53 protein-coding genes (1 of these 53 running past the window's edge) are annotated in these 57,671 nt (G+C 30.0%); 34 read left to right on the top strand and 19 right to left on the bottom strand.

Annotation, left to right across the window (positions count from 1 at the left end; translation table 11 throughout):
• From ABDX67_RS08500 to ABDX67_RS08515, 4 genes are all read right to left on the bottom strand, one after another.
• Positions 1-693 (bottom strand): HAD family hydrolase, encoded by a 693-nt coding sequence (locus ABDX67_RS08500; RefSeq protein WP_347174586.1) that lies wholly within the window; start codon positions 691-693, stop codon positions 1-3.
• Positions 694-809: 116 nt separating this feature from the next.
• Complete coding sequence (kdsB, locus tag ABDX67_RS08505) at positions 810-1,541, bottom strand: 3-deoxy-manno-octulosonate cytidylyltransferase (protein WP_347174587.1); 732 nt, start codon at positions 1,539-1,541, stop codon at positions 810-812.
• 58 nt (positions 1,542-1,599) lie between these two features.
• Positions 1,600-2,793, bottom strand: a complete 1,194-nt coding sequence (locus ABDX67_RS08510) for a DegT/DnrJ/EryC1/StrS family aminotransferase (RefSeq protein ID WP_347174588.1) — start codon at positions 2,791-2,793, stop codon at positions 1,600-1,602.
• 383 nt (positions 2,794-3,176) lie between these two features.
• The gene (locus ABDX67_RS08515) at positions 3,177-4,151 is read right to left on the bottom strand and encodes a type I phosphomannose isomerase catalytic subunit (RefSeq protein WP_347174589.1); all 975 of its coding nucleotides are present in this window, start codon (positions 4,149-4,151) and stop codon (positions 3,177-3,179) included.
• 165 nt (positions 4,152-4,316) lie between these two features.
• Between ABDX67_RS08515 and ABDX67_RS08520 the strand changes: the two genes are divergently transcribed.
• From ABDX67_RS08520 to ABDX67_RS08530, 3 genes are all read left to right on the top strand, one after another.
• Positions 4,317-6,137 (top strand): hypothetical protein, encoded by a 1,821-nt coding sequence (locus ABDX67_RS08520; protein WP_347174590.1) that lies wholly within the window; start codon positions 4,317-4,319, stop codon positions 6,135-6,137.
• 73 nt (positions 6,138-6,210) lie between these two features.
• Positions 6,211-6,813 carry a peptidylprolyl isomerase gene (locus ABDX67_RS08525; protein WP_347174591.1) on the top strand — a complete coding sequence of 201 codons (603 nt, stop codon included), beginning with the start codon at positions 6,211-6,213 and terminating at the stop codon, positions 6,811-6,813.
• A 1-nt stretch (position 6,814) separates the two neighbouring features.
• Positions 6,815-7,534, top strand: a complete 720-nt coding sequence (locus tag ABDX67_RS08530; RefSeq protein ID WP_347174592.1) for a DUF6090 family protein — start codon at positions 6,815-6,817, stop codon at positions 7,532-7,534.
• A gap of 141 nt (positions 7,535-7,675) precedes the next feature.
• Here ABDX67_RS08530 and ABDX67_RS08535 read toward each other — a convergent pair whose 3' ends face one another.
• Positions 7,676-8,089: a 6-pyruvoyl trahydropterin synthase family protein gene (locus ABDX67_RS08535; protein ID WP_347174593.1), complete on the bottom strand. Its 414-nt coding sequence runs from the start codon at positions 8,087-8,089 to the stop codon at positions 7,676-7,678.
• A 166-nt stretch (positions 8,090-8,255) separates the two neighbouring features.
• A complete protein-coding gene (idi, locus tag ABDX67_RS08540; protein ID WP_347174594.1) occupies positions 8,256-8,777 on the bottom strand; it encodes an isopentenyl-diphosphate Delta-isomerase in 522 nt (173 codons plus the stop codon).
• A 57-nt stretch (positions 8,778-8,834) separates the two neighbouring features.
• On the opposite strand from idi, the gene ABDX67_RS08545 reads away from it, so the two are divergent.
• A complete protein-coding gene (locus ABDX67_RS08545; RefSeq protein ID WP_347174595.1) occupies positions 8,835-9,521 on the top strand; it encodes a peptidylprolyl isomerase in 687 nt (228 codons plus the stop codon).
• Between the two features lie 84 nt (positions 9,522-9,605).
• On the opposite strand, the gene ABDX67_RS08550 is transcribed toward ABDX67_RS08545, so the two are convergent.
• Together ABDX67_RS08550 and ABDX67_RS08555 are read right to left on the bottom strand one after the other, a co-directional pair.
• Positions 9,606-10,805, bottom strand: coding sequence for a sialidase (locus ABDX67_RS08550; protein WP_347174596.1), 1,200 nt, complete (start codon positions 10,803-10,805; stop codon positions 9,606-9,608).
• 1 nt (position 10,806) lies between these two features.
• Positions 10,807-11,283 (bottom strand): TlpA family protein disulfide reductase, encoded by a 477-nt coding sequence (locus ABDX67_RS08555; protein WP_347174597.1) that lies wholly within the window; start codon positions 11,281-11,283, stop codon positions 10,807-10,809.
• 128 nt (positions 11,284-11,411) lie between these two features.
• Here ABDX67_RS08555 and ABDX67_RS08560 point away from each other — a divergent pair, with 128 nt between their 5' ends.
• Genes ABDX67_RS08560 through ABDX67_RS08570 form a run of 3 tightly spaced genes read left to right on the top strand, consistent with a single transcriptional unit; the run spans position 11,412 to position 15,564 of the window.
• A complete protein-coding gene (locus tag ABDX67_RS08560) occupies positions 11,412-13,004 on the top strand; it encodes a peptide chain release factor 3 (protein ID WP_347174598.1) in 1,593 nt (530 codons plus the stop codon).
• Positions 13,005-13,008: 4 nt separating this feature from the next.
• Positions 13,009-14,577, top strand: coding sequence for a hypothetical protein (locus tag ABDX67_RS08565; RefSeq protein ID WP_347174599.1), 1,569 nt, complete (start codon positions 13,009-13,011; stop codon positions 14,575-14,577).
• A 54-nt stretch (positions 14,578-14,631) separates the two neighbouring features.
• A complete protein-coding gene (locus ABDX67_RS08570; RefSeq protein WP_347174600.1) occupies positions 14,632-15,564 on the top strand; it encodes a peptidylprolyl isomerase in 933 nt (310 codons plus the stop codon).
• 64 nt (positions 15,565-15,628) lie between these two features.
• Here the strand turns inward: ABDX67_RS08570 and ABDX67_RS08575 are convergent, their stop codons facing one another.
• On the bottom strand, positions 15,629-16,051 hold the full coding sequence (locus tag ABDX67_RS08575; protein ID WP_347174601.1) for a hypothetical protein: 423 nt from the start codon (positions 16,049-16,051) through the stop codon (positions 15,629-15,631).
• 99 nt (positions 16,052-16,150) lie between these two features.
• On the opposite strand from ABDX67_RS08575, the gene nhaA reads away from it, so the two are divergent.
• From nhaA to ABDX67_RS08620, 9 genes are all read left to right on the top strand, one after another.
• Complete coding sequence (gene nhaA, locus ABDX67_RS08580; RefSeq protein ID WP_347174602.1) at positions 16,151-17,470, top strand: Na+/H+ antiporter NhaA; 1,320 nt, start codon at positions 16,151-16,153, stop codon at positions 17,468-17,470.
• Positions 17,471-17,526: 56 nt separating this feature from the next.
• Entirely contained in the window at positions 17,527-18,402 is an 876-nt protein-coding gene (locus ABDX67_RS08585) for an AraC family transcriptional regulator (RefSeq protein ID WP_347174603.1), read from the top strand.
• Positions 18,403-18,503: 101 nt separating this feature from the next.
• Positions 18,504-19,217: a pirin family protein gene (locus ABDX67_RS08590; protein ID WP_347174604.1), complete on the top strand. Its 714-nt coding sequence runs from the start codon at positions 18,504-18,506 to the stop codon at positions 19,215-19,217.
• 35 nt (positions 19,218-19,252) lie between these two features.
• Positions 19,253-19,534, top strand: coding sequence for a GNAT family N-acetyltransferase (locus ABDX67_RS08595; RefSeq protein ID WP_430438126.1), 282 nt, complete (start codon positions 19,253-19,255; stop codon positions 19,532-19,534).
• Between the two features lie 36 nt (positions 19,535-19,570).
• Positions 19,571-20,092 carry a YceI family protein gene (locus ABDX67_RS08600; protein ID WP_347174605.1) on the top strand — a complete coding sequence of 174 codons (522 nt, stop codon included), beginning with the start codon at positions 19,571-19,573 and terminating at the stop codon, positions 20,090-20,092.
• A 347-nt stretch (positions 20,093-20,439) separates the two neighbouring features.
• Positions 20,440-21,042, top strand: a complete 603-nt coding sequence (locus ABDX67_RS08605) for a tetratricopeptide repeat protein (protein ID WP_347174606.1) — start codon at positions 20,440-20,442, stop codon at positions 21,040-21,042.
• The gene (locus ABDX67_RS08610; protein WP_347174607.1) at positions 21,042-21,572 is read left to right on the top strand and encodes a YfiT family bacillithiol transferase; all 531 of its coding nucleotides are present in this window, start codon (positions 21,042-21,044) and stop codon (positions 21,570-21,572) included. Before ABDX67_RS08605 ends, ABDX67_RS08610 begins: the two co-directional genes overlap by 1 nt.
• Before the next feature lie 111 nt (positions 21,573-21,683).
• Positions 21,684-22,142, top strand: a complete 459-nt coding sequence (locus ABDX67_RS08615; RefSeq protein ID WP_347174608.1) for an Mpo1 family 2-hydroxy fatty acid dioxygenase — start codon at positions 21,684-21,686, stop codon at positions 22,140-22,142.
• Positions 22,139-22,477, top strand: coding sequence for a tRNA-binding protein (locus ABDX67_RS08620; RefSeq protein ID WP_347174609.1), 339 nt, complete (start codon positions 22,139-22,141; stop codon positions 22,475-22,477). The genes ABDX67_RS08615 and ABDX67_RS08620 overlap by 4 nt, the downstream gene beginning before the upstream one ends.
• 103 nt (positions 22,478-22,580) lie before the next feature.
• Here the strand turns inward: ABDX67_RS08620 and ABDX67_RS08625 are convergent, their stop codons facing one another.
• Positions 22,581-22,739, bottom strand: a complete 159-nt coding sequence (locus ABDX67_RS08625; RefSeq protein ID WP_347174610.1) for a YqaE/Pmp3 family membrane protein — start codon at positions 22,737-22,739, stop codon at positions 22,581-22,583.
• A 184-nt stretch (positions 22,740-22,923) separates the two neighbouring features.
• Positions 22,924-25,422: a M14 family metallopeptidase gene (locus tag ABDX67_RS08630; RefSeq protein WP_347174611.1), complete on the bottom strand. Its 2,499-nt coding sequence runs from the start codon at positions 25,420-25,422 to the stop codon at positions 22,924-22,926.
• Between the two features lie 172 nt (positions 25,423-25,594).
• Here ABDX67_RS08630 and ABDX67_RS08635 point away from each other — a divergent pair, with 172 nt between their 5' ends.
• From ABDX67_RS08635 to ABDX67_RS08670, 8 genes are all read left to right on the top strand, one after another.
• Positions 25,595-25,834, top strand: a complete 240-nt coding sequence (locus ABDX67_RS08635) for a hexameric tyrosine-coordinated heme protein (RefSeq protein ID WP_347174612.1) — start codon at positions 25,595-25,597, stop codon at positions 25,832-25,834.
• Between the two features lie 1,159 nt (positions 25,835-26,993).
• Positions 26,994-27,749 carry a DUF6090 family protein gene (locus tag ABDX67_RS08640; RefSeq protein WP_347174613.1) on the top strand — a complete coding sequence of 252 codons (756 nt, stop codon included), beginning with the start codon at positions 26,994-26,996 and terminating at the stop codon, positions 27,747-27,749.
• A 326-nt stretch (positions 27,750-28,075) separates the two neighbouring features.
• The gene (locus ABDX67_RS08645; RefSeq protein WP_347174614.1) at positions 28,076-30,289 is read left to right on the top strand and encodes a hypothetical protein; all 2,214 of its coding nucleotides are present in this window, start codon (positions 28,076-28,078) and stop codon (positions 30,287-30,289) included.
• A 159-nt stretch (positions 30,290-30,448) separates the two neighbouring features.
• The gene (dndD, locus tag ABDX67_RS08650; RefSeq protein WP_347174615.1) at positions 30,449-32,554 is read left to right on the top strand and encodes a DNA sulfur modification protein DndD; all 2,106 of its coding nucleotides are present in this window, start codon (positions 30,449-30,451) and stop codon (positions 32,552-32,554) included.
• Positions 32,547-34,115 (top strand): ATP-binding protein, encoded by a 1,569-nt coding sequence (locus tag ABDX67_RS08655; protein ID WP_347174616.1) that lies wholly within the window; start codon positions 32,547-32,549, stop codon positions 34,113-34,115. The genes dndD and ABDX67_RS08655 overlap by 8 nt, the downstream gene beginning before the upstream one ends.
• Positions 34,116-34,323: 208 nt before the next feature.
• Entirely contained in the window at positions 34,324-37,242 is a 2,919-nt protein-coding gene (locus ABDX67_RS08660) for an FAD-binding and (Fe-S)-binding domain-containing protein (RefSeq protein ID WP_347174617.1), read from the top strand.
• 104 nt (positions 37,243-37,346) lie between these two features.
• Positions 37,347-37,694 carry a hypothetical protein gene (locus ABDX67_RS08665; protein ID WP_347174618.1) on the top strand — a complete coding sequence of 116 codons (348 nt, stop codon included), beginning with the start codon at positions 37,347-37,349 and terminating at the stop codon, positions 37,692-37,694.
• A 153-nt stretch (positions 37,695-37,847) separates the two neighbouring features.
• Positions 37,848-39,068 carry an MFS transporter gene (locus ABDX67_RS08670; protein WP_347174619.1) on the top strand — a complete coding sequence of 407 codons (1,221 nt, stop codon included), beginning with the start codon at positions 37,848-37,850 and terminating at the stop codon, positions 39,066-39,068.
• A gap of 87 nt (positions 39,069-39,155) precedes the next feature.
• Here ABDX67_RS08670 and ABDX67_RS08675 read toward each other — a convergent pair whose 3' ends face one another.
• The gene (locus ABDX67_RS08675; protein ID WP_347174620.1) at positions 39,156-41,792 is read right to left on the bottom strand and encodes a valine--tRNA ligase; all 2,637 of its coding nucleotides are present in this window, start codon (positions 41,790-41,792) and stop codon (positions 39,156-39,158) included.
• Between the two features lie 122 nt (positions 41,793-41,914).
• On the opposite strand from ABDX67_RS08675, the gene ABDX67_RS08680 reads away from it, so the two are divergent.
• Positions 41,915-42,292, top strand: coding sequence for a DUF1573 domain-containing protein (locus ABDX67_RS08680; protein ID WP_347174621.1), 378 nt, complete (start codon positions 41,915-41,917; stop codon positions 42,290-42,292).
• 10 nt (positions 42,293-42,302) lie between these two features.
• Here ABDX67_RS08680 and ABDX67_RS08685 read toward each other — a convergent pair whose 3' ends face one another.
• Positions 42,303-43,652, bottom strand: coding sequence for a retropepsin-like aspartic protease (locus tag ABDX67_RS08685; protein ID WP_347174622.1), 1,350 nt, complete (start codon positions 43,650-43,652; stop codon positions 42,303-42,305).
• A 195-nt stretch (positions 43,653-43,847) separates the two neighbouring features.
• Between ABDX67_RS08685 and ABDX67_RS08690 the strand changes: the two genes are divergently transcribed.
• On the top strand, positions 43,848-45,038 hold the full coding sequence (locus ABDX67_RS08690) for a pyridoxal phosphate-dependent aminotransferase (protein ID WP_347174623.1): 1,191 nt from the start codon (positions 43,848-43,850) through the stop codon (positions 45,036-45,038).
• Positions 45,038-46,045, top strand: a complete 1,008-nt coding sequence (gene murB / locus ABDX67_RS08695; RefSeq protein WP_347174624.1) for a UDP-N-acetylmuramate dehydrogenase — start codon at positions 45,038-45,040, stop codon at positions 46,043-46,045. Before ABDX67_RS08690 ends, murB begins: the two co-directional genes overlap by 1 nt.
• On the opposite strand, the gene ABDX67_RS08700 is transcribed toward murB, so the two are convergent.
• Genes ABDX67_RS08700 through ABDX67_RS08710 form a run of 3 tightly spaced genes read right to left on the bottom strand, consistent with a single transcriptional unit; the run spans position 46,042 to position 48,007 of the window.
• Positions 46,042-46,692 carry an SCO family protein gene (locus tag ABDX67_RS08700; protein ID WP_347174625.1) on the bottom strand — a complete coding sequence of 217 codons (651 nt, stop codon included), beginning with the start codon at positions 46,690-46,692 and terminating at the stop codon, positions 46,042-46,044. The two genes, murB and ABDX67_RS08700, sit on opposite strands and share 4 nt — an antisense overlap.
• On the bottom strand, positions 46,692-47,240 hold the full coding sequence (locus ABDX67_RS08705; RefSeq protein ID WP_347174626.1) for a toxin-antitoxin system YwqK family antitoxin: 549 nt from the start codon (positions 47,238-47,240) through the stop codon (positions 46,692-46,694). Before ABDX67_RS08705 ends, ABDX67_RS08700 begins: the two co-directional genes overlap by 1 nt.
• A gap of 2 nt (positions 47,241-47,242) precedes the next feature.
• Positions 47,243-48,007: a YHYH protein gene (locus tag ABDX67_RS08710; protein ID WP_347174627.1), complete on the bottom strand. Its 765-nt coding sequence runs from the start codon at positions 48,005-48,007 to the stop codon at positions 47,243-47,245.
• A 157-nt stretch (positions 48,008-48,164) separates the two neighbouring features.
• On the opposite strand from ABDX67_RS08710, the gene ABDX67_RS08715 reads away from it, so the two are divergent.
• The 5 genes from ABDX67_RS08715 to lipA are packed head-to-tail and all read left to right on the top strand — an operon-like array spanning position 48,165 to position 52,169.
• The gene (locus ABDX67_RS08715; protein WP_347174628.1) at positions 48,165-48,368 is read left to right on the top strand and encodes a membrane or secreted protein; all 204 of its coding nucleotides are present in this window, start codon (positions 48,165-48,167) and stop codon (positions 48,366-48,368) included.
• Positions 48,369-48,382: 14 nt separating this feature from the next.
• Positions 48,383-49,483 (top strand): glycosyltransferase, encoded by a 1,101-nt coding sequence (locus ABDX67_RS08720; protein WP_347174629.1) that lies wholly within the window; start codon positions 48,383-48,385, stop codon positions 49,481-49,483.
• Positions 49,474-50,037 (top strand): RNA polymerase sigma factor, encoded by a 564-nt coding sequence (locus tag ABDX67_RS08725; protein WP_347174630.1) that lies wholly within the window; start codon positions 49,474-49,476, stop codon positions 50,035-50,037. The genes ABDX67_RS08720 and ABDX67_RS08725 overlap by 10 nt, the downstream gene beginning before the upstream one ends.
• Position 50,038: 1 nt before the next feature.
• Positions 50,039-51,259 (top strand): Nramp family divalent metal transporter, encoded by a 1,221-nt coding sequence (locus ABDX67_RS08730; protein ID WP_347174631.1) that lies wholly within the window; start codon positions 50,039-50,041, stop codon positions 51,257-51,259.
• A gap of 40 nt (positions 51,260-51,299) precedes the next feature.
• On the top strand, positions 51,300-52,169 hold the full coding sequence (lipA, locus tag ABDX67_RS08735) for a lipoyl synthase (RefSeq protein ID WP_347174632.1): 870 nt from the start codon (positions 51,300-51,302) through the stop codon (positions 52,167-52,169).
• Positions 52,170-52,581: 412 nt separating this feature from the next.
• On the opposite strand, the gene ABDX67_RS08740 is transcribed toward lipA, so the two are convergent.
• Together ABDX67_RS08740 and ABDX67_RS08745 are read right to left on the bottom strand one after the other, a co-directional pair.
• Positions 52,582-53,940 (bottom strand): pyridoxal-phosphate dependent enzyme, encoded by a 1,359-nt coding sequence (locus tag ABDX67_RS08740; RefSeq protein ID WP_347174633.1) that lies wholly within the window; start codon positions 53,938-53,940, stop codon positions 52,582-52,584.
• 22 nt (positions 53,941-53,962) lie between these two features.
• Positions 53,963-55,198 carry an ABC transporter permease gene (locus ABDX67_RS08745; RefSeq protein WP_347174875.1) on the bottom strand — a complete coding sequence of 412 codons (1,236 nt, stop codon included), beginning with the start codon at positions 55,196-55,198 and terminating at the stop codon, positions 53,963-53,965.
• A gap of 4 nt (positions 55,199-55,202) precedes the next feature.
• Here ABDX67_RS08745 and ABDX67_RS08750 point away from each other — a divergent pair, with 4 nt between their 5' ends.
• The gene (locus ABDX67_RS08750) at positions 55,203-56,405 is read left to right on the top strand and encodes an exo-beta-N-acetylmuramidase NamZ family protein (RefSeq protein WP_347174634.1); all 1,203 of its coding nucleotides are present in this window, start codon (positions 55,203-55,205) and stop codon (positions 56,403-56,405) included.
• Position 56,406: 1 nt separating this feature from the next.
• Positions 56,407-57,480: a serine hydrolase domain-containing protein gene (locus ABDX67_RS08755; RefSeq protein WP_347174635.1), complete on the top strand. Its 1,074-nt coding sequence runs from the start codon at positions 56,407-56,409 to the stop codon at positions 57,478-57,480.
• Between the two features lie 3 nt (positions 57,481-57,483).
• On the opposite strand, the gene ABDX67_RS08760 is transcribed toward ABDX67_RS08755, so the two are convergent.
• Positions 57,484-57,671, bottom strand: partial view of a sterol desaturase family protein gene (locus ABDX67_RS08760; RefSeq protein WP_347174636.1) — the end only. It continues 640 nt past the right edge of the window; only the last 188 of its 828 coding nucleotides appear in the window; the start codon falls outside the window, past its right edge; it ends in the stop codon at positions 57,484-57,486.

Consider the following 57,671-nt stretch of genomic DNA (forward strand, 5'->3'; position numbering starts at 1 on the left):
CTAAAGAATTGTAAGTATATCTGATAATTTTTTTATTGTTTTATAGTCTGTTTTTGATTGTTGATTGGTTGCTACTTCTTCGTGCGCCCAAGTTGTATGAAACGGAACATGAATTGCTAATGCACCAATATTAACTAAAGGTAATATATCTGATTTTAATGAATTACCAATCATTAATAGTTGATTTGGTTCAATATCTAAATGAGAAACTAATTTTTTATAATCAACTTCTTTTTTATCAGTCATTACTTCTATATGGTGAAAATATTTTAACAATCCTGATTTTTCTAATTTACGTTCTTGATCTAATAAATCGCCTTTTGTTGCTACAATTAATTTGTATTTTCCGTGTAACTCTTTTAAAACTTTTTCAACATCATCTAGTAATTCAATTGGTTTTTCAAGCATTTCTTTTCCAATTTCTAATATCTGTTCTATTTTTTGTTGACTGATTTTATAATTCGATAATTCTAATGCACTTTCTACCATCGATAACATGAATCCTTTTACTCCATATCCATAAATTGATAGGTTTTTAATTTCGGTCTTAAACAATTCTTGATCAATTTTATTCTCTGTTTCGTAAGCAGCTAATAATTTTGCGAATTTGGTTTCAGCTTCTCTAAAATACGTTTCATTTACCCAAAGCGTATCGTCAGCGTCAAAAGCAATTACTTGTATGTTTTTATACATTTTTTAAAATTATGTAAGAAATATTTTTGTCTGTTCGAGCGGAGTCGAGAACTCATTAGAAGTTAAATTTAAAAAAACATCTTGACTCCGCTCGATGAGACAATAATCGAGAAGTTTTAATTTTCTAAATATTTTTGTGCTTTAATCAAATCTTCTGGCGTATCTATTTCAATTCCCATAAAATCTGTTTCTACCATTTTAATCTTTTTCCCATATTCTAAATAACGAATACATTCAATTTTTTCGGTTGCTTCTAAAGAACGCATTGGTAAATGATAAAAATCTAAAATGGCTTGTTTTCTAAACGCATACACTCCGATATGTTCAAAATAACGAGCTCCAGCATTTTTATCTCTCGGATACGGAATTGGCGAACGAGAAAAGTACAGAGCGAAATCATGTTCATCTACAATTACTTTTACATAATTAGGGTCTGTAATATCTTTCCAATCTGTAATTTCTTGCATTAACGAAGCTAAATCTATTTCTTTTGCATCTTCTCCTTTAAAAACTTCCAAGACTTTCTCTAAAGGTTCTTTCTTAACAAAAGGTTCGTCTCCTTGCACGTTTACAACAATATCTATATCTAAATTTTCTACAGCTTCGGCAATTCTATCAGAACCACATTCGTGTTCTTTAATACTCATTATTGCTTTTCCGCCAAACTTCTCCACTTCATTTTTAATGATTTCACTATCAGTAACCACATACACATCATCAAACAAATTGGTAGCTAAAGTTGCTTCATAGGTTCTAACAATTACAGGTTTACCACCTAAATCTGCCATTAATTTTCCTGGAAAACGCGTTGCTCCATAACGAGCAGGAATCATTGCAATAATTTTCATTCTTTATGAATTTTATATTTAAAAATGAGATTCCTGCCTTCGCAGGAATGACAGTAATTTATAATACTGATTTAATTGCAGCAACCATATTCGCTGCTCTTTCGTTTACTTGTTCTTCTGTCCAAGATAATTTTATCAAACAAGAAATATTTCTTGAAATTAAATCATCTGATTGAGGGAATTTAGTATTGTTTAAATCTTGCATTCCGTTTACGATTTGATCTGATAATGGATATAAAGAAACTAAATCTTTTAAATGATTCCATTTACGCACATAATGCCAATCGTTTTCGTAATAATTCCAATATGCATCAACGCCATGTACTTTAAAAGCTTTCACTACTTTATCAGTCAATTCTTTAGTTTCCATAAAGAATGATAAAAATCCTGCGCTATCTCCTGCTTCATCCGGAATTCTTCTAAAACTAACTTCTGGGATTGTTTTTAACGCGTCTTTTAATGCTTTTTTATTTTTACGTTGCGTTGCAACAAAATCATCTAAACGACGAACTTGCGCCAAACCAACAGCAGCATTTAATTCAGAAATTCTAAAGTTGTATCCTAAGAAAGGATGAGATTCTGCACCTCTATCATTACCAACATGATCGTGACCGTGATCTGTATAATGATCTGCATTTATTGCAAGGTTTGGATCATTTGTAACCATCGCTCCACCTTCACCACAGGTAATAGTTTTTACATAATCAAAAGAAAAACAACCTGCATCTCCAATAGTTCCTAGCTTTTTTCCTTTATAAGAACCTCCAATTGCTTGACAAGCATCTTCTAATAAAATTAAATTATGTTTATCGCAAATTGCTTTTAATGCATCTAAATCTGCCATAGAACCACACATGTGAACTGGCATTACAACCTTTGTTTTTGGAGTAATTGCAGCTTCCACAGCTTTAGGATCTAAAGTTAATGTATCGTCAATTTCTACTAAAATTGGAGTTGCTCCTGCTGCTAAAATAGATTCGAAACTAGCCACAAAAGTAAAGGTTGGCATAATTACTTCGTCCCCTGCTCCAACTCCTAAAACTGCCAATGCAACATTTAAAGCTGTTGTACCACTACTTGTTAATTGTGCGTGTTTAACGCCTAAGTTATTTTGTAATTCTTCTTCTAATTCTTTTGCTTTCCAATGTCCGTTTCTAGCACCATCAAATCCGTAACGCATTAAAACTCCACTTTCTAACACATCGTTTACTTCTTTGCGTTCTGCATCTCCAAATAATTCAAATCCTGGCATTTTTATAAATTTTAAAATGAAGTAACAAAGATAAAAAATTAATACTGTAATTAAGCGTCTAATTGCCATGCTATTTCAACCTACGGTTTTAACAAATAATTTAGTATTTGGCATGGTGAAAATGGCACTATATTAAGTATCTTTGATAAGATGGAAACTATAAAAAATATATCAACAGTACTAACACAAGTAATCAAGATGATTCTTTGTGATTACTTTATGTTGTGCCCTGACAAACAGATGCAGAAACAACCAGTTTATGTAACAAGAAACGACCGTAAAAGTAAACGGAGATAACTAGAAAAATATATTATTTTATTTAGGTGCTTTTTATTAAAGCACCTTTTTTTATACAATAATTTTAACTTGAAATTTAAAGGAAACTATATAAAAATTTCTAATAATTCTGAATTTCCACTTGGCTTGATGACAAACTCCTTAAAAGAAGCAGGAACTAAAATTGTTTCTCCAAAATTTAAAATAGCTTCATTTTTATTGTGAATAAAAGTAACTGCACCTTTAACACACATATAAATCACAAAAGAATCTTTATCTGAGTGATTTACCAAAATCTCTTTAGTAACCAATACAATATTTGTAGTAAAATATGGGCAAGAAATAATTTTTGATGCAATATTTTCTTCTTTTTGATAGGTAGTTTTGTATGATTTTTCTGCAGAATAATCAATCGCATTTAATGCTTCTTCAGTGTGCAAATCTCTTTTTTTACCATCAGAATCTGTTCTGTCCCAATCGTAAATTCTATATGTAATATCTGATGTTTGTTGAATTTCTGCCAATAAAACTCCAGCTCCAATTGCGTGCGCTCTTCCAGTCGAAATATAATACACATCGCCTTCTGAAACCTCTTCAACATTTAAAATTTCTAAAAGTGTTTTATTTTCTAAATGCTTTAGATATTCTTGTTTGTTGCTTTCTTTTTTAAAGCCTACAATTAAATTGGCATTCTTATCTGCTTGAACAACATACCACATTTCTGTTTTTCCAAAAGAATTATGGCGTTTTTTTGCCAATGTATCATTTGGATGTAATTGAATACTTAATGCTTCTTTTGCGTCTATAAATTTTATTAAAAGCGGGAATTTCTCTCCAAATACAGAGTAATTCTTTTCTCCGACTATTTCGCCTTTAAATTGAGAAATGAGCGTTTTTAAATCGGTTCCTTTTAAGCTTCCGTTTGCAACAATTGAAGTATCATTATCTACATCAGAAATTTCCCAGCTTTCTCCGATATTATTTTTGTTAGATTTTTTTGCAAGTAATTGCATCAGTTTTTCTCCACCCCAAATTTTCTCTTTTAGGATTGGTTCAAATTTTAAAAACTGTGTAATTTTCATGAAAAATTATCTTGATAAATGAAAGGCAAATTTACAGCATTTCTAGAATCTACAATTCTAAATAAAAAATAATTAACTTTGAAATGATAATCAACTAAAAACCAAACTTATAAAACTGCAAAAAATTAAATATTTATTTGTGTTTTTTAAGTACACTTTTTTCATATGAAAAAACTATTCACACTAGTATTCTTATTCTTAATTTTTAACGGATTTAGTCAAGAAATAAAACTCAAAGAGTATTCACATACCGAGTTTTTTAACATGATAACCGCAGAAAAAGATTCTGTTTTTAGGCTACAAGACGCATTTATTACTTTTTCAAAAGAAGAAGATAATGCTTTTGCTTTTCAACTAGTTGACAACCAATATCAATTTAACAGAAAAGACACCATTTATATAGACAAAACACTAGAGTTGGTAAATGTTCATTTTGAGCACAATCTAGATGACGATTTTCAGCCAGTTGGCTTTTCTTCAATTGTATTTAATAAAGATGTAATTATTGCAGACACCACTTCTTTACTGTTTTACAACTGTATTTTTAAAGGTGATTTAGAAATTGACACAAAAGTTTTAGGAAATAACCAGATCAATCAATTAAATGAAAAGTATATAGAGTATGACCCAAATATTGGATTTTATAATGTTACTTTTTACAAAGATGTTTATTTAGATATTGGCTCTTCAGAAAACTATTCCTCTATTAATTTTAGAATGTTTTACAATACATTTATTTCTAAAGAAGAACGTACCCAAAGTGAAATAAACACAAATAATATTAATCAAACTCATTTTGATGAAAATATATTTGAAGGAAATGGCTATTTAATGCTTGGGATAGACACATCTATGTTTACAAGTGTTTTTAGAAATAATTTCGGAAACTTTAGAGTGGTTTTGGGGAAAAAATCTTTAAACAATGCTGAGATCTATTTAATTGAAGAGAATATTTTTAATACTGAATTAATGTTTTATGTAGATGAATTTAACATTAGTCATACATATAGATGGAGTCAATGGGAAAATAAAATACTTTCTTATGCGGGATATGACATGTATATAAAGGATTTGATGCGTAAAGATAAAACCCTAGAATATGATGAGCTGTTTTTAGTCGATAGTGTTTTTAATAATTATAAAAGCAGGTATAAATTTGAAAATGAATACTCGTATAAATTTGAAATGCGAATGCTTGGGCAATTTTATGATTTTTATAAAGTACAACACGATTCTGAATATGCAAACAAAGTGTATGTTGAATTTAAAAATTTAGAAACCAAACGTTATGCTTATTTATATAAAGAAAACCCTACTTTCAGTTCATATTTTACTTGGAAGATTAATCAGTTTTTAAAGGTTTTTTCTAAATACGGAACCAATCCGTCATTATCAATTGTATTCTCTTTATATGTCATATTTATTTTTGCATTTGTGTATATGTTGTTTCCAAATAATTGGGAAACTGGCAAGAAAAATAAACTGATGAATCGTTTACGATTCTTTACCAAATACTTTAGACAAAACGAAGGGATTAAAGAAATTTACGAAGAAGAAAAACAGCACGATATAATGTCTTATACTGAGTTTAGAGATTATATGCACAGTAGTAAAAAGGAAGTTCCTTGGTTTTTTCTTTGGTTAACAAAGCCTATTTATTATTTCTCATCGTACAATTACAAAATGACCGGAAAAGTGTTACGATATACAGATATTTTAAAAGGACGTTGGGTAGATTTACCTAAAAGAAGAAAAATTACGACTAGTTTTATTATTGGAAGTTGGATGCTTACGTTAATTGTTGTCGATTTATTAATTAAGTTTTTAAACGCGTTAACTTTATCGATAAACACTTTTACAACGCTTGGTTTTGGAGAAATACCAATCAAAGGAATTCCAAGATATTTAGCTGTTGTACAAGGCTTTATTGGATGGTTTATGTTGACTATTTTCTCCGTTTCGTTAATCTCTCAATTGTTAAATTAATTATAGGGTTAAAGAGATCAAAAAGACTTAAGAAAACCAAAAAAACTATATCTTTATAAAAACCAAACTAATTATGAAAAACCAATTTCTAAAAAAAATAGCATATATAGGATTTAAAAAAAACATTTTTCTACTTGTTTTTGTTTTCACATTAATAAGCTGTAACAAAACAATTAACTGTAAAATTGAAACCACAGAAGGAACTATTCTAGTCGAATTATATCCTGAAAAAGCACCAAACACAGTTGCTAATTTTTTAAAATATGTTGATGCTGGTTTATACACAAATGGTTCTTTCTTTAGGGTGACAACTCCAGAAAACGAAGCAACAAGAGACATAAAAATAGAAGTGATTCAAGGTGGTAAAGGAGAAGGAAAAGGTTTTGATCCTATTGAAATAGAAACCACAGAAAAAACTGGAATATTACACGAAAACGGAACACTTTCTATGGCAAGAAGTGGTCCAAATACAGCAACCAATAATTTCTTTATTTGTATCAATCCTCAACCTTCGTTAGATTTTGGAGGCAAGAGAAATCCAGATGGATTTGGTTTTGCTGCTTTCGGAAAAGTAACCAAAGGAATGGATATTGTTAAAAAAATACAAGCTGGAGAAAATAAAAATCAACGTTTATTAGAACCGGTAATTATCAAGTCGATTAAAAGAGTAAAATAGGATGCTTAAATTTTTTAAAAAAACACGAAGAAAATCAGTTTTAGAAAATAATAAACTAAAATTTGTTAGATATGCATTTATAGAAATTATTTTGGTTGTAATTGGTATTTTAATTGCTGTACAAATAAACAATTGGAACGAAAACAATAAAAATCGTAAAATTGAAATCGATTTATTAGAAGGTTTGCTTGAAGATACTAAAACAGATTCAATATTTTTTAATTCTAGGGTTTTTCATTTAACAAGTTATATTAACAATGTAAATAATTTAAATGCTATTTTTAATGGAACCAAAAACGATTCTATCCTAAATATCCCGTTTAACAATTATCGAATTTTTGACATTGGTATGGCATATCAATCAACAGTAATCTTAAATAATATTGATAAAATAGAAGAATTTACAGATAATTCTGTCAAAGATTTGTTGCGTAAATACATATTACAACACAATTATGTGTCCATTGCTTTTGGTCAAAAAAATAGTTATTTTGATAAATACGCAGGAGATTTATTATTAAAATATTCTGATGTTTCTTTTGGATTAACTAATAATACACCTTTAAAAAAGTATTATACAATTGTAGAATATCCAAAGAATATTAAAGTGGTTAATTTTTTAAAAGCAACGGTTATAAATAGTCGGATTCAAACAAACAACCTGTTAAAAATAAATTACGAGCTACTACAAACTGTAAAAGAAGCATTAAAAAATGACTAAATTTTTAAGAAATTAATGGACGGATTTAACGTTATAATGGTTATTGCAATTATCTTATTTGCAAGATTAGCGGTAAGATTATATTCTGGTTACAAAAAATATAAAAACGACGATAATGATGATTAAGTTCTATCGGAAAAACTACTCTCCAGCGTAAGTTACAAAGTTTCTTGGAGTTTCGTAAAGCGTCACAGAAATCTCTAAAGACGATTTTATTTTGGCACGCAACTTATTATAAATAACTACCGATATATTCTCAACAGTCGGATTTAAGTTTTTGAATTCTTCCACTTCAACATTTAAGTTTTTATGATCAAAAGATTCTTCTATTTCGCTTTTTATCAATTCTCTCAACACAGATAAGTCCATCACAAAGCCAGTAACAGGATCAATTTCTCCGGTAACAGAAACTGTTAAATCGTAATTATGTCCGTGATAATTAGGATTGCTACATTTACCAAAAACTTCGGCATTTTTTTCGTCAGACCAAGCCGGATTGAACAATCTGTGTGCTGCATTAAAATGTGCTTTTCTATGTGCTGTAATTCTAGGCATTCTTTTTTATCAGTTATCAGTTATCAGTTATCAGTTATCAGTTATCAGTTATCAGTTATCAGTTATCAGTTATCAGTTATCAGTTATCAGTTATCAGTTATCAAAATTAAAAATTTCACAGTTTTTACAATCTTAAAACGCACCTTTTTTAACCTTTGTTTCGTTGCTACTTTGTAACTAATCTTGAATAGTATTCGTTAAAAATAATTTTAAACCATTCTGTATATGTTTCAGGATAATTCTCCATATCAACTTTCACATCTTCTAACGTCATCCATTTAAAACTTTCTACTTCTTCTGGATTTATAATTGGGTTTTCATTATAATATCCAATCATTACATGATCTAATTCGTGCTCTGTTAATCCATTTGCAAAAGGCGCTTTGTAAATAAACGAAAACACTTCTTCTAACTCGCAGGTAAAACCCATTTCTTCTTGCAATCTACGTTTACCCGCATCTAAAGAAGTTTCTCCGTTTCGTTGATGCGAACAACACGTATTTGTCCATAACAACGGAGAATGATATTTATCTGCCGCTCTTTGTTGTAGTAATAATTCGCCTTTATCGTTAAATGTAAAAACCGAAAATGCTCTGTGTAATAGTGCTTTTTCATGCGCTTCCATTTTGGGCATTAATCCAATTTGGTTATCGTTTTTATCTACTAAAATTACTTGCTCTTCTGCCATAAAACAAATGTAGTAAAATCAATTATCTTTGCAATTAATAAACACTTCATTTTAACAATGAGAATATCAAAATTATTTATCGCTTTAGGACTAATTACTACATTTTCTAATTGTGATGAAACGGAAAAAGCGAAACCAATTACCCCTCAGATTAAGCAAGAAAAAAAACTTATTAAAAAAACAGAAAAAAGCTGGGACAGTTTAAATAAATATAATGTGGAAGCTTTTTTTACAGCATACGAAAAGCAAAATAAAGAAACCATCGTACTTATTAAAACTGATTTTGGCAATATAAAACTACGTTTATATAATGACACTCCGATTCATAGAGCTAACTTTATTTTCTTAACTAAAATCAAATATTTTGATTTGACTGTTTTTTATAGAGTTGCAAAGAATTTTGTCATTCAAGGTGGAAATTCTGATGAATATGCAGCAATGAAACGTCGTTATAAATATGGAAATTATTTAATGAAACCAGAGTTTAGACCAAATAGAAAACACAAATATGGTGCACTTGCAGCTGCTAGAGAATGGGAGAAAAATCCTGACAAGCTATCAAGTCCGTTTGAATTTTACATCGTTCAAAGTAGAAAAGGAGCACATCATTTAAACAATGAACACACTGTTTTTGGTGAAGTAATTTCTGGTTGGGAAACTATGGATAAAATATCAAAAGTAAAAACAGATGTTAAAGAATGGCCTCTAGTTGATGTAAATATGAAAGTTGAAATTGTTGAATAGTAATTAGTGATTAGTAAAAAATAAACTTTTAACCTTTATGCCTTTGAGCCTTTGTGTCTTTGTGTCTCTGAAACTTTCTAACTATTAATTAATTCCATCTAAATCAAACTTCACCGTTTTTAGTTGGTTCTTTTTATCAACAGAAATCGTCCAAACTAAATATGCAGTATTATTACTAATTTCTAATTGTGGAACTCCAGTGCTTCTTCCAGAACTAATATCAGAAATTGTAATTGCTTTTGAAACTTTTCCGTTTTTTGATACTTTTTTACAACGTAGATATGTAGTGTTTTCATCAGATTCCATGTAACTTACCAACACTTCGTTAGCATTGATAAATGCAATATCTACTCTACCAATTGCAGAAACATCATTTAGAATAATTGGTTTCTTAAATGTATTATTTTCAAAAAAAGAAACTTTTACTTGCGGATTTTCATTTGCTGCTGTAAACCAAGCAACTGCAGTATTTTTTTTGTTTGAAACTACTTTTGGGCCATTAACCGGACAACCGTTTATTTCCCAATTATCATTAAATACAGCTTTTGGCCTAGACCAAACTGAATCTTTTTTTTGAGAAAAATAAATATCTCTAATTTCGGTTTCACTTCGATCCCTGTACACAATCATTGGACCATCTTGAGTCATTGCAATAGATGTTTGACAACAATCGCAAGTTCTGCCGTCTAATTCAATTTCATTAAAAATTGTTCCTGTTTTAGAGACTTCTGCAGTTCTAATTGTCATTGCTTTATGATGACTTTCTTTCATTTCTTTTACTGTATTTCTTCCATCGAGCCAAGTAATTAAAAAACCATCATTTTTATTCGGAATTACACTTACAAAACCATGTTCTGCTTTCATTCCGTCTGTATTTAACAAAAAGTTTTCTTTGATGATTTCTCCGTTTAATTTTCGAAGATTTAAAACAATATCGTACGTGTATGTTCCTTTTGCAGATTTTTGTAAATGACTTGTTAATAAAACATTTCCGTTAGTAGCATTTGCAGGGAAATCTGCCCAATTTACAAACCAATCATTACCTGAAGTAATTTTTGTTGGTGCGCTCCACGTTTCGTTTTCTAATTGTGTATAAAATAGTGTTGCTTCTTTTCCTCTAATTGAATTGATCCAAGACAAAGATAATTTACCATTTTGAGCAACTAAATTTGGTTCAGCATTATTAATTCCAAAATTAAACGGAATTTCAATAATTTCTATTTCTTTTTTTGCGCAAGAACCAAACAGGAAAATAATAATTAAAGTATATAGTAGATTTTTCATTTTATAATTCTTTTAATTGGGTAATCATTTCTTTACTGCTCCATTTTGTTGCGCCAATAATTTCTTTTACTTTCTTTCCCTTTTCGTTAAAAATAAAAGTAGTTGGCATGGCGTAAATTCCGATATTAGAGAGTGATTCTGGCGACCTTAAAAAGGTGAAATTGTATTTAAATTTATCTTTAAACTCTTGTATTTGTTCTTTAGATTCATCAGAAACTAATAAAAAAACATAGTTTTCTTTTGATAAAATTTCTTGTGCTTCTAATAAATCTGGCATTTCGTAAATACACGGCGCGCACCAAGTTGCCCAATAATTAACTAACACTTTCTTCCCTTTTAAGGCAGAAATATCAAAGGTTTTTTCGTTTAAATCGACAAGGTTTTCTAGATTATTTAACATATTAGAAACCTTAGAACTTTGAGAATCTTTACAGCCTAAAACAACTATGAAAGTGATGATAAAGAGTATTTTTTTCATGCCACCAATTTAAAGACAAAAAATCGATTTATAAACTCTTTTTATAGTTAAAACAAGTTTCTATTTTATAAGCATCACGTTTAAAAAATTATAGAATAAAACGTACATTTGCACCTCAAATTTTGTAGATGAGTTTTTTAAAAGAAATACAACGTAGAAGAACATTTGGTATTATTTCGCATCCAGATGCTGGTAAAACTACACTAACAGAAAAGTTATTACTTTTTGGTGGCGCAATAAAAGAAGCTGGTGCTGTAAAAAATAATAAAATCAAAAAAGGAGCAACTTCCGATTTTATGGAAATTGAGCGTCAACGTGGAATTTCTGTTGCTACTTCTGTATTGGCTTTTATCTACAAAGACAAAAAAATAAACATCTTAGACACGCCTGGTCACAAAGATTTTGCTGAAGATACTTTTAGAACTTTAACTGCTGTAGATAGTGTTATTGTTGTAATTGATGTTGCAAAAGGAGTTGAACCACAAACAGAAAAATTAGTTGAAGTTTGTAGAATGCGTAACATACCAATGTTGGTTTTTATCAATAAATTGGATAGAGAAGGAAAAGATGCTTTTGATTTATTAGACGAAGTTGAACAAAAATTAGGATTGCGAGTTACTCCAATGAGTTTTCCAATCGGAATGGGTTACGACTTTAAAGGAATTTATAATATTTGGGAAAAGAAATTAAATCTTTTTTCTGGTGATAATAAAACTACAATTTCAAAAGGAATTGAATTTAACGATTTATCAAATCCAGAATTAGACACAATTATTGGAGAAAAAGCTGCCGAAACTTTACGTGAAGAAATAGAATTGATTGATGAAGTATATCCAAGCTTTAATCAACAAGAATATTTAGAAGGAAAATTACAACCGGTATTTTTTGGTTCGGCTTTAAATAATTTTGGAGTAAAAGAATTATTAGACGCATTTATACAAATTGCACCTACTCCACAACCTAAAAAAGCAGAAGAACGTTTAGTAGATTCTAAAGAAAAACAATTAACTGGTTTTGTTTTTAAAATCCATGCTAATATGGATCCAAAACACCGAGATCGTTTAGCATTTATAAAAATTGTATCTGGAGTTTTCAAAAGAAATGCTCCATATTTACATGTAAGAAGCGGTAAAAAAATGAAGTTTTCTAGCCCAAACGCCTTTTTTGCTGAGAAGAAAGAAATTGTAGAAGAGTCTTTTCCTGGTGATATTGTTGGGTTGCACGATACAGGAAATTTTAAAATTGGTGACACTTTAACTGAAGGAGAAATCTTAAACTTTAAAGGAATTCCGAGTTTTTCTCCAGAACATTTCCGTTATGTAAATAATGCAGATCCAATGAAAGCAAAACAATTGTTCAAAGGGTTAGATCAATTAATGGACGAAGGAGTTGCGCAATTATTTACCTTAGAAATGAACGGTAGAAAAGTTGTTGGAACTGTTGGTGCTTTACAATATGAAGTAATTCAATATAGATTAGAACACGAATACGGTGCAAAATGTACGTATGAAAACTTGCAAGTACACAAAGCTTGTTGGGTTGAACCAGAAGACCCTAAAAATGCAGAATTCAAAGATTTTAAACGTGTAAAACAACGTTATTTAGCAAAGGACAAACAAGGTCAGTTGGTGTTTTTAGCAGATTCTGCATTTACCATTCAAATGACACAGAGTAAATATCCTACAGTAAAATTACATTTTGTAAGTGAATTTAAAGATTAATCATATGAAAAAGATACTCGTTTTAACAATCACCTTTATAAGTTTTAATTGCTTTGCACAAAGCAGTGATTTTTTAGATTTACAAGGTAAAGAAATGCACAATAGCATTCGTTTAAACTATATTTTAATGCAACAACCTGTTAACCAAGTTAGTTATGATTTAGAACCAACTATGGGACTTGTAGGTATAAATTACAACATGCCTATTACAGATTGGTTGTATACAGGTGCTGGTTTTCATGGAGCAATTACTGGAGATCAAGGAGGATTATTTACTTTAGGTGTAAATTTAGGTGTAAACTTTCCTATTTATAAGAATCTTTATTTTGACGCCAATGTTCATTTTGGTGGTGGTGGCGGTTATAGAAGCTTGGTAAAAGGCGGTGGAATTATATACCCAAATGCTGGATTTCAATATAAAACGAATGCGTTTTCATTTGGAGTTCAATATGGATATGTTAATTTTTTCACAGGAATTCAAAAAGATGATAATGTGTCCTTTTTTATTGAAATTCCAACCACATTAAGGACAAGTTCTTATGCAAATGCTCAAAAAACATTTATTGTAAAACACGCTTCTGAAGATGTTTTTTGGAAAAAACCAGCTGTAAAATCTGTACAACAAATAACATTTGATTATTTTTTCCCTTTTGGAGATTCTAGAACAGATGCAAGTACAACACCTAGATATCATAAAATTGATAATGTTTTGTCAATTATGGGTTTTGAATACCAACGATATTTAACCGATAACACTTTTATTTATGCACATGTAGATGCAATGTATAGCGGATTAACCGCTGGATTTATGGATGTTTTTTTTGGAGCAGGAAAAAATATTGAACTTACTAATAGAATTAATTTATTTGGGAAATTTGGAATTGGTGCAGCTGGTGGAAGAATTTATCCAGAAGGAGGTTTAACTATTTATCCAAAAATTGGAGCTGATGTTAAAATAACAGATAAATTTGGATTAAGTGCTCATGGCGGATATCACAAATCTATTGGAGGTGTAGCAAGTTTTGAAGCTTACACTGCTGGTTTTGGCTTAAAGTATTATGGTTTAAGTGGTGGAACGAAAGATCCATTTACCGGAGAAAAAGTAACCAAAATTAAAACACAAGGAATTAATATAGGAGTACAAAACCAAACATATTATGATGTTGCTAAATTTGGGATTCCAAATAGTGATTTACAACTAATTGCTTTGAAAGTGAAATACGATATCAACCAAAGAATTTATTTTGCAGGAGAAGCATCATTTGCATACTTAGGTAAATCTGGTGGTTATGCACACGGAATCTTTGGGTTAGGAGTTAAAAGTAATAAGTTTATCAACAATCGCTTTTCTTTATTTGCAGAAATGGCAGCAGGAGTTGCTGGTGGAGGAAGAGTAGATTCTGGTGAAGGAGTATTGTTAAGACCAACAGCCGGAATTAATTATCACATCAATCAAGATTTTTCTTTTAATATTGCTGGCGGACAAATGTGGTCGCCTTTTGGAAATGTAAATTCATCAAATATTAATATTGGATTAACTTATAGTTTATCTCTTTTAAACGCAAAAAAATAATTTACTCTGAACATAATTCAGAAACAACAAGAATAAAAATTAAATATTTTAAAAATGAATAACGGAATCTACGCTAAATTCAACACAAATAGAGGCGAAATTTTAGTAAACTTAGAATTTGAAAAAACTCCTGGAACAGTTGGTAACTTTGTTGCTTTAGCAGAAGGAAATTTAGAAAATGAAGTAAAGCCACAAGGAACACCATATTACGACGGATTAACTTTTCACAGAGTAATCTCTGATTTTATGATTCAAGGTGGTTGTCCACAAGGAACAGGAACTGGAAATCCGGGTTATAAATTTGATGATGAATTTCATCCAGAATTAAGACACGATGCTCCAGGTAAATTAGCAATGGCAAATTCTGGACCAGCAACAAACGGTAGTCAATTCTATATAACACATGTTCCTACTCCATGGTTAGATAACAAACATACTGTTTTTGGAAACGTTGTTGAAGGGCAAGATATTGTTGACATTATTTCTCAAGGAGATGAATTAACATCATTAGAAATTATTAGAGTTGGTGATGCTGCTGAAAAATTTAATGCAATAGAAGCATTTAGAACTTTTGAAGGATCTAGAGCAAAAAGAGAAGCTGAAGAATTAGCAAAACAAAAAGAATTATTAGATTCTGTTGCTGCTGGTTATAACGAAACTGCTAGTGGTTTACGTTATCAAATTTTACAAGAAGGAAAAGGAAAACAAGCAACAAAAGGTGCTATGGTTTCTGTACATTACAAAGGTCAGTTATTAGACGGAACTGTTTTCGATTCATCATACAAAAGAAAACAACCAATCGATTTTGCTATTGGCGTTGGTCAAGTAATTGCTGGTTGGGACGAAGGAATTCAATTATTAAATGTAGGCTCTAAAGCACGTTTGGTAATTCCTTCTCATTTAGCTTATGGTGCAGCTGGTGCTGGCGGAGTTATTCCTCCAAACGCAACACTTATCTTTGATGTTGAATTAATGGACGTAAAATAATTTTTACAACCTACATTTTAAAAGCGTTGCAATTGCAACGCTTTTTTTATGATAATCAATAATTTTATTTTCCTTTTAATCTATTCTCTTCATCTTCTACCCAAGTAATTAATACTCTGTTTTCCTCTAAAGTAAGTGCCATATCTGGATTTCTTTTTATTGTTCTTTCTGGTGGCATTTCTCCATCTTCTAAAACCAAAGACAAATCTTTTAAGAAACTTTCTTGTTCTTTTTGATTCATTTTAGGAACCTTTGCCCATTGTAATTTTTTTCTTGCTTTTTCATTTCTTGCATCTGGTTTATGACAATTCATACACTTTGCATCAATAATTGCTTTTACATCTTTTGGAAATGTAATTCCTGATTGATTTTGCTCCAATACATTTTCAGAAATTGTCAAAAGCGTTTCTGTTTCATTACTTTTTACAGTAAAAGAAATAATACCTAAAGTAAAAACAAGCAGTAATAGTTTGATAAATGTTCTCATAAAATTATTTTTTAGATTTTTAAATATATAAAATTCTTAATAAAAAAAATAAAGTAAATTTGCACCCCAAAGAATAATTGAAATTTTCAAATATAATTTATGATTAAAAAAGCAATTCTAACTCCATTTCAAAAATTTATTAAAGCAGAAAGTTTAGCAGGAATGTTACTGTTTGGTGCAACAATTATTGCTCTAATCTGGGCAAACTCACCCTACGGAGCATCTTATGAAAGTTTATGGCAAAATGAAATTGGAATTTCGTTTGAAAATTATGAATTAAAAAAACCTTTAATCTTATGGATTAATGACGGATTAATGTCGATTTTCTTTTTCTTAATTGGATTAGAATTAAAAAGAGAATTATTAATTGGAGAAATAAACAGTATAAAAAAAGCAGCTTTTCCTTTTATTGCAGCTTTAGGAGGTGTTTTAGTACCAGTTGGACTTTACTTATTTTTAAATGAAAATCCAGAAACAGTAAAAGGTTGGGGAATTCCGATGGCAACAGATATTGCTTTTGCCTTGGCAATTTTAAGTACATTAGGAAAAAGAGTACCTTTAAGTTTAAAAATATTTTTGACCGCTTTTGCAATTATTGATGATATTGCAGCAGTTCTTGTTATTGCCGCTTTTTATAGTTTAAACATCAACTGGCTTTTTATTTTATATGGTGTAATTCTTATCGCTTTGTTAAGTGTTTTGTATCACAAACGAAAATACTCCCTAGAAATCGGATTGATTTTCGCAATAACTATCTGGTTTTTATTTCTTAAATCTGGAATACATCCTACAATTGCTGGTGTACTTTTAGCATTTACAATTCCAATTAAAAGAAAACTAAATACAAAATCATTTTCAACCAATCTAAATTCAATTTCTAATAAAGTTGTTGAGGTTTCAGATAATGAAGACAAACATTTATTATCAAAAGACGAAATTGAATATATAGAGGATATAGATGATTTAACCTCCGAAGTTCGCTCACCATTACAACATTTAGAAAACAAATTACATAGTTGGATTGCTTATTTAATATTACCAATTTTTGCATTTGCAAATGCAGGCGTTGTAATAAGTACAGATTATGACTTTGACTATACATTAATGACAACTATTACAATTAGTTTATTTGCTGGGAAATTTTTTGGTGTTGCATTGTTTTCATATTTAGGTATTAAATTTAAATTAACAGTGCTTCCTTCTGGAGTAAATTTTAAACAAATTTTAGGGATTTCTGCAATTGCCGGAGTTGGTTTTACAATGTCTATTTTTATAGGAAACTTAGCCTTTGGTGGAGATTTGATTAGTATTAATTCTGCAAAAGTTGGAATTATTATTGGTTCTCTTATTTCTGGAGCTTTAGGTTATTTAATCCTCAGATTTAACAAAAGTAAAGAAGTAGAAAATACTGATAATTAAAAATTTATAGTACATTGTTATAGTATTTTATACTTAAAAACTGCGTGTAATCAAAAATGAGTGTTGTAAAAACTTATCAAAATGTAAATTCTGAGAAAGGAAACGTGAGTTTTGAAATATCTAAAATGGAAGATATTTATACAAAACGAAACGGAAAAGTTGACGAGCCACACAGACATAATTATTATACAGTTTTAATTTTTAATAAAGCAACTGGGCAACATAAAATAGATTTTAACACCTACCAATTATCAAACAAACAAATGTATTTTGTTGCTCCAGGACAAGTACATCAAGTAATTGAAACAGAAAAATCATTTGGGTTTGTAATGACTTTTTCGAATCAATTTTTGGTAGAAAACTCCATTCCATTATCATTTATTGATAGTTTAAACCTTTTTCATAATTATGGGCAAAGTCCGCCATTAACACCAAGCAACGATCAATTTAATGTAATTGAACAATATTCTAATCAGATTTTTAAATTATTTAATAGTGATGCAAAAATGAAGCATTTATCGATTGGCTCTTTTTTAAAGCTTTTATTGATAGAATGTAATAATATTTGTTCAATAAACCCAATAGAATCTGATGTAGATACTTCTGGCGACAATCTAATTAGATCTTTTAAAAATACAGTAGACAACCATTACAAAAAAGAACATTCTACTACTTTTTATGCCAATGAACTTTATATTACTCCAGATCATTTAAACAGAATATTTAAAGCAAGAATTGGTAAAACGGCAAAAGATTATATTCAAGCAAGAATAATAACCGAAGCCAAAAGATTGCTCTATTTTACTGACTTATCAAATAAAGAAATTGGATATGAATTAGGTTTTAACGAGCCTGCAAACTTTAGTGCTTTTTTTAAAAAACACACCCAATTATCGCCTTCTAACTTCAGAAAAAACGAAAATAAATCTTAATATCGGATTTTCATACGTTTACTCCCCTTTTTCATATTCCACAGTGTACTAAACTGTTACATCTTTGTACTATACTAATAATGCAATAAAATTTATATACAATGAACACAGTAATTCATAAATCAGAAACAAGAGGAAAAGCAAATCACGGTTGGTTAAACTCGCATCATACATTTAGTTTTGCAAATTACCACAACCCAGAAAGAATGAATTTTGGTGTATTGCGTGTTTTAAATGATGATATTGTTAAAGCCGGAATGGGATTTGGAACACATCCGCATCAAAATATGGAAATTATCTCTATTCCGTTAGAAGGAGATTTAGAACATAAAGACAGCATGGGTAATGTGGCAATTATTAAAGAAGGTGATGTGCAAGTTTTAAGTGCAGGAACTGGAATTACACATTCAGAATACAATAAAAACAAAGACAAAGAAGTAAAGTTTCTTCAAATTTGGGTATTTCCAAAAGAGAAAAATCTAAATCCACGTTACGATCAAATTTCTATTAGAGAAATTGCAAAAGACAATGCGTTTTATCAAGTGCTTTCTCCTAATAAAGAGGATCAAGGAGTTTGGATAAATCAAGATGCATGGTTTCACATTGGAAAGTTTGAAAAAGGAAATTCTGGTGAATATAAATTGAAAAAAGAAGGAAATGGCGTTTATGCTTTTATACTTGAAGGAGAAGTAGAAATCAACAATGAAAAACTTTCTAAAAGAGATGGAATAGGAATTTGGGATACAGATAGCTTTAATGTAAAAGCAACAGAAAATGCGCGCGTGCTTTTAATGGAAGTTCCTATGGAATTGTAATTAACAGAATATTATCAATCTTAAAACAACTAAAAATGGAAATAACAATTAAAGAAAGAGACAATAAAGGTTTTGCTATTGCCCATGAAGGTGATAAAAAAGCAGGAATGATGACATATTCTATAGCTGGTGAAAACCATATTATTATAGATCATACAGAAGTTGAACCTGAGTTTAAAGGCAAAAATGTAGGAAAACAATTACTCTACAAAATTGTAGAAATGGCAAGAGAAAAGAATATAAAAATAACGCCTTTATGTCCTTTTGCAAACGCTATGTTTAAAAAGCTAATAGATATTAAAGACGTATTAAAATAATCATAAATTAAATAGTAACAATTAAAATTTAAAAAAATGAAAAACAACACAAATTGGTCAATCGACAACGCACATTCAGAAATTGCTTTTAAAGTAAAGCACATGATGATTTCAACAGTAACAGGACATTTTGAAGATTTTACAGCAACTGCAAAAACAGATGGTGATAATTTTAATGGTGCAAGTTTAGAGTTTAGTGCAAAAACAGCATCAATAAATACCAAAAATAAAGATAGAGACACGCATTTACAATCAGATGATTTTTTTAATTCTGAGAAATTCCCTGAAATGAAATTCGTATCAAAATCTTTCAATGGCGATACCTTAGTTGGTGATTTAACAATTAGAGACGTAACCAAAGAAGTTACTCTAAATGCAGAACTTAATGGTGTTGCTGTAGATCCTTATGGACAAACAAAAGCAGGTTTTGAAATTACTGGAGAAGTGAGCAGAAAAGATTTTAATTTAACTTGGAATGCAGTTACTGAAGCTGGAAGTATTGTGGTTTCTGACAAAGTTAAGTTAGTGGTTGATGTACAATTCACAAAACAATCTTAATTTAAAATACACAATTAATAAAAAAATAAGATTTTGCTCAAAGTTTATAAAAGGTAAAAGTAACCATTGATGTAATTTTTGAGGAAATTTAATTTCATTGACAAAAATCTATCCCAAATTAATGTGTAAGTACAAAACGGTTTAAACGTAAGTTTAAACCGTTTTTTGTTTTTATCTCTAAAAAAAATAAAAAATATCAATTAACTTTGTAACAAAAGCAACCAATTTAAAGTCTAACTAAAAGTTAGACACCATTAATTTTATTTTTTTCTATGAAACGCTTTTTTTACTTTCTATCTGTTTTTCTTTTAATCAGCTGCGGAAACTCAAAAAATTCACCTGAATTTATGAAAGCTGTAACTGGTAATTATTTGTTTAATTCTGATGAGTCTATTGGAATATCATTTGTTGAAAATGAAATGATAGTTCGTTGGAGAGGAAACGACAATATAAAACCATTAAAAGTAAACGATAGTACTTTTTACATAAAAGCGATGAATGAAAAATTTGTTTTTATAATGCAACCCAAAGTTCACATTGTATTGGCTAAAAAGAGAGAACACGAAGGAAAAACTTACGCATTTAATAAAATGCAAGACGGAGAAAAAACCCCAAGAGAATATCTTTTTAACAAAGAATATGATAAAGCTTTAGCTGGTTATTTATCCATTCAGCAAAAAGATTCTTTAGATAAAACCATTAGAGAAAGCACCATTAACAGTCTTGGATACAACATGTTAAATGACAAAAAACACAATATTGCTATAGAAACGTTTAAGATTAATATTAAACTGTATCCAAAAAGCTCTAATACTTATGATAGCTTAGCAGATGCCTTTCTTCGAAAAAAAGATACTGTAAATGCAATTAACTATTACAATAAAGCGCTTTCTATAAATCCAGAAAACAGCAGTTCTAGAAGAATGTTAAAAAGAATAACTAAAAAATAGTGGAACATTTAAAATATCCAATCGGACACGTACATATTCCTGAAAACATTTCAGCAAAAGATATTGAAAACTGGATTTTTGATATTGAGGAATTTCCATCAAAACTAGAAAATCTCGTTAAAAATTTATCCGAAGAACAATTAAATACTCCGTATCGAAATGGAGGTTGGACAATTAGACAAACCATTCATCATTGTGGCGATAGTCACGTAAATAGTTATATACGATTTAAATGGACTTTAACTGAAGATAAACCAACAATTAAAGCGTATTTCGAAGACCGTTGGGCAGAACTGTTTGACTCAAAAGATGCGCCAATAGAATTGTCTTTACGCTTTATAAACGCATTGCATGCAAAATGGGTCTATTTGTTAAAAGGACTTTCAGAAGATGATTTAAACAACGTATTTATCCATCCAGAAAGTGGCGATTCGGTTTCTTTAAAAAAGAATATTGCCATTTATGCTTGGCATTGTAACCATCATTTTGCGCACATCAAAAATGTATTAATTCATAATAAGTGGGTATAACTATTTGTCATTCACTTGGAAATAGGAATCTATTTAAAAATTAGATTCCGAATTAACTATAGAATGACAGAAGCAATAAAATTCCTATATTTATTGTTTAATTTAATTATTATGAAAACTGCGCAACAATGGTTTGATGAGTACGCTGTAAGCCATCAAAACAAAACCAATATTACCATTCATTTTATTTGTGTTCCTGCTATTTTTTTTAGTGTAATTGGTTTGCTAATGAGCATTCCAACTACGTTTTTAGAAAACACATTTGGACTCTACAATCCTTTGATAGAAAATTGGGCTGTAGTAATTGGAGCTTTGATGCTCCTCTTTTATTTACGTCTTGGTTTTTGGTATTTTATCAACATGTTAATCGTAACCATTTTATCTGTTATTGGAAATTATTGGCTGAGTGATTTTGGAAATCTCGCCATCATATCAATAACCATTTTTGTAATTGCTTGGATTGGGCAATTTTACGGACATAAAGTAGAAGGAAAAAAACCATCATTTATCAAAGATTTACAGTTTTTATTAATTGGACCACTTTGGGTACTTAAAAAATTAGGGAAATGAAAAACGAAATCACTTTCGAAGACTTCACAAAAGTTGATATTAGAATCGGAACGATATTAGAAGTAAACGACTTTCCAAAAGCTAGAAAACCAGCCTATCAATTAATAATTGAATTTGGAGATTTAGGGATTAAAAAATCAAGTGCACAAATTACCGACTTGTACTCTAAAGAAGATTTATTAAACCGTCAAGTAACAGCAATCGTTAATTTTAAACCTCGACAAATTGCTAATTTTATGAGCGAATGTTTGGTGCTTGGGATTTATAATGAAGACCAAAACGTGGTTTTATTACAAGCTTCTGATGCGGTTAAAAACGGAGAACAAGTTAGTTAACAATTAACAGTGATCAGTTGTCAGTGATCAGTTAGCATTGTCAGTTATTTTTACCTACTCTACATTGTTCATTGATAATTGTTCTTTGTTCATTGTACATTGTTTAATTATCTGGGTTATTCAAAATCACCAAAGCAGCAATTACTCCAGGAACCCATCCGCAAAGCGTTAGTAAAAAAACAATGACAAAAGAACCACATCCTTTTCCTAAAACTGCTAATGGCGGAAAGAAAATTGCTAATAAAACTCTTAATAAACTCATAGTATTTTGGTTGATAAATAGTACTTATGAGACGATTTTAGTTGATAAATGTTACAAAAAAAGAAGTGGCAATAAGTAACAAAGGCACAAAGTTGCATAGCGACAAAGCTAACCTTTGCTTCTTTGTGCCTTTGCAACTTTGTGCCTTTGCGACTTTGCGACTTTGCAAATTTCTAACTTCTCCTTACATTTTATCTCCGAAGAAGATTGCATTCATTAATAACTTATTGGTTCCGTACCAAAATGCTCTAAAGTTGGTATTGTCTGTAAAAACAATTACTCTACCTCTACCCATTCTTTGAACTTGAAAAGGAACTGTACCTGCTAAAACTTTTAAGTTTTGTTTAGAAATATAACCAGCCAATAACGGATTCTTAGTATACTGAATCGGGTTGTTATAATTGGTTTTATTTGGTTTTATAAAAATAGTGGTATTTCTAAAGATTGGCAATTCGTCGTTTTTATAACCAAAGTTAATTGGATGCGACACATCTAACTTTGTATTAAAAATTGCTCCACCAATTACTTGTGCACCAGAACGTAAACTTCTATTTTCAAATGTTACAGGATTTGTAGGAGATGCTGCACTTTCAAATTCTAAATTGATAAACTTCTTAGAAGCCAACCATCTTACTGCACTTTTGTAACCAATTAATACTCCGCCGTTTCTAACCCACGTTTTTAATCGTTCTTCTGTGCCTTTATCAACTCCACGACTACTTGGTACAATTAAAGTAGAATATTTGCTTAAATCTGTTCTACCAACATAAGACATGTCTAACTTGGTCACTTTAATATTATAACGCGTATCAAACAAATGCCAAATTTCTCCAGCGTCAGAACTCGAAATTCCATCACCAACTAACATCGCAATTTTCTTCGGACTGATATTACTAAAATTATTAGAACCTAAATCAATTCCTTCATTTAAACCGGTTCTTGTTCCGTACACATGCACATGGCTGTTTTTAGCAACTTTTTCTAAAAAAGTAAATAAGTCTACTGCGTTTAGTTTTTGATCTTGTACAGGAATAAAAATAGTTCCGTAATCAAAATCTTTTCCTCCGTTATTAAACTTCTTTAAAGAAACTTTCGCTCTAATGCCTTTGTTTAAAATAGTATTCAATGCTTTTGGCGTATAATAATCGTTCCAAGGCATTAAATATCCATAATCACTTTTATAAGAAATAGAACCAACAGGCATTTCTAAGTTGGTTACAACTTTTCCTATTTTGTTGGTTGCAATATTTTCTTCGTAGTCTAAATTAAAAGCCAACGGAAATGTCCATGCAGAAATATCATAAAACAAACTGTCTGTAAACTTGGTTGTTTTTTGGAACATCGCTTTTACCAATCTGCTGTTCTTTTGATTCATCGGAATTACAAAACTGCTTCCTTTTTTATAGTTTTTTCCTTTTGATGTAAAGTCAGATGCAACTTCGTTAAATTGTATTTGATGTCTTTTTAAAATCTCTGCTAAATGATACGTTCTTGCCGCATCTTTTTCGTCACCAAAAACAATTGCTTTGGTTTTTGCATTTTCTTTTCTTGCATTCTTAAAGAAATCTTGTTGGTACTTTAAGATTTGAACTCTCATATTTTTAGCTGCATCTAAAGTAGATAAAGCTGCTGTAAATTGATTTCTAATGGTAAACGGAAACGTTAATACACCATTTACAGTTTCTTGTGCATGACCACGAGAACTTGCTTGTTCAAATAAAATACCGATACTTCCATTTACATCCGGAAAAGTGGAGCCTTTTCCGTAATAGAAATCGTCAAAGCTTTCTTCTGAATAATACGTAGAACCAATTTTATCTAACGCTTTTGCATGATAGGTTGCAATTTGCTTGGTTAAATCTTGATTTAATTGTGGTGTTAGCGGATTTGTTCTAGACGGAATTCCCGGTTGAAAGAAAAAACTTGAGTTCGATCCCATTTCGTGATGATCTGTTAAGATGTTTGGCATCCATTTATGAAACGAAGCAATTCTTGCTCTAGATTCTGGCAATTGCACTGGCAACCAATCTCTGTTCATATCAAACCAATAATGATTGGTTCTTCCGCCAGGCCAAACTTCTCTGTATTCTCTATCGTTTGGATCTGGATTAATGTTTATCGCTTTGTTTGTATTAGCCCAATATGCAAAACGTTGCAATCCGTCTGGATTAAAAGAAGGATCAAATAAAATAACCGTATTGTCTAATAATGCATCTATTTCGCTTCCTTGCGCAGCCGCTAAATAATAGGCCGCAGCTAAACTAGCATTTGAGCCACTTGGTTCGTTACCATGAATAGAAAATCCTTGATACACCACAATTGGCGCATTAGAAACATCTACAGAAGCATTTTCTGTTGCTGCAATATGGTTTTTACGAATGGTTTCTAAATTCTGATGATTCTTTGGCGACGTAATGGTTAACAACAATAAAGGTCTTCCTTCAAAAGTAGTTCCTCTACTTTCTATAGAAATTCTGTCTGATGCTTTTGCCAAAGCTTTCATATACTCGGCTAATTTATCATGTGTAATATGCCATTCGCCAACTTCATGACCAATGACAGATTTTGGTGTTGGTATGTTTTTATTATAGCTTACATTTTTTGGTAAATAGTACGATAAATCTACTTGTTGTGCAGTTGCAGAATAGGTTAGCAACAAAAAAAGAATAGTGAGTTTTTTCATTAGAAATAGTTTGTTAGTTTTCAGCTTACAAGATAAAGAAACAAAGTCTTTGAGTAAATTTACCGCTATCTATTTAACGTATCTTTAACAATGTTGATATTGAATTAAAAATTTAACAGAAGTTAATTTCATTTTTTAGTAACTTAGTTCTTTAAATTTAAAAACCTATACAATGTCAGAACAAGTACAATTAATACCAAACAATTCTTTACTTACAAAAACCCCTGAAGAAGGAAGACAATTGGCAGTAAAAATGGCAAGACTTATTATAAAAATAACACAGCCTGATGCTAAAATGAGAGAAAAAATGCGTCCAATGTACGCAGAAGATGCTGCAATGCTTATTGCAATTGGGCAAACAGTTGCTACAGAATTTGCTACCATTGCTGCCGCTAATAATTATTGGAAATAGATTATCTACTGTTTTAAATTTGCGTGAGTTTAATAGTGGTTTTACTTATTATTAAAGAAGTTTAACAATTAACAGTTTGAAAACAAATTTACTATGGCTTACCATGAACTAACCATGGCTTTACTATGACTTTGCTATGGCTTTAATACGGGAGAACTATAAATATTCTTTTTTTGTCTTTATTCTTTTCATTTTTCCTTTATGAACCCTTCGACTCCGCTCAGGATGGAAACAAAATACCAAGCCATTATTTCTTTGTTGCTTATTCTTTTCCATTGATGACCTTTCGACTCCGCTCAAGGCGATACCAAAAATCTAGTCTTATTATAATTTTATTGAATTCTAAAAAGAAATTTCACTATCGCGTCCAGACCGTTGCGTTCCCCAATCAAGTTGAGGACAAGCTTTGGACACTTAGCCGTTTCATTTCTTTTGAATTCTTACTAAAATTATAGATATGACGAAGAGAGGTTGTAACTTCAATTTATAATTTTCTAACTGAAGATACTCGCCGTTAGATTTTATGACAGTGGAGATTGTTGTTATTGATTTAAAATTGCTTCGTTTTTACTAGTAATTATGGTGTGTTATGGGTTTTCTAGCAGTTTTCTCCCAAAAAGATCCATTTTTAAAAAATACGACCCTGCTTCACCCGAACAAGACCCGAACAAGACTCGAACAAAACCCCTAAAAAATCGGTTTGTGTGTCAGATTGTGTCAAATTGTGTCAGAATGTGTCAAAACAGGTCAGGATGTGTCATTATTTGTTAGACCTATCTATACACAGTAAAGGTGTAGTTGTAAGTGTTATAAGCAGTATACTACATCGCTATTCATCATTCAGAAACTAGAATCATTTATACAATTATTGCAAAAAAGGATTTGTTAGAGATTAAAAGTCCGTTAGGTACTATTTTAGAATCGTTGGCAAGAAAAACAGCCTGTTTTACTAATTGTTTTTTGAAGTGGTTTTTGTATTTCTTTTTTTTTAACTTAGTAGTTCTTAAAAATTGCACCATTCTCTTAAGATTTTTGTATTGTGTTCTTTTTAAGGTTGGTAAAAGAAAATAACTCCTTTTATCCAGAAAATATAATTAATATATGAGAACATTGTTCTTTATATAGCCCATTTTGCTTCATGACCAGAAACCATTAACCAATGATAAAATTCTTTAGAAAAATTCGTCAAAACTTGCTTTTAAAAAACAAAACAGGAAAGTATTTTAAATATGCTATTGGAGAAATAATACTTGTTGTTATCGGAATTATGATTGCACTTCAAATTAATAATTGGAATGATGCCAGAAAAGAAAAAAAGGAGTTGAACCTATATCTAGCTAAAATTAGCAATAATATTCAATTAGATATTAAGAATTTAACAGAAATTAAAAAACAAAGAATAGCAACAAACAAAGCTTGTAAAAAAGCATTGGTTAACTTTCAAAATAATAGTTACGATTTATTCGTAAACATTAATGCGGCAAGTGTTTTTATAGATTTTTATTTTACACCAAACCAAAGCGGTTATGCGGCTTTAAAAAACTCGTCTTATTTAGGTAAAATTAATGGTACTAGAGTTGATAGCTTAATAGACACTTACAATACAATAGTTAATAAAACCATAAAAGAAGAAATAAGTTTCTTCAACTTTGTAGAAAACATGGAAGTTATATGGGCAGCAAAATTTGACATGTCTGAATTAGTTAGTGTATATATGAATCAAAATAGATTAAATATTGAAGAGCTGGATGACAATCTTAAAAGTAAATTAAAAAAAAGCTTCTCTGATGCGTCATTCAGATCTACTGTAACAAGAGGCGCCATACAAACAGGCATGTTGAGCTATTATGACGAAATAATTAAAGTTGGCAATGAATTAATTAAAGAAATAGAAAAGAGTACTAAAGGTTTTTAGCCTTCTAATAAAATAACGATTGCTATACAATGTGTAAAAAAAAATTGTTTTAGAATGTCTTGGTATATTGAAGTGTATTAACATTGGCTTTGCATGAGTATCTATGAAATATCTATTAGGCTGAGACTATAAAAAAGGAACATTATCGTTGTTTTTTGTTTCATGTTTCTGCTATTTCGTTTAAAATTACTATTTTTAGTTTTTATGTGAAATATTGTATTTTGTACAAAACAATGACTATAATTATTAAAAATTAATAATCTATCTAATATAAAATTATTTTAGATTGCTAAAATTGTATTAAAAAAAAACTGCACTAATTATCAATGACAATAGACGAAATTTTCAAAAAAGAAGAAATTAGTGCACGATCATATCACGTCTGTAAAGACAGCAGATTAAATTCGGTTAAAGAATTAAAGGAATATTATTATAAAAGGAAATCCTTTATTCACCTTCAAAATTGTGGTAGAAAATCAAATGAAGAATTAATTGAAATCTGCAACAAATATCAAGGAGAACATTTTGAAAATATAGAAACTGAAATAAAAAAAGAAAACTCTTTAAAAACAATAATTTCAGATTTAACAAGAGTTCAAAGAGAAGTAATTAATAGCTTTATTCTAGTAAACACAAATAGCCTTTCTGTAAGAAGTCAAAATGCCATTTTAAGTTATTTAAACCAAAATTTAAAAGTAAAAAATTTTGCTACTAAAATTTTAATTCCAAATAGCTTTAAACTAAATAAACTTAAAAATGTAGGTTCAAAAAGCATTAGAGAGTTGGATGTCTATATTACAATAATAAAAGAATACTTAATAGAAGTAAGTCAATCTGAAGATGAAAAAAAATTAATTTCATTAAAAAATAAGCTTCTAATACAACGTACATATTCTATTTCAAAAATTCCTAGTGAAATACTTGAAACAGAATCAATCTTCATTATAGCTAATTTTTTATTAAATGAAAATGCTTTTTTTGAAAAAGACAGAACAGATATTTTAAAAAATGCTTTAAAAGTTTATTTGAATCAAAAGGAACTAACGCTTGAAGAAATTAGTAAAAAAGTGAATTTAACAAGTGAGAGAGTTAGGCAAATTAGAAAATTTTTAGTGGATTCATTATTTGATCAACTCCTTTTTTTGAAAAATTTCAATGACGATATTAATCAAAAATATAATATTGACACAAACCTTAATCAAATTATAATAGAGGATAATGTTTTTGAGAGAATTAATGACATAAATAACGTCTCATTTTCAAAAGAATTTATTTTTTTCATTTTGTATACCTATATTTCTGACAGTCATAAATTGTTAGGTGATATACAAGATGTTCTTCTACCTCAATATTTTAAAGTCAGAAATAGACATAATTGGAAAAATTTCTACTTAATTGAAAAAGATATAGTCAAAGAAATTGATTTTAATGCTATAGCAAATGATATTGATAATAGAATAAGTGATAAAATTATAGAATCCTACTCATTTAATTTTAAAAGCTACTTATCAAGATTTTTAACTAATAATAATATTGATTTTCTTGATTTGGTATTTCCAATAGCTGAAAATATTATTAATCAGGAATTTGAATTACATCTTGATTTAAACGAAAATTTAATATTTAAAAGAAATACAAAAAAACAAGCTCACGAATACGCTTTTGAAGCGCTTGAACATTTAGGTAAGCCATCAAAAGTTAAAGAAATATTTGAAAAAATTTTAGAGTTATATCCTAATTACAATACTGATGAACCTAAAGTTAGAGTTTCAATGAAAAGAAAAAATGGTTTTGTTCCAATTGGTAGAAAAAGTGTCTTTGGCTTGAAAAAATGGGAAAAAGAATTAGATAACTTTAAAGGTGGTACAATAAGAACTATATCTGAAGAATTCCTTTTAAATTTTAATGAGCCGCAACATAAAAAAGTAATAGAAAAATACGTTAAACAATATCGCCCAAAAACAAATGCAAATAGTATTTATAATAATTTATATATAGATGAATCTAATACATTCATATTTTATGAAAATTATTATATAGGTCTTACTTCAAAAAAATATTCTAATAATTTTAAAATATTAACTAAAACAGCTTCACCTACAAGGCAAACTTGGGAAGAAAGTTTAGAGGTTCTGAAAGAATTTATTAGCAAAGAAGAGAGATTACCTTATTCAAGTGGTTGTTCAAAAAGTGAAGAGAAACTATACTGTTGGTTTAACATCCAGAAACGGAAATGCTACGATGGTAAACTCGAAAAAGAGAAAGAACATCTTATAATAGAAATAGATAATATGTTTCCACAAATTAATGGAAAAAGAAGATCTAATTCAAGTGAAAAATATGAAGAATTAATTGCTTTTGTTAAATCAAATTTACGTTTACCTTCTGCAAGTAAAAATGGAGAAGAAAATCTATATCAATTCTTTTACAAACAAAGAAAACTTTTTGATAAAGACAAACTTGAAGCTAAAGAAGAAATACAGTTCATTGAAGTTGCAAAACTTCTTCAAAATATTAAATATGAAAATAAAGGAAACTAAAATACTACAGAGCCAAAGACTCAAAGAAATATGTAATGAAAAAGAAGTAAATTTTAATTCTATAGAAACTCTATTGGATTCTGTAAAAACAAAAAAATTACATTCTAGAAAAAACTATCATCAACAAAAAATTGATGATACCATTAATAAATCCGTGAAATGAAATTATCCGAAATAAAAATCAACAACTTTAGGCAATATTATAAAGAAGTTAATATTGACTTAACAACCAGTTCAGATGAAAATATCATTTTAATCGGAGGTAGAAATGGATATGGTAAAACTAATTTCCTAATTTCAATAGTTTGGTGTTTGTATGGTCGTCAAATTGAAAAAGTAGATAATAACTTTAAACAAGAAATAAAAAAAGAAAAAAATTATGATTCTTTTATGTTTCAATCTCTTAATTGGACTGCAAAAAAAGAGAATAAAGATACTTTTTCTGTTAGCTTACTTATTTCAGAAATCGAATTACCAGAACTAAAGAAATTAAATTCCAATTCTGAAAGCGTAATTATTACTAGAAAATTTAATGTTTCTAGTATGAGTGAAGAACTTCTAATCTTAGATGCTAATTCAAAAATGGAAATATTTAATGATGAAGCAGATAAGATTAACTTTATAAATGATTATATAATCCCGATAGATGCTGCAAAATTTGTCTTTTTTGATGCAGAAAAAATATCTGAAATAGCCAACTTATCAATTAAGGAAGAAGGAAGTTTTATAAATGATGCTTTAGGTAAAATTTTAGGGTTAGATACTTACGATACACTTATTGAAGATATAGAGTTTTATATAAATTCTCTTAAAAAAGAAGGAGCAACAAAAAATTTACAAGAACAAATTGTAGATAAAGAAAAAGCTATTGAACTCTTTAACATCGATATTGAAAAGCTTGAAGCAGAGAATGCCGAAAAGCTTAAAGAGATTGATGATTTAAAGAAATCTATCAGGAAATACGATAATTTTATATCACAACACAGTAAACAAGGCAATTCTATATTTGATAGAGAATCGATTTCAGTCGAAATAGAAAAGTTACAAGCAAAGAGACTTGAATTATCCGAAAAATTTAATGAATTAAGCGAAATAATTCCTTTAACTATTCTTGCAGGAAAACTTGAAGAAGTAAGCGAACAGCTTGAAATTCAAGAGAAAAACGAATTATCACAAAATTCATCAAAAGAAAATTCAGAAAAAATTGAGAATTTTATTGAGCTTCTTTTTAATAAACCACCTGAACCAGAAAATTCTACAATGTCTTTTAAAGACAAAAACTTTTATTACGAAAAAGCTAAAAATTTAGGTTCAGAGTTATTTAGTGATAATGGAGATTATCAAGAATTAGAATTTGAACACGATTTGAATAATTCAGAAAAAAATATTATTAAAGATGCTATAAACTTAGTTAATGAGCAATCTAAAGGTTTATTCGAGACTACAATTGAGGAGTTTAATGAAGTGCAAATTAAACTTTTAGAACTAAATAAAACTTTGAGTAAAGTTGATGCAGATCAAGAAGACGAATATATTTTAGAGGCAATATCTGAAAAAGAAACTGCTGAATACAAAAGAGATATAAGTAAGGAACAGATTGGTGGGAATAAAGAGAAAATAAAGAAATTAGAAAGTGATATAGTTCGTTTAAATCAACAACTACAAACGTTGGTGAAAAAGGTAGATGTAAATGAACAAAATAAACTAAAAATTAAAGAAAGTCAAAAATACATTGACGTCTTAAATTCATTCTTAGAAGAACAGAAAAGTAAACACAAAAATAGTCTTGAAAAAACAATTTTAAGCGAGTTAAAAATATTAATGCACAAACTAGATAGTGATGAAAACAGCAGTAAATTTATTGAAGATGTCAAAGTTACCATTCTAGCTTCAGGTCAAGGAATGAAAATTACATTATTAGATCAAGATGATAATGAAATAAGAAAAGAAAGTTTATCATCAGGAGAAAAACAAATTTATATTTCGTGTTTGATTAAAGCAATATTAAATGAATCAATACAAAGTTTACCAATATTTATAGATACACCTCTTGGTAGATTAGATGAAGAACACAGAGATAACATTACAAAAAAATATTATCCAGCTCTTTCAGAACAAGTCGTACTATTTTCAACAAATAGTGAGATTACACCTAAACGCTATAAAGATATTTCAGAAAACATTTCAAAATCTTATCTACTGTTTAATGATGGAGCAAATACAAATTTAAAAAACGGTTATTTTAATACTACAAGCAATGATTAGATTTAAAATAGATTCAGAAAGTACAGAATTATTAGATAGAATTACAAATATCTATAATTTTAAAAGAGACACAATTACAGGAAGAATTGCATTGTCATTAAGTATTGAAAAAGGTCGTCTGTTTCACGAAAACGAAAATAGTCTACCTCAAAACGGAAGAGAATATACACCTACAAGTAACATCTTTGGTCGTTTAGTTAATGACGTAGATAATTTTACTCTTTATAAAACTATTTTCGATCAACACTATCATAAAGAATTAGCAGAAAGTGTATTTATTAAGCTTTATAAACTTCATTTAAAAGATGGTCTTGAAATCTGGAATAATAAATTAAACAATAGTGACATAACGAAAGGAGAACATATCTCACTTTTATTGAAACCAGTAAAAAAAGGATTACATAAAAGAAAATCTAATGTGTATGTTTCAAGTTCTGATAAAACAGAAACAACTAATAATTTAATCAAAAGCACAAATAAACCTATTGAATTAAACCTAGGAAACGAACTAAATGGAGAACCTATTAAAATTAAAATTAATGACGAAACAGAATATACAAGTCGTCATTTTGGCATTGCAGGTACAACAGGATCAGGAAAAACACAATTAGTATTTGATTTAATTTATCAAATTTCCAAACAAACAGAATATGAACTGAACTTTACTTTTTTTGATTTTAAAGGAACAGATACTAAAGAAAAACTTGATACATTTTTATCTTCAACTAAAGCTAATTTTATAGATATTAAGCATCAAAACGGTTTTCCTTTTAGTCCATTAAAAAACTATGATTTAAGTAATCAAAACTATATTGAGTCTTTTGCAAGCGATTTAAGAACTTTTTTTAAGAGTATTGGTCAAGTTCAATCAGCTAGTTTGGTAAGAGAAATAAAAGACTATTATTTTGATAATAATTCTTCACCAACATTAGACGAATTATTAGAAAATATTTTAGAGAAAAATAAAGGCAAATTTGATACAACTACTAGTGTTATTCAACAACTAATTAACTCTGGTATTTATGATGAATCAAAGTCATATTCTATATTTAATCAAAGTACATACATTTCAATGCCTTCAGAGGTTACAAAAGAGATTAAACAATTTGTAACATTTAACCTCTTGAAATATATGTATGATAGCATTAAAAAATCTGGTGATACTGCTGTAACAAATAATATAAAAGCTTTAAAACACGTTATTATTATTGATGAAGCACAGAATTTTCTGCAACATAAAAATGCAAGACATGTAATTGAGTCAATGTTGAGAGAATTACGATCTATGGGAATAATAATCATCTTAATTGCTCAAGAAACTCAAGATTTTGTTTACAAAGATTTTAATTTTATGTCACAAATTCAATTTCCTATTTGTGCTAATGTTAAAGATAAATCTACGAAAAGAATTATTCCATTTCTTGGTAGTGTAAATAGTGAAGTTAAATTAAATGCTCAATTATCAAAACTCGAAGGTGGTAAAGCTTTAATTAATATAGGTGAACCGAAACTAATTGAGTTAAAACAATGGTGGAAAACTAAACAAGACAAAAGTTTATAAAACGAAGTAATAAACTAGCAACTATATGGTTTTAAAAAAATGACCGATAATTATTTGAATCATATTACAAACTCAAAAAAACAACTATTTCACAACAACAAACCAACACTCAAACTCCAAAATCAAGCAATCCCTAATTATTCAAAACAAAATCAATAGAGAAGCAATTTATTATTTTTAAATTCGCAGTATTCCATGCTAAACAAAAATGATTGACACTGCTATTTTAACTGTATTAGACACTTCTTTAAAAGGAAGTCTCCTTTTTGATGCCTTACACAAGTCCATCTACGCAACCGATGCTTCTGTATATCGTAAGATTCCGTTGGCGGTTGCTTTCCCAAAAGATGTAACAGACATTCAGCAACTCATTGCCTTTGCTACCAAAAATGAGATTACCTTAATACCAAGAACTGCAGGAACTTCCTTAGCCGGACAATGTGTTGGAGACGGAATTGTAGTAGATGTTTCTAAACATTTTACCAACATTATTTCTTTTGATGAAAATGCGAAAACTATTACCGTTGAACCAGGAATTATCAGAGATGAATTGAACTTATTTCTAAAACCACACGGTTTATTTTTTGGTCCAAACACCTCAACCTCTAACCGTTGTATGATTGGCGGAATGGTTGGTAACAATTCTTCTGGAAGTACGTCGATTCGCTACGGAGTTACACGCGATAAAGTACTTGCTATTAATGCCGTTTTAAGTGATGGAAGTTTGGCCACCTTTTCTGAAATTACTTCAGAGGAATTTAAACAAAAAATGGAATTAGAAACGCTAGAAGGAAGCATTTACAAAGCCATTTATAGCGAATTGATTTTTGATTCTGCTCAAGAAGAAATTAAAAAAGAATTTCCGAAAGCAACCATTCATAGAAGAAATACGGGTTATGCAGTTGATGAATTTTTAACATCGGATTTGTTTGGCGGAACAGCACCAACCATAAATGTTGCAAAATTCTTAGCAGGAAGCGAAGGAACACTCGCTTTTTCTACTGCAATTACCTTACAACTAGATGATGTTCAGCCAAAAGAAAGTATTTTAATTACCTCGCATTTTAAAAGCATCAACGAAAGTTTAAAAGCGACTTTAATTACCATGAATCACAACTTATTTACCTGTGAATTGATGGACAAAGCCATTTTAGATTGTACAAAAAACAACAGAGAACAAGCAAAAAACAGGTTCTTTTTACAAGGAGATCCAGAAGCTGTTTTAATGTTAGAAGTTGCTGCAGATACTATTGAAGAAGCAGAAATATTGGCAAATAATGTAATTGCTGATTTAGAAAAAAACAACTTCGGTTATCATCATCCAAAGATTTACGGAGATGATATCAATAAAATATTTGCCTTACGAAAAGCAGGTTTAGGTTTGTTAGGAAATATGATTGGCGATAAAAAAGCCGTTGCGTGTATCGAAGACACCGCAGTTGCTTTAGAAGATTTGCCTAATTATATTGAAGAATTTACAGCGATGATGGATGCCTATCAACAAAAAGCCATTTATTACGCACACGCTGGTGCTGGTGAAATTCATTTACGCCCTATTTTAAATTTAAAGAAAAAAGAAGATGTGGTCTTGTTCCGTAAAATTACCACAGAAACCGCAAAGCTTGTAAAAAAATACAAAGGTTCTTTTAGTGGCGAACACGGAGACGGAATTGTACGTGCAGAGTTTATTCCGTTAATGATTGGCGAAGAAAATTATCAATTATTACGACGCATTAAAAAAGCATTTGATCCCAATAACGTTTTTAACAAAGGCAAAATTACAGATGCTTTTCCGATGGATGAAAGTTTACGCTACGAAATCAACCGAAAAGAACCAATGATAAAAACCCTTCAAGATTTTTCTGAAAGTGAAGGCATTTTAAAGTTAGCAGAAAAATGTAATGGTTCTGGAGATTGTAGAAAACCAGTTTCTGCTGGCGGAACGATGTGTCCGAGTTATAGAGCCACCAAAAACGAAAAAGATACCACACGCGCAAGAGCAAATGCATTGCGTGAGTTTTTAACCAATTCTGAGGAACCAAATAAATTTAATCATCAAGAATTAAAAGAAGTCTTTGACTTGTGTTTGAGCTGTAAAGCTTGTGCTTCTGAATGTCCGAGTAATGTAGATGTTTCCGCTTTAAAAGCAGAGTTTCTATATCAATATCAAGAAACAAATGGCTATTCTTTTAGAAGTAAATTGTTTGCCAATAATGTAAAGTATAATCAATTAGGAAGCCTTGCTCCTACGCTGACTAATATCCTGTTAAATACATATTTAGCAAAAGCAATTATGGGAATTGCGCAAAAAAGAAGTGTTCCAAAATTGGCTTCTAAAACGTTAGAAAAATGGCATAAAAAACGAAATGTCAATGCGAGAGAAATCGAGAAATCTCAATCTCAAAAAACGGTATACCTATTCAACGACGAATTCACCAATTACTACGATGTAGAAATCGGAAAAGATTCCATTTTTGTTTTAGAAAAGCTTGGCTATACTGTTGAGATGTTACATCACAAAGAAAGCGGACGTAGTTTTATATCGAAAGGATTTTTAAAAGAAGCCAAAGCAGTTTGTGATGAAAACATTGCTATTTTTAAAGACATCATTACAGAAGAAACACCACTAATTGGAATAGAACCATCTGCAATCTTAACTTTTAGAGACGAATACTTGCGAATCGCAAGCGATAAAAAAGCCGCAAAAGAGCTTTCTGAAAACTGTTTTACAGTCGAAGAGTTTTTAAATCAGGAATATCAAAAAGGAATAATTGATACTTCATTATTTACATCAGAAAGTAAAACATTGAAGATTCACGGACATTGTCATCAAAAAGCATTGTCGAGTACAGCTGCGAGTTTTAACATCTTAAACATTCCTAAAAATTATTCAGTAACTATCTTAAATACGGGTTGTTGTGGAATGGCAGGAAGTTTTGGTTACGAAAAAGAACATTACGATTTAAGTATGCAAGTTGGTGAAGATACTTTGTTTCCGAAAGTTAGAAACTGCGCTACAGACACAGAAATTATTGCAGCAGGAACCAGTTGTAGACATCAAATTTTCGATGGCACAAAACGTATCGCAAAACATCCAATTAGTATTTTAAAAGAAGCTCTAAACTAAAAAAACTCCGTTAAGTTGTAAAAAAAGTGTACTTTAGAAACCTTAATTAAAAAAGAAATAAGATGAAACAATCAAAATTTTTAAAAAGTAAGTTAGTACTGGGAATGTTTTTTTTCATTGCAACTATTGGACTTACATCAATGCAATCAGTTACAAAGATTGACCCTAGCGGTACTTGGGATTATGAAGTTGAAACCGCACAAGGTACAATGACAGGAATAATGACGATTGAAAAATCTGATGCTACTTATAAAGTTAAAATAGAAACTACGCAGTTTGGAACTTTAGATTTAGAGAATACTAAATTAGAAAAAAATGAACTTACAGCAAATCTTGATATGCAAGGCGCTGTGATTGATTTTAAATTTGAATTTGATGGAGATTCTATGAAAGGAACTGTAAGCACACCTGATGGAGATATGGATATGACTGGGAAGAAAAGGAAAAAATAAAACTCCTTTTTTAAAAAAATATATAAATGTATTTGATGCTTAAGGTTTATGTGTCAGATACATTTTTTTTATAGAGGTATTACTTCATTTTTCTTTTTGTAAATTTAAAAACTAATCTTTATTATTTTGTTGAAACAAAACAAAGTTACATCAATGTTTGCCTTAATTATTGCAGGCGAAGCTATTTTTCTACTACCATTTATTTTAATGCGTGTTTTTAAACCTGTAATTAGAGAAGCCTTTATAATTTCTGATGCTCAGATTGGTGAAGCACAAGCTTTATATGGAATTACAGCCGTAATTTCTTATTTCTTTGGAGGTTTTATTGCTGATAAATGGGAAGCCAAAAAGTTGTTATCAATCTCATTAATTTTAACTGCCATTGGTGGTTTTTGGATGACGCTGATTCCGTCTATTTTTACTTTAAAAATATTATATGCTTTTTGGGGAGTTTCTACCATATTATTCTTTTGGGCTTCATTGATTAAAGCAACAAGACAATGGGGAAACGCCCACAATCAAGGATTATCTTTTGGGTTATTAGATGGCGGAAGAGGTTTTTTTGCTGCAACAATTGCCTTATCTGGAGCAGCAATTCTCAGTTTCTTTTTTCCTACAGAAGTACTTGATATTACTTTTGATAACAAAGTACAAACCTTACAATATATTATTGGGACTATAACCGGAATCGTGTTTTTAGTTGCCTTATTAGTTTGGAAAGTATTGCCAAATGAGAAAGTTGAGCATAAAGGTTCTAAAGAATTTCAATTCGATTTTAAACAAGCTTTTCAATTAATGAAACAACGTAAAGTAATCTATCATTCGATAATTATTTTCTGTGCGTATTGTGCTTATAAATTAACTGGAACTTACGGAACTTACGCTCGTGATGTTTGGAATTATTCCTTAGAAGAATCTACCTATTTTGCGGTTTTTATTCAGTATTTAAGACCAATTGCAGCAATTTCTGTTGGTTGGATTGCTGATAAGTTCATTCCGTCTAAATTAATAATTCCGTGTTTTACAATTTTAATTATTGCTTCCGCTGTTTTAGGAATGGGATTCTTTTACAACCAACCAATATTCTTATCCTTCACCTTTTTTGTATTTATGGCGTTGGGAACTTATGCTTTACGAGGATTGTATTTTGCAATTATTGAAGAAACCAAAACACCCTTACAACTTACCGGAACTTTAGTAGGAATTATTTCTGTTGTAGGTTTTACACCAGATATTTTTATGTCGCTGTTTGTAGGTTATATGTTAGGTAAAGATCCAACAATTGTAGAATATCAAAATTTATATTCGTTGTTTACAATTATTCCAACAATTGGATTGTTAGCCACAATTGGTTTTCGAAAAGCAATCAAATAATTTGTTGTCATTTCGAATTGAACATAGCGAAATTGAGAAATCTCATTATTAAAAGAATAAGATTCCTTTATTTCTGTCGGAATACATTTACTGCAAACTAGCCAAACTATTTTTAATTGTTTCTATTTTAGCTAATGTATCTGCTTCTTTTTTACGTTCTAAAGTAATTACTTGCTCTGGTGCATTGCTTACAAAACGTTCGTTCGATAATTTCTTTGAAATTCCGAATAAGAAGCCTTCTGCTCTTTTTAACTCAGCTTGTAGTTTTTCAATTTCTGCTTCCACATCAATAGCATCTACAGAAATTGGCACAAAGTATTCGTTTGATTTTACTCTAAAAGACGCGCCATCAACTTTGTCTGAAACATAAGTAATTGTAGCAGTATTTGTTAATTTTTGAATCACAACATCAAAATTCTGAGTTGCTTTTTCATTATTTACAACAAACAATTCAACCGTATCTTTAAAAGAAATATTCTTTTCTTTTCTGATGGTTCTAATTCCTGAAACTACATCGGTAATCATCGAAAAATTAGTAATCAACTCTTGATTGCTTTCAGATGTTTCTGGCCATTTTGCAACAATCAAAGCTTCTTCTGGAGTTCTTTCTGTAATATGTTGCCAAATTTCTTCTGATAAAAATGGCATAAATGGATGTAGAACTTTTAAGTTATTTTCTAAAACAGTGATAATTTCTGCATAGGTTTTTGCATCAATTGGTTTTTGATATGCTGGTTTTACAATTTCTAATAACCATGAAGAAAAATCGTCCATAATTAATTTGTAAATCGCCATCAATGCATCAGATAATCTGTATTTAGAAAAATGGTCTTCAATTTCTGCCAAGGCTTTTTGGAATTTTGCTTCATACCAAGCCAAACCAATTTTTGCGGTTTCTGGCTGCGGTAAACTCGCATCAACTTCCCAACCTTTTATCAAACGAAACGCATTCCAAATTTTATTCGCAAAACCTTTTCCTTGTTGACACAATGCTTCATCAAACATTAAATCGTTTCCTGCAGCAGAACTCAACAACAAACCAACTCTTACGCCGTCTGCTCCATAATCATCAATTAATTTTAAAGCATCAGGAGAATTTCCTAATGATTTAGACATTTTTCTGCGTTCTTTATCACGAACCAAACCAGTTAAATACACATTGTTAAAAGGTTTTTGGTCTTTGTATTCGTATCCTGCGATAATCATACGAGCTACCCAGAAAAATAAAATATCTGGACCAGTAACTAAATCATTTGTTGGATAATAATACTTGATTTCTTCGTTCTCTGGATTTCTAATTCCGTCGAAAACCGACATTGGCCATAACCAAGAAGAGAACCATGTGTCTAGTGCGTCATTATCTTGACGTAAGTTTTGAGTTGTAAGTTTTGAGTTTTGAGTTTTCTTTTTTGCAAGGTCAAGAGCTTTTTCGATGTTTTCTGCAACCACAAAATCTTCTTTTCCGTCTCCATAGAAATACGCCGGAATTTGTTGTCCCCACCATAATTGACGAGAAATATTCCAATCGCGAATATTTTCCATCCAATGACGATAAGTATTTTCAAATTTCTTTGGATATAAATTGATTTCAGCAGCATCACCTAAAACCGCATCGATAGCAGGTTTTACCAACTCTTCCATTTTTAAAAACCATTGATCAGACAATCTTGGTTCTATCACCGCTTTGGTTCTTTCTGAAGTACCCACTTTATTTAAATGAGATTCTGTTTTTACTAAAATCCCTTTTTCTTCTAATTCTTTTACAACTTCTTTACGAGCAACAAAACGATCTTTGCCTTCATAATGCAATCCGAAAGAATTTAAAGAAGCATCATCATTAAAAATATCGATTACCCCTAAGTTGTGTTTATCGCCTAAAACTTTATCATTTTCATCGTGTGCAGGCGTTACTTTTAAACAACCAGTTCCGAATTCAACATCAACATATTCGTCTTCAATAATCGGAATTACTCTTCCACAAATAGGAACAATTGCTTTCTTTCCTTTTAAATGTGTAAAACGTTCGTCGTTTGGATTGATACAAATTGCCGTATCACCAAAAATAGTTTCTGGACGCGTTGTGGCAATAGTTAAAGTTTCATCAGAGCCTTCAATTTTGTATTCTAAATAATATAAATTTCCTTGTTTTTCAACATGAATTACTTCTTCATCAGACAATGTTGTTTTTGCTTCTGGATCCCAATTTACCATTCTATAACCACGATAAATTAAGCCTTTATTGTACAAATCAACAAATACTTTAATAACAGATTCAGACATTTCTGGATCCATTGTAAAGGCTGTTCTGTCCCAATCACAAGAACAACCTAACTTTTTTAATTGCTCTAAAATGATACCACCATATTCGTGTTTCCATTCCCAAGCATGTGCTAAGAATTCTTCACGAGTTAAATCATTTTTATCAATTCCTTGTTCTTTTAATTTTGCAACAACTTTTGCTTCTGTAGCAATAGAAGCATGATCGGTTCCGGGAACCCAACATGCATTTTTTCCTTGTAAACGTGCATGGCGAATTAAAACATCTTGAATGGTATTGTTTAACATGTGTCCCATGTGTAAAACTCCCGTTACGTTTGGTGGCGGAATTACAATTGTATAAGGCTCTCTTTCATCTGGCGTTGAATGAAAATAATTATTTTTCATCCAGTAATCGTACCATTTACTTTCTACACTTGTTGCAATATATTTAGAAGGAATTTCCATTCTTTGGCTTAATTTTTGAGATATAATCAGCAAAAATACAATTATCTTAAAGAACAGAAAAGCGGTAGTTGAATTTTTAAATATAAGATTTAAAGTCTATTTTTACGTCAAATTTATTCCTTATGAAATACCGTATTCTTTTACTGTTATGTATTTTTACATCGATGACTGTTTTTTCTCAAGACACTACAAAACCTGAGTTTAAATTTGTAAAAGAGTTGATTAATTACGGTAAAGTTGTTCAAAATTCTGATGGACATAGAATCTTTGAATTTACCAATGTTGGTAAAAGTCCGTTAATTATTAAAGATATTAAAACATCTTGTGATTGTGCTGTTCCTAAAAAACCTACAGCGCCAATAATGCCTGGAGAAAAGGGCACAATTACTGTATCTTATGACACGTCTAAAATAGGTGGATTTTCTAAGCAAATTACCATCTTTTCGAACGCTAAAAAAGAAGTAAAAATAATTAGAATAAGAGGTTTTGTTACAAAATAACCTTCTTCAATTAGATTTTCTTTACCAATCTAAATTGAAACTTCATTCGAACACCAAATCTTTCTATTGTCATTCTAATTTTTCTATTATGACCAGATTGAAATTTTCCTAAAAGCTCTTTTAAAGTCATTTGGTGTGCTTTAATTCCATTAATTTCAATAACAACATCGTCTTTCTGAATTCCTGCTAAACCAGCTGGCGAATTTTCTAAAACGTGTTTTATTTTATAAGAAGGCTTAAATCTATAATTATAACTAGAAACTAAAGAAATTGTATTATTAGTAGCAGTTTGAGAATTACCATTTGAATAAGAGTCAGAGAATGTTGCCGTTGTTTTTTCTTTTACCAAGACTTTACCATTATAAACAACATCTAAGCCACTCATATTATATTCAAAACCACCGCTAAAAGAACCGCTCTTTTTTAAAATTATTTTGTTGTTTTGATAATCTACCCAAATTTTAAATCGCTTTAGAATATTTCCACCAATACTTCCATTTCGTTCTTTAAATTGTCTAGCATAAAATGTTGATGTAGAATCTAAAAAAGAAACTGTAGGCTCTTTTATTTTAAAATCGCCAATTACAATTTTCTTAATTCTACTTTTATTACCATAAATAGTACCGCTAATTCCTTCTCCTAAAACATCTTTAAAGTGTCTAATTGGAGTTTGTATTTCATTTTTTGAATTTTCAAATAACCAAATTGCTTCAGAACCACCAGTATCAATTAATAATTTTACATCTGTTAATTTATTACCAATTGTATCTAGTTGAACTTTAGCATCTATGTATGGTTTATTTCTATAAAATTGAAGCGGAAAAGTTTGACATTTTCTACATTTTTTATATTCATAAAATTGGGGGTTATAAAAATACACTCTTCTTGTTGCATAGTTAATATGAACAATTGCATCTTTAAATAATTTATATCCAACAATGCCGTGAATTGTAATTCCCATTTTCCCAGAAACATCAAACTTATCCTTTAAGAGAACATAAATTTCTTGATTTTTCCCAACAAAGTTTTGGATTTTTAAAGTGTTATTTCCAGAGATTAATGCATCCATAGATTTACCTTTTCCTAAACCTTGCAATGATATTTTTCTTACATCATTTAAGCCAATACTATCGTTTTGTGATAAATTAAAAAGGATGGTTTTATTAACTCCAGTATCTAAAATAAACGATAATTGCTTTCCGTTTACTTCCATCGGAATAACAATTAAATTATTTATTAGATTAAATCTAACAGATTGTTCTTTTTGGTTAGAACCAAAAAAATTAAACTTATCTTGAGATTTCGCTGAAAACGAAAAAACAATTAAAAACAACAAGGAGAAGCTATATTTTTTTATCAAAAAAAAGTGTTTTAAAAATATTAATGACAATATACAAATTTACATTATTCGTTAATTCTTTTTTAGTAAAAATTTAACCTATAAGTAAGTAATAATTATTGTTTACTTAAATTAAAAAGAATTTCAAAACCAAACGTATTTTTAAAAATAAATTCAGAAATTTGCTTTACATTTAACAAAACTAATTCAAAAATTATGCCTTTAATTTCAAAGAAAGGAAACTTAATGCCAGAATCACCTATTCGTAAGTTGGTTCCTTATGCAGAAAATGCATATAAACAAGGCAAAACAGTGTATCATTTAAACATTGGTCAACCAGATATCAAAACTCCACAAGTTGCTTTAGATGCAGTTTCTGTGCATTCTTTAACAACAATTGCATACACAAGATCTGAAGGTTCTGAAGGATATAGAACAAAAATTGCTAACTATTACAGTAAACATGATATTTACGTAAAGCACGACGATATTATTGTTACAACTGGTGGTAGCGAAGCACTTATGTTTGCTTTTGGAAGCATTATGGATGTTGATGATGAGATTATTATACCAGAACCTTTTTATGCAAATTACAACGGTTTTTCTGTTGCTTCTGGGGTAAATGTTGTTCCTGTAATTTCTAAAATTGAAGATAACTTTGCGTTGCCTCCAATTGAAGAGTTTGAAAAATTAATTACACCAAAAACAAAAGCCATATTAATTTGTAATCCTGGAAATCCAACTGGATATATTTATAGTAAAGAAGAAATACAAAAATTAGCTGCTATCGTAAAAAAACACGATTTGTTCTTAATCTCTGATGAAGTTTATCGAGAATTTGCTTACGATGGCATTCAACATTATTCTATTTTACAAGAAGAAAGTTTAGCAGAAAATGCCATTATTATTGATTCTGTATCAAAAAGATACAGCATGTGTGGCGCAAGAATTGGTTGTTTAGTTTCTAAAAATAAAGACGTTATAAAAACTGCTTTAAAATTTGCTCAAGCTCGTTTAAGCCCACCAACATTAGCACAGATTGCTTCTGAAGCAGCTTTAGAAACTCCACAAAGTTATTTTGATGAAGTAATTGAAGAATATGTAAAAAGAAGAGACACTTTGATTGAAGGTTTACAAGAAATCGAAGGTATTAAAGTAGCAAAACCAAAAGGTGCTTTTTATTGTATTGTAGAATTACCAGTAAAAAATGCTGATGACTTTGCAAAATGGTTGTTAGAATCTTTTGACATAGACAAAGAAACTGTAATGGTTGCTCCTGCTGCTGGATTTTACTCAACGCCAGGTGTTGGTTTAAATCAAATAAGAATTGCCTATGTTTTAAACAATGAAAGTTTAAAAAAAGCAATTCATATTTTAAAAGAAGCTTTAAAAGTATATAAAGATTAGTGACTATTTTAGAAAACATATCTTTAAAAGAATACAATACGTTTGGTGTAGAAGTTTATGCCAAACGTTTTGTTATTATAAACTCTTTTTATGATTTACAACAACTCTTAAAAACAGAAAAAAATCTATTTCTTTTATCTGGCGGAAGTAATATGTTGCTTACAAAAAACATTGAAGAACTAGTTGTATTTATTAATATCAAAGGAATTTCTATTGATAGAGAAAATAAAAACTCAGTTCACATAACTGTAAATTCTGGAGAAAATTGGCACGACTTTGTTTTATGGTGCATTTCTCAAGATTATGGAGGAATAGAAAATTTATCTTTAATTCCTGGAAATGTTGGTACCTGTCCTATTCAGAATATTGGTGCATACGGAGTTGAAGTAAAAGACACCATTACAAAAGTTGAAACACTAGAAATTGCAACAGGAAAGTTAGTAACTTTTTCAAATGCTGATTGTAATTTTGGGTATAGAAATTCGATTTTTAAAAACGAAGCCAAAGGAAAATATATTTTGACTTCTGTTAGTTTTCAATTGACAAAAAAGAACCATCAATTAAATACATCTTACGGAGCAATTGAAACTGCATTGCAAGAAAAGAATATTTTAAACCCAACAATTAAAGATATTTCTGATGTAGTAATCAGTATTAGAAAATCGAAACTTCCAGATCCAAAAGAAATTGGAAATAGCGGAAGTTTTTTTAAAAACCCCGTAATTGCTACCCAGCAATTTTTAGAATTACAAAAACAACATTCTACAATTCCGAGTTATAAAATCTCTGAAACTGAAACCAAAGTTCCTGCTGGTTGGTTGGTAGAACAATGTGGATTTAAAGGCAAACGTTTTGGCGATGCTGGAGTTCACAAAAAACAAGCATTGGTTTTGGTAAATTACGGAAATGCTAGCGGAAAAGAAATACATCAGCTTGCAAAAAACATTCAGCAAACTGTTTTTGAAAAGTTCCAAATTTCCTTAGAAATTGAAGTAAATGTAATTTAAACTTCTTTTTTAAGCAACTGAATATGCCTTAAAATTCTATCTTTTTCTACAGCTAATGTTCCGTTGTAAACTCCTCTAATTCTTCCTTTTTTATCGATTAATACAAAATTTTCTGTATGAATGAATGCATCTTCGTCTTGTGTTTTTACAAAATCTTCATCCGCAAAATAGCCTTGTCTAGCAATGTTATAAATTTCTTTTTTATCACCAGTAACTAAATTCCATTTTTTAGGATTCACCTTATTCTCAATTCCGTATTCTTTTAAAACAGGAACTGAATCTTGTTCTGGTGTCACAGAATGCGATAAGAACATTACCTCATCATCATCTTTAAAAATTGCTTGTAACTCGCCCATGTTTTTTGCCAATTTCGGACAAATTCCGGGGCAAGTTGTAAAGAAAAAATCGGCAACATAAATTTTACCTTCATAAGTTTTATTTGTAATAAATTCTCCTTCTTGGTTTGTGAATTTAAAAGCAGGAATTGTGTGAATATCAACATAATTATTTGACGTTTCAGAAATCCATTCTGGTGTAAACACTGCCGAATTAAAAAATGGCAATGTAGTTTCTTTATTCACTTTTTGTTCTGTTTTACAAGCAAAAATTGTAAGTAATGCAAGTACTAAGTATAGTTTATTTTTCATCATTTTGTTTTTACTGAATAACATTTTTTTAATCCGATTAACCCAAATCTTTCTCCGTTAACAACCGTATAATTTGCTTTAATGTTACCGTTAGACAACCACATTTTTTGTGATCCAGATTCTTTTCCTTTTGTATAATTAAACTCTCTTACTAACTTTCCGTTTGGATACCATTCTTTCATCGTTCCGTGATAAACGCCATTTTGACTATATGGGTATTCAAATTTTTGTTGACCATTTTCAAACCAAGATTTATGTATTCCTACTTTTAACCCTTTTTTATAAAAACGGATTTCAGCCAAAGAATCATTTAGAAATAATTTTCGTTCTTCACCTTCTTTTTTTCCATTTTCATAACTCGCGCTATTTTTAGTTTGATTTACATCATCAAAAGATTTTATGGTGCCGTTAAATGGAGCATCATTATAATACAATACTCCATTTATAATTTCAAGCTCTTTATTCTCTTCAAATAATACTAAATGAGGTTTTTCATTTTTTTCGCAAGAAGCGAATACTAAAAATAATATGACAATTGTTTTTTTCAATTTTATTGCGTGATATTTCCTGGAGTTCCGTAAAATCCATTTCCGTTGATGTACGGATCTTCATTTGGTGTAATATGATAATGATAAATTCCGTTCGGAAAATCTACCGTTGCACTTATATGACCATGATAAGCATCTAAATCAGAATTGGTAATTGTTTGTCCATTTTCTACAGGTCCATAAACAGGAAATCCGTCAGCCAATAATCCTAAAAAAGCACTATTTCCTAATTGACTCGTTAAATAAGTTGGTTCTATGTGATAATGATATTGCCCAGAATTCTGTGGATGTCCTAAAAATTGATCAAAAGAATTAATCTCATTTGTTAAAGCTTGATTATTTGGTCCTGCGTATTGATTGTAAAAAACAACTCCGTTTACAGAAACTCCAATTGGTCCTAAAGAAGTTGCTTGTTTATTACTCGCTTCCGAAGGATTCAACGGAACTGTAATAGAAATATTTTGCGAACTAATTCTGTTTGGATTTAAATTAAAATTGCTATTTGAACCATTATAACTTTCATACAAAGCATTGTTTGTTGGCCAATATGGGCTTTTATGATTTGGTAAATTTTGTGTTGTAAAAGTTACTGAATTACCGTTTGTAGAAACCGTTAAACCTGTTCCATTAAACTTTGTTAAGATTGGTGTAATATCATATTGAGTAGCTGAAGGATCTGTATCTTCTTCTGTTGAGGAAGAACTACAAGACATCATCCCAAAAACGATAATTAATGATACTGTTTTTAAAATTGAATATTTTTTCATGATTATTGGTTTTACATATATAACAGCTAACTACTAAAACACCCTACAATTATTTTAAAAATCCTTCACTTTTAAGCTTAAAATAGAAATACTTTAACGCATTTTTTTAGTTAATTTTTTTAATAATAAGTATCTTTGTAACATCAAATTATTTACAATGAAACTTGTTTTACTTACCATCGGTTTACTAGGATTGGCTTTTGCAGGAATTGCCATTAAAATTTGGGCAAAAAAAGACGGAAAATTTGCAGGAACTTGCGCTAGTCAGAATCCAATGTTAAACGAATCTGGAGAATCTTGTGGATTTTGTGGTAAAACTCCAGATCAATTTGATACGTGTGCAGAACCTGAACACAAATAATTGATTTTCTTACTATGATTCTTACAGTTATTTTCTACATTTTAGTAGCTACAACTGCAATACAACTAATTTATTTTTTGTGCTTTTCTTCCATCTTATTTTTAAAAGAAAAGGAAAAAACTACGAAACAAATCCCTGTTTCTATACTAATTTGTGCTAAAAACGAAGAACTTAATTTACAAGCGTTTTTACCAAGTATCATCAACCAAAAATATACTGATTTTGAAATTGTTTTAATAAACGATGCTTCTTCTGATAACACATTAGAAGTGATGGAATCTTTTAAAGAGCTACACGAAAACATTAAAATTGTAAACGTAAAAAATAACGAAGCTTTTTGGGGAAATAAAAAATATGCGTTAACACTCGGAATTAAAGTAGCAACAAACGAACATTTATTATTTACCGATGCAGATTGCGAACCAGTTTCTAGATTATGGATTCAATCTATGGTTCAGAATTTTTCTGATAAAAAAACAATTGTATTGGGTTACGGAAAATATAAAGCTAAGAAATCTTTTGTAAACTTATTAGTGCGATTTGAAACATTACTTACTGCAATTCAGTATTTTAGTTACGCAAAATTAGGCTCGCCATACATGGGTGTTGGTAGAAATTTAGCGTATACAAAAAGTGAGTTTTTTAAAACCAAAGGATTTATAAAACACATTCAAGTTAGATCTGGCGACGATGATTTGTTTATTCAAGAAGCAGCAACCAAAACAAATACAGCAATTTGTTTAAACAGAAAAGGTTTTACGGTTTCTAACCCGCCAATAACATTAAACGAATGGTTTCGTCAAAAAAGAAGACATGTTTCTACTTCGTCGTATTATCAATTTAAACACAAAGTGTTTTTAGGATTGTATTTTGCAAGTAAGTTGTTCTTTTATTTTTCTGCTATGCTTCTTTTATTTTTTATGGATTGGCAACTAATTACGCCAATTTTTGGAGTTTATATTATTAGTTTATACATGGTTTTTGGTTTTTCTGCAAAGCGTTTGCAAGAAAAAAAAATAATCTTCTTTCTTCCTTTTTTAGATATTTTTTTACTTCTATTTCAATTTAGTATCTTTATCTCCAATACTTTTTCAAAACCTACGCATTGGAAATAAAAGGCGACGAATTACTACAAACCATACAAAAAGCGAAAGAAGGCAATCAACTTGCTTTTAATACTTTGTTGGATAATTTCTGGAACAGCGTTCATAATTTTCAATTGAAAAGACATCAAAACGAAAATGATGCCGAAGATATTACCATCCAAACTTTTTCTAAAGCTTTTGATAAAATTGACACTTTTGATGAGCAATATCAATTTAAAACATGGCTGATTACCATTTCTAAAAACATTCATATAGATACTTTACGCAAAAAGAAACCTTCCATTTTAGCGGAATCTTACAAAGTAAAAAATGCTGAAATTTATGAGGTTATTGATGACAATCCGACGCCAGAAGACAAAATAATTACAGAGCAAAACTTGGCAAAATTGCTAAAAGACATCAAACAGTTAAAGCCAAAATACCAAGAAGTAATTAACTTGCGTTATTTCCAAGAATTGAGTTATAAAGAAATTTCTGAACAAATTGGCGAACCAATGAATAATGTAAAAGTAAAATTATTACGCGCCAAAAAATTGTTAGCCGAGATTATTAAAAGGTCTTGATATGAAAAAATCATTTCTAAATTCTTTAGGTCCAGGTTTATTATTTGCAGGAGCGGCAATTGGCGTTTCGCATTTAGTACAATCTACCAAAGCTGGAGCAGAATTTGGATTTGGTTTATTATGGGCGTTGTTGTTGGTGCATTTATTCAAATATCCGTTTTTTCAATTTGGACCTCGTTATGCAGCCGCAACCGGAGAATCGTTACTAGATGGATATAAAAAACTAGGAAAACCTGTTTTAATCGCTTATTACATTATCAATTTCGCTACGATGTTTACCATTCAAGCTGCTGTTACTATTGTAACTGCCGGAATTGCTTCTCAGTTATTTGGTTTTACAAATAATTTAGTTTTATGGTCTGTTTCATTAATTCTAATTAGTCTTTTTATTCTAATAATAGGAAAATACAAATTGCTAGATAATTTGATGAAATACATCATCATTTTATTAACTATTAGTACCATAATTGCAGTTGCTATTGCAGTTTTTAGCACTAAAGAAACTTTTAATTTTACTCAGATTTTACCAAGCGGAACTCTAGAAATAACTTTCTTAATTGCTTTTTTAGGTTGGATGCCAGCACCATTAGACATATCTGTTTGGCATTCTTTATGGACTTTAGAAAAAGACAAAACCACACTTTTAAAAACAAAACTAACGCAAGCAATTTTCGATTTTAACGTTGGGTATTTAGGAACGCTTTTTTTAGGTGTTTGTTTTGTAGTTCTTGGAACTTTAGTGATGTTTAATTCAGGAGAAACATTTTCTAATAATGGCGGAGTTTTCGCATCGCAATTGATACATCTTTATACAGAAAATCTAGGAGATTATTCGTATGCTTTAATTGGGGCAGCAGCATTTACAACCATGTTTAGCACCACAATTACAACCTTAGATGCATCGCCAAGAGCCATGACAAAAACAACCGAATTGCTTTTTGATAAAAAAACAAAATTCAATTATTGGTTTTGGATTCTTTTCTTAGCTTTTGGTACGTTTATCATTTTACATTTTTTTATGAGTAATATGGGTTTATTGGTTAAGATTGCAACTATTTTATCCTTTTTAACAGCACCATTTTATGCCATTCTAAATTATATTTTAATCTCAGGAAAACATACTCCAAAAGAACACCGACCAAATCTTTATTTAAAAATTTTAAGTTGGTTCGGAATTGCATTTTTAATTGGGTTTAGTATTTGGTTTTTGATCAATTTTTAATCCTTTTCTTTGTAACTTTGCATCTCAATATTTATTTTTCATGATAAACGAATCAGCAATTATTCCAGAAAAAGTAAAAAAACCAAAATGGTTGCGTGTAAAATTACCTGTTGGTAAAAAATACACAGACCTTAGAACATTGGTTGATAAATATAAACTAAATACTATTTGTACAAGTGGAAGTTGTCCGAACATGGGAGAATGTTGGGGAGAAGGAACTGCTACTTTTATGATTTTAGGAAATATTTGTACACGTTCTTGTGGATTTTGTGGTGTAAAAACCGGAAGACCAGAAACGGTTGAATGGGATGAACCAGAAAAAGTGGCGCGCTCAATTAAATTGATGAGCATAAAACACGCCGTTTTAACTTCTGTTGATAGAGACGATTTAAAAGATGGTGGTTCTATAATTTGGGCAGAAACTGTAAATGCAGTTCGTAGAGCAAATCCAGGTACAACTTTAGAAACATTGATTCCTGATTTTCAAGGAAACGAAAAACAGATTGATAGAATAATTAAAGTTGCGCCAGAAGTCGTTTCTCATAACATGGAAACCGTTAAAAGATTAACTAGAGAAGTTAGAATTCAGGCTAAATACGAAAGAAGCTTAGGTGTTTTAAAATACTTGAAAGAAAACGGTATGCGAACTAAATCTGGAATTATGTTAGGTTTAGGTGAAACAGAAGAAGAAGTAATTCAGACCATGAAAGATTTGCGCAATGTTGGTTTAGATATAATTACCATTGGACAATATTTACAACCAAGTAAAAAACATTTACCAGTAAAAGAATTTATCACTCCAGATCAATTTAAAAAATACGAAACACTAGGATTAGAAATGGGTTTTATGTACGTAGAAAGTGGTGCTTTAGTGCGCTCTTCTTACAAGGCACACAAACACGCAAGCTAAATTTTTAATCACAAAACAAAAATATTTTGTCTGTTCGAGCGGAGTCGAGAACTCCATAAAGATTAATTTTTAATTACATCTCAACTCCGCTCGATGTGACATTTTACAACCTTAGATTACCTCTCTTTTTATTTTGATAATGTTTTATGACTTTCATTAAGTTATTCTCAATCAAATTATCAAAAATTTTAGCTATTTATTAATTAATATGACTCAAATGTTAATAAAATGTAAAAATCATATTTATTTAACTTTTTTTCAAAGAAATATTCATTTTGGCACAAGATTTGCAAAATAGAAAAAATGAAAACAAAGGTGAGAGACTTGTTTTCATTGTGTAAATTATTTGAATTAGTTGATAAAAAAAACCACTTCGCTTGAAGTGGTTTTTTTAGTTTGTATTATATCTTAATTAAATAGCATTGATAATATCGTGCTTCGTAATAATACTATGTTTCCCGTTTTCTAAAGCTACTAAAACTGCTTGATTTTCTTTAGTAATCAACTTAGAAACTTCCACAATTGATGCAGACATTTTTACCACAGGATACTTCGCTCCCATTACTTCTTTAATTGGTTTATCGGCAATGTTTGTGTCTTGCAAATAACTTCTTAATAAATCCGTTTCATCTAAAGAACCTACAAATCCGTTTACATCTTCAACCGGAATTTGAGAAATTTTAAATTCTTTCATGCGTTCAATTGCATGCGAAACCAATTCTTCTGTTTTTACAGCTACTAATGGCTCATTAGCATGATTTTTAATTAAATCGGCAGCCGTTGTAATTTTTTCTTCTAAGAATCCGCGTTCACGCATCCATTCGTCGTTAAACATTTTTCCAACATATCTACTTCCATGATCGTGAAATAAAACAACCACAACATCATCCTTTGTAAAGTGTTCTTTTAACTGTAATAATCCTTTGATGGCAGAACCAGCAGAATTCCCAACAAAAATCCCTTCTTCTTTGGCAATTTTACGTGTATAAACCGCTGCATCTTTATCAGTTACTTTCGTAAATCCATCAATGATAGAAAAGTCAACATTTTTTGGCAAAATATCTTCTCCAATTCCTTCTGTGATGTACGGATAAATTTCATTTTCATCAAAAATACCTGTTTCGTGATATTTTTTAAATACAGATCCGTAGGTATCAACTCCCCAAATTTTAATATTTGGATTCTTTTCTTTTAAATATTTTCCTATTCCAGAAACAGTTCCTCCTGTTCCTACTCCAACAACAAAATGAGTAATTTTACCGTCTGTTTGTTCCCAAATTTCTGGTCCAGTTTGCTCATAATGCGCCAAAGCGTTACTAGGATTGTCATATTGATTTACATACCAAGAGTTTGGTGTTTCTTCTCCCAATCGTTTAGAAACTGAATAATAAGAACGTGGATCGTCTGGTTCTACGTTTGTTGGACATACAACTACTTCTGCACCAACTGCACGTAAAATATCCATTTTCTCTTTAGATTGTTTGTCAGAAATCACAAAAATACATTTGTAGCCTTTTATAATTGCAGCCAAAGCCAATCCCATTCCTGTATTTCCAGAAGTTCCTTCAATGATTGTTCCGCCAGGTTTTAACCTTCCATCTGCTTCTGCATCTTCAACCATTTTTAAAGCCATTCTATCTTTTACAGAATTTCCTGGATTAAAGGTTTCTACTTTAGCCAACACCAAAGCATCAACTTCTTTTGTTACAGAATTTAATTGTACTAAAGGAGTATCACCAATAGTTTCTAATATATTTTTTGCGTATTTCATTGTCAAGTTTTAAAGTACAAATTTATGCAAATTTAATTGACTTTACTGGATTGATTTTAGTTATGATAACTGATGGAATAATCAACATTAAAAAACACAAGATTAAGGTTCCAATATTTAATATTAATATAGAAAAGATGTTAATTGTAACTGGAACTGTAGAAACATAATACGTTGTTGGATCTAGTGTAATAAATCCAAATTGTTGTTGTAAAACTAAGAAAGTTATTCCTATTAAATTCCCCCAAAACAAGCCTTTCAAAATCAAATAACTGGCGTTGTATAAAAAGATTTTACGAATGCTCCAATTATCACTTCCTAATGCTTTTAAAATTCCGACCATTTGCACACGTTCTAAAATCAAAACCAACAAAGCAGTAATCATATTAATGCTGGCAACTAAAATCATAATTCCGATAATAAACCACACATTATTATCAAACAATTCTATCCATTCAAAAATAAATTGATAATTATCTTCAATAGTGTTGCTGTTTAAAGTGGATCCAATTGCCGCATATACTTCGTCTCCTTTTAGTTTGATATCGTCAAAATTGTCAATTAATACTTCAAAACCACCAATTTGATTTTCGTCCCATTTATTTAAACGTTGAATTTCTTTAATATCACCAATCATCATGTTTTTATCAAACTGATTAAAACCAGTATCGTAAATTCCGACTATGACCAATTTATATCTACTTGGTAATTTATTTTTGGTTGATTTTAAAAAAAACACATTGATGGTGTCATTCAATTTTAAGTTTAATCTATTAACCAATGTTTTAGATAATAAAACGTCTCTAACTCTTTGCTGATTAAAATTTGGCAACTTTCCTTCAACCAAATATTCTGTAAAGAAAGACCAATCATAATCTGTAGAAACTCCTTTAAAAACAACACCTTCAAAATCGGTTGCAGTTCTTATCAATCCTGCTTTATTTGCGAAAATTTGTACGTTTTTAATGCCTTCAATATTTTGGAATTCTGGGTAAAAATCTTGGTTTTTATCAATCGGAGTTATAGAAACTTCTGAGTTATTGTCATCATAATTTGTAATTTGAATATGACCTTTAAAACCAGAAATTTTATCTCTAATTTTATGTTGCATTCCGCTTCCTGTTGCAATAGAAATCATCATAATAATAATTCCTAATGCAATTGCAGTGATCGCAATTTTTATTATTGGAGATGAAATGCTATTTTTATACTCTTTACCAGCAATAATACGTTTGGCAATAAATAACTCGTAATTCAATTTTATGATTCCATTAGTTCGTTTCAAAAGTACATATTTAATCTTATTTTTAGGCATTTGTTTTCCCTTGACTTCTTGTGCGCAAGAATCAACAGAGATTAAAGTTGCCGCTGAGCAAACAGAATTGTATTTAAATTTATTAAAAGGAAAAAATATTGCTGTTGTAGCCAATCAAACATCCGTTATTGGGAAAAAAGAAAAGAGAAAAGAGAAAAGAGAGTTTGTACATTTAGTTGATAGTTTACTTTCTTTAAACATCAACATCAAAAAAGTATTTGCTCCAGAACACGGTTTTAGAGGAAAAGCTGACGCTGGCGAACTTATAAAAGACGGATTTGACACAAAAACTGGTTTACCAATTTTATCTTTGCATGGGAAAAGCAAAAAACCTTCCGCAGAACAATTAAAGGGAATTGATGTAATTATTTTTGATATTCAAGATGTTGGCGCACGTTTTTACACCTATATTTCTTCGCTACATTATGTGATGGAAGCTGCTGCAGAATCTGGAATTCCTGTTATAGTTTTAGACAGACCAAATCCGAACGGACATTATGTTGATGGACCCATTTTGGAAATGAAACATAGTAGTTTTGTTGGTAAACATCCTGTTCCTGTTGTTTATGGAATGACCATTGGAGAATACGGTCAAATGATAAACGGAGAAAAATGGTTAAAAAATGGAATTCAATGTGATTTAACTGTAATTCCGTTAAAAAATTATACACATAATTCAGAATACAGTTTAACAATAAGACCTTCACCTAATTTACCAAATGACAAATCTATAAACTTGTATCCGAGTTTAGGTTTTTTTGAAGGAACAATAATTAATGCTGGTAGAGGAACTGAATTTCAGTTTCAAAGATATGGAGCATCCTTTTTTCCAAAAAGCACTTTTAGTTATACTCCAAAACCAAATTTTGGTTCTAAATATCCAAAGCAAGAAGGCAAACTTTGTTATGGTGTTGATTTAAGCAATACTAAAAAATTAAGTTCTTTAAACTTAGAATGGTTGATTGATGCCTACCAAAAAACTCCAAAAACAGAAAAATTCTTTGGCAAAACCTTTACAATTCATGCAGGAAACACAAAATTGCAACAACAAATTGAACAAGGTGTAACCGCTAAAGAAATTAGAAAAACTTGGCAAAAAGGATTGTCAGATTTCAAAAAAATAAGATCTAACTATTTAATTTACAATTAACATGAAAAAAATAAATCTTTTAATATTCGGAATCCTATTCATTATTAGCTCTTGTAATACTGCGCAAAATCCGCATCAAGAAAAAATAAACGCAGCAAAAGAAGTTGCTGAGAAATTTTTAAAATCAGAACAAATTCCTGGAATGTCAATCTCTGTTTCTCAAAAAGGAAAAATGATTTGGTCAGAAGGTTTTGGGTTTGCTGATGTTGCTTCAAAAAAGAAAGTAAACGCAAGTACCACACAATTTAGAGTTGCAAGTATTTCTAAAACATTAACTGCATTGGCAATGGCAAAATTGGTTGATGATAATAAGTTAGATTTTGATGCTAGTTTGTATACGTATGTTCCAGATTTCCCAAAAAAGAAATACGATTTTACAGTAAGACAAATTGGTGGTCATATTGCGGGAATTAGACATTATAATGGAAATGAATTTCTATTAAATAAAAAAATGTCTATTGTAGAAGGTTTAGATATTTTTAAAAATGATTCTTTAGAATTTGAACCTGGAACAAACTATAAATACAGTACGTATGGTTGGAATTTATTAAGTGTAGTTGTTCAAAATGCTGCTGAAGAAGATTATAATGAATACATGAAAAAAGTTGTTTTTTCTCCTTTACAAATGAAAAACACCTCATTAGGTTATTCTGATAAAGAAATGCCAAACAGAACGTTGTTTTACGTAAAAGAAAACGGAGAAATAAAAATTGGCGCAACTGTAAGCAACGAATTTAAAGCCGCTGGTGGCGGCTTTGTTTCTACTTCAGAAGATTTAATTTTATTCGGAAATGAAATTTTAAATCCGAAAACGGTTTCTAAAACATCAATTGCAGAATTGGTAAAACCACAGCAAACTACAGCAGGAAAAAATACTAAATACGGAATCGGAGTTGGCGTAGCAAACGTAAAAAATAACACGTTACGATATAGTCATTCTGGTGGCGGAATGGGCGCAACTGCCTATTTATTAATGTATCCAGAAAAAGAGTTGGTAATTTCTATTTTAACCAATTTATCTAGTGTAAATATTAGAAAAATAGTAGGTGAATTAGAAGACGTTTTTATTGAGTAAAAATTACATATTCGTTGGTTTTCGATATCCTTGAAAAGGTTGTTTTAATAATTCCATTAAAGATGAATTTGATTTCTCATCCGGGAAAGTATCAACTCCGTACACAATTTTTTCGCGATCTAAATACATGTAAGTTCCAAAAACTCTATCCCAAATAGAAAAAATATTTCCGTAATTAGAATCGGTGTACG

The organism is Polaribacter uvawellassae (assembly GCF_039748955.1).
Classification (GTDB): Bacteria; Bacteroidota; Bacteroidia; order Flavobacteriales; family Flavobacteriaceae; genus Polaribacter; species Polaribacter uvawellassae.

What these genes read in the sequence shown, in the direction of transcription:
- ABDX67_RS08755 (WP_347174635.1), top strand. Translation starts at nt 56,407, where the DNA reads ATGAAAAAAATAAATCTTTTAATATTCGGAATCCTATTCATTATTAGC.
- kdsB (WP_347174587.1), bottom strand. Translation starts at nt 1,541, where the DNA reads ATGAAAATTATTGCAATGATTCCTGCTCGTTATGGAGCAACGCGTTTT.
- lipA (WP_347174632.1), top strand. Translation starts at nt 51,300, where the DNA reads ATGATAAACGAATCAGCAATTATTCCAGAAAAAGTAAAAAAACCAAAA.
- ABDX67_RS08570 (WP_347174600.1), top strand. Translation starts at nt 14,632, where the DNA reads ATGAATAACGGAATCTACGCTAAATTCAACACAAATAGAGGCGAAATT.
- ABDX67_RS08605 (WP_347174606.1), top strand. Translation starts at nt 20,440, where the DNA reads ATGAAAGCTGTAACTGGTAATTATTTGTTTAATTCTGATGAGTCTATT.
- ABDX67_RS08555 (WP_347174597.1), bottom strand. Translation starts at nt 11,283, where the DNA reads ATGAAAAAAATACTCTTTATCATCACTTTCATAGTTGTTTTAGGCTGT.
- ABDX67_RS08740 (WP_347174633.1), bottom strand. Translation starts at nt 53,940, where the DNA reads ATGAAATACGCAAAAAATATATTAGAAACTATTGGTGATACTCCTTTA.
- ABDX67_RS08585 (WP_347174603.1), top strand. Translation starts at nt 17,527, where the DNA reads ATGAGTGTTGTAAAAACTTATCAAAATGTAAATTCTGAGAAAGGAAAC.
- ABDX67_RS08545 (WP_347174595.1), top strand. Translation starts at nt 8,835, where the DNA reads ATGAGAATATCAAAATTATTTATCGCTTTAGGACTAATTACTACATTT.
- ABDX67_RS08700 (WP_347174625.1), bottom strand. Translation starts at nt 46,692, where the DNA reads ATGAAAAATAAACTATACTTAGTACTTGCATTACTTACAATTTTTGCT.
- ABDX67_RS08750 (WP_347174634.1), top strand. Translation starts at nt 55,203, where the DNA reads ATGATTCCATTAGTTCGTTTCAAAAGTACATATTTAATCTTATTTTTA.
- ABDX67_RS08675 (WP_347174620.1), bottom strand. Translation starts at nt 41,792, where the DNA reads ATGGAAATTCCTTCTAAATATATTGCAACAAGTGTAGAAAGTAAATGG.
- ABDX67_RS08630 (WP_347174611.1), bottom strand. Translation starts at nt 25,422, where the DNA reads ATGAAAAAACTCACTATTCTTTTTTTGTTGCTAACCTATTCTGCAACT.
- ABDX67_RS08710 (WP_347174627.1), bottom strand. Translation starts at nt 48,007, where the DNA reads ATGAAAAAATATTCAATTTTAAAAACAGTATCATTAATTATCGTTTTT.
- ABDX67_RS08690 (WP_347174623.1), top strand. Translation starts at nt 43,848, where the DNA reads ATGCCTTTAATTTCAAAGAAAGGAAACTTAATGCCAGAATCACCTATT.
- ABDX67_RS08500 (WP_347174586.1), bottom strand. Translation starts at nt 693, where the DNA reads ATGTATAAAAACATACAAGTAATTGCTTTTGACGCTGACGATACGCTT.
- ABDX67_RS08595 (WP_430438126.1), top strand. Translation starts at nt 19,253, where the DNA reads ATGGAAATAACAATTAAAGAAAGAGACAATAAAGGTTTTGCTATTGCC.
- ABDX67_RS08645 (WP_347174614.1), top strand. Translation starts at nt 28,076, where the DNA reads ATGACAATAGACGAAATTTTCAAAAAAGAAGAAATTAGTGCACGATCA.
- ABDX67_RS08665 (WP_347174618.1), top strand. Translation starts at nt 37,347, where the DNA reads ATGTTTTTTTTCATTGCAACTATTGGACTTACATCAATGCAATCAGTT.
- ABDX67_RS08625 (WP_347174610.1), bottom strand. Translation starts at nt 22,739, where the DNA reads ATGAGTTTATTAAGAGTTTTATTAGCAATTTTCTTTCCGCCATTAGCA.
- ABDX67_RS08590 (WP_347174604.1), top strand. Translation starts at nt 18,504, where the DNA reads ATGAACACAGTAATTCATAAATCAGAAACAAGAGGAAAAGCAAATCAC.
- ABDX67_RS08730 (WP_347174631.1), top strand. Translation starts at nt 50,039, where the DNA reads ATGAAAAAATCATTTCTAAATTCTTTAGGTCCAGGTTTATTATTTGCA.
- ABDX67_RS08510 (WP_347174588.1), bottom strand. Translation starts at nt 2,793, where the DNA reads ATGCCAGGATTTGAATTATTTGGAGATGCAGAACGCAAAGAAGTAAAC.
- ABDX67_RS08565 (WP_347174599.1), top strand. Translation starts at nt 13,009, where the DNA reads ATGAAAAAGATACTCGTTTTAACAATCACCTTTATAAGTTTTAATTGC.
- ABDX67_RS08560 (WP_347174598.1), top strand. Translation starts at nt 11,412, where the DNA reads ATGAGTTTTTTAAAAGAAATACAACGTAGAAGAACATTTGGTATTATT.
- nhaA (WP_347174602.1), top strand. Translation starts at nt 16,151, where the DNA reads ATGATTAAAAAAGCAATTCTAACTCCATTTCAAAAATTTATTAAAGCA.
- ABDX67_RS08600 (WP_347174605.1), top strand. Translation starts at nt 19,571, where the DNA reads ATGAAAAACAACACAAATTGGTCAATCGACAACGCACATTCAGAAATT.
- ABDX67_RS08535 (WP_347174593.1), bottom strand. Translation starts at nt 8,089, where the DNA reads ATGCCTAGAATTACAGCACATAGAAAAGCACATTTTAATGCAGCACAC.
- ABDX67_RS08515 (WP_347174589.1), bottom strand. Translation starts at nt 4,151, where the DNA reads ATGAAAATTACACAGTTTTTAAAATTTGAACCAATCCTAAAAGAGAAA.
- ABDX67_RS08715 (WP_347174628.1), top strand. Translation starts at nt 48,165, where the DNA reads ATGAAACTTGTTTTACTTACCATCGGTTTACTAGGATTGGCTTTTGCA.
- ABDX67_RS08550 (WP_347174596.1), bottom strand. Translation starts at nt 10,805, where the DNA reads ATGAAAAATCTACTATATACTTTAATTATTATTTTCCTGTTTGGTTCT.
- ABDX67_RS08615 (WP_347174608.1), top strand. Translation starts at nt 21,684, where the DNA reads ATGAAAACTGCGCAACAATGGTTTGATGAGTACGCTGTAAGCCATCAA.
- ABDX67_RS08530 (WP_347174592.1), top strand. Translation starts at nt 6,815, where the DNA reads ATGCTTAAATTTTTTAAAAAAACACGAAGAAAATCAGTTTTAGAAAAT.
- ABDX67_RS08655 (WP_347174616.1), top strand. Translation starts at nt 32,547, where the DNA reads ATGATTAGATTTAAAATAGATTCAGAAAGTACAGAATTATTAGATAGA.
- ABDX67_RS08660 (WP_347174617.1), top strand. Translation starts at nt 34,324, where the DNA reads ATGATTGACACTGCTATTTTAACTGTATTAGACACTTCTTTAAAAGGA.
- ABDX67_RS08670 (WP_347174619.1), top strand. Translation starts at nt 37,848, where the DNA reads ATGTTTGCCTTAATTATTGCAGGCGAAGCTATTTTTCTACTACCATTT.
- ABDX67_RS08680 (WP_347174621.1), top strand. Translation starts at nt 41,915, where the DNA reads ATGAAATACCGTATTCTTTTACTGTTATGTATTTTTACATCGATGACT.
- ABDX67_RS08575 (WP_347174601.1), bottom strand. Translation starts at nt 16,051, where the DNA reads ATGAGAACATTTATCAAACTATTACTGCTTGTTTTTACTTTAGGTATT.
- idi (WP_347174594.1), bottom strand. Translation starts at nt 8,777, where the DNA reads ATGGCAGAAGAGCAAGTAATTTTAGTAGATAAAAACGATAACCAAATT.
- ABDX67_RS08620 (WP_347174609.1), top strand. Translation starts at nt 22,139, where the DNA reads ATGAAAAACGAAATCACTTTCGAAGACTTCACAAAAGTTGATATTAGA.
- ABDX67_RS08525 (WP_347174591.1), top strand. Translation starts at nt 6,211, where the DNA reads ATGAAAAACCAATTTCTAAAAAAAATAGCATATATAGGATTTAAAAAA.
- ABDX67_RS08635 (WP_347174612.1), top strand. Translation starts at nt 25,595, where the DNA reads ATGTCAGAACAAGTACAATTAATACCAAACAATTCTTTACTTACAAAA.
- ABDX67_RS08720 (WP_347174629.1), top strand. Translation starts at nt 48,383, where the DNA reads ATGATTCTTACAGTTATTTTCTACATTTTAGTAGCTACAACTGCAATA.
- ABDX67_RS08640 (WP_347174613.1), top strand. Translation starts at nt 26,994, where the DNA reads ATGATAAAATTCTTTAGAAAAATTCGTCAAAACTTGCTTTTAAAAAAC.
- dndD (WP_347174615.1), top strand. Translation starts at nt 30,449, where the DNA reads ATGAAATTATCCGAAATAAAAATCAACAACTTTAGGCAATATTATAAA.
- ABDX67_RS08520 (WP_347174590.1), top strand. Translation starts at nt 4,317, where the DNA reads ATGAAAAAACTATTCACACTAGTATTCTTATTCTTAATTTTTAACGGA.